The 41,063-nt window shown below is 54.7% G+C and carries 40 protein-coding genes, 1 pseudogene and 1 other annotated feature (1 of these 42 cut by a window edge); of the genes and pseudogenes, 15 read left to right on the plus strand and 26 right to left on the minus strand.

Annotation, left to right across the window (positions count from 1 at the left end; genetic code table 11):
- Together shiA and ABLV11_RS04035 are read left to right on the plus strand one after the other, a co-directional pair.
- On the plus strand, window positions 1–299 hold the 3' end of the coding sequence (shiA, locus tag ABLV11_RS04030; protein ID WP_224330678.1) for a shikimate transporter. Its footprint begins 1,036 nt before the window's first position; the window shows 299 of its 1,335 coding nt (coding positions 1,037–1,335); its start codon lies beyond the left edge, outside the window; it ends in the stop codon at window positions 297–299.
- 9 nt (window positions 300–308) lie between these two features.
- Entirely contained in the window at window positions 309–1,040 is a 732-nt protein-coding gene (locus ABLV11_RS04035) for a lipoate--protein ligase family protein (RefSeq protein WP_187365472.1), read from the plus strand.
- Here ABLV11_RS04035 and ABLV11_RS04040 read toward each other — a convergent pair.
- Window positions 1,033–1,950 (minus strand): LysR family transcriptional regulator, encoded by a 918-nt coding sequence (locus ABLV11_RS04040; protein ID WP_064344235.1) that lies wholly within the window; start codon window positions 1,948–1,950, stop codon window positions 1,033–1,035. The genes ABLV11_RS04035 and ABLV11_RS04040 overlap by 8 nt on opposite strands.
- A 113-nt stretch (window positions 1,951–2,063) precedes the next feature.
- Here ABLV11_RS04040 and ABLV11_RS04045 point away from each other — a divergent pair, with 113 nt between their 5' ends.
- Window positions 2,064–2,453: a tautomerase family protein gene (locus tag ABLV11_RS04045; RefSeq protein ID WP_134882863.1), complete on the plus strand. Its 390-nt coding sequence runs from the start codon at window positions 2,064–2,066 to the stop codon at window positions 2,451–2,453.
- On the opposite strand, the gene ABLV11_RS04050 is transcribed toward ABLV11_RS04045, so the two are convergent.
- From ABLV11_RS04050 to ABLV11_RS04075, 6 genes are all read right to left on the minus strand, one after another.
- Window positions 2,450–3,454, minus strand: coding sequence for a LacI family DNA-binding transcriptional regulator (locus ABLV11_RS04050; protein ID WP_032744789.1), 1,005 nt, complete (start codon window positions 3,452–3,454; stop codon window positions 2,450–2,452). The two genes, ABLV11_RS04045 and ABLV11_RS04050, sit on opposite strands and share 4 nt — an antisense overlap.
- A gap of 123 nt (window positions 3,455–3,577) precedes the next feature.
- Complete coding sequence (locus tag ABLV11_RS04055; protein ID WP_004103608.1) at window positions 3,578–4,519, minus strand: sugar phosphate isomerase/epimerase; 942 nt, start codon at window positions 4,517–4,519, stop codon at window positions 3,578–3,580.
- The gene (locus ABLV11_RS04060; protein ID WP_004103610.1) at window positions 4,516–4,965 is read right to left on the minus strand and encodes a PTS sugar transporter subunit IIA; all 450 of its coding nucleotides are present in this window, start codon (window positions 4,963–4,965) and stop codon (window positions 4,516–4,518) included. Before ABLV11_RS04060 ends, ABLV11_RS04055 begins: the two co-directional genes overlap by 4 nt.
- Window positions 4,966–4,988: 23 nt before the next feature.
- Window positions 4,989–5,999 (minus strand): Gfo/Idh/MocA family oxidoreductase, encoded by a 1,011-nt coding sequence (locus tag ABLV11_RS04065; protein WP_348855185.1) that lies wholly within the window; start codon window positions 5,997–5,999, stop codon window positions 4,989–4,991.
- A gap of 21 nt (window positions 6,000–6,020) precedes the next feature.
- Window positions 6,021–7,445: a sugar porter family MFS transporter gene (locus tag ABLV11_RS04070; RefSeq protein ID WP_016809178.1), complete on the minus strand. Its 1,425-nt coding sequence runs from the start codon at window positions 7,443–7,445 to the stop codon at window positions 6,021–6,023.
- A gap of 377 nt (window positions 7,446–7,822) precedes the next feature.
- Complete coding sequence (locus ABLV11_RS04075; RefSeq protein ID WP_004103617.1) at window positions 7,823–8,560, minus strand: HPP family protein; 738 nt, start codon at window positions 8,558–8,560, stop codon at window positions 7,823–7,825.
- 186 nt (window positions 8,561–8,746) lie between these two features.
- On the opposite strand from ABLV11_RS04075, the gene ABLV11_RS04080 reads away from it, so the two are divergent.
- Window positions 8,747–9,856: an adenosylhomocysteinase gene (locus ABLV11_RS04080; RefSeq protein WP_004113907.1), complete on the plus strand. Its 1,110-nt coding sequence runs from the start codon at window positions 8,747–8,749 to the stop codon at window positions 9,854–9,856.
- Window positions 9,857–9,929: 73 nt separating this feature from the next.
- Here ABLV11_RS04080 and ABLV11_RS04085 read toward each other — a convergent pair whose 3' ends face one another.
- From ABLV11_RS04085 to dacD, 8 genes are all read right to left on the minus strand, one after another.
- Complete coding sequence (locus ABLV11_RS04085) at window positions 9,930–10,100, minus strand: hypothetical protein (protein ID WP_230138164.1); 171 nt, start codon at window positions 10,098–10,100, stop codon at window positions 9,930–9,932.
- 124 nt (window positions 10,101–10,224) lie between these two features.
- Window positions 10,225–10,965: an adenosylcobinamide-GDP ribazoletransferase gene (gene cobS / locus ABLV11_RS04090; protein ID WP_016809180.1), complete on the minus strand. Its 741-nt coding sequence runs from the start codon at window positions 10,963–10,965 to the stop codon at window positions 10,225–10,227.
- 43 nt (window positions 10,966–11,008) lie between these two features.
- Complete coding sequence (locus ABLV11_RS04095) at window positions 11,009–11,236, minus strand: bifunctional adenosylcobinamide kinase/adenosylcobinamide-phosphate guanylyltransferase (protein ID WP_348855186.1); 228 nt, start codon at window positions 11,234–11,236, stop codon at window positions 11,009–11,011.
- A 188-nt stretch (window positions 11,237–11,424) separates the two neighbouring features.
- Complete coding sequence (locus ABLV11_RS04100; RefSeq protein WP_004103624.1) at window positions 11,425–11,760, minus strand: DUF496 family protein; 336 nt, start codon at window positions 11,758–11,760, stop codon at window positions 11,425–11,427.
- 168 nt (window positions 11,761–11,928) lie between these two features.
- Window positions 11,929–12,987, minus strand: a complete 1,059-nt coding sequence (locus ABLV11_RS04105) for an FUSC family protein (RefSeq protein ID WP_016809181.1) — start codon at window positions 12,985–12,987, stop codon at window positions 11,929–11,931.
- A gap of 96 nt (window positions 12,988–13,083) precedes the next feature.
- Entirely contained in the window at window positions 13,084–13,557 is a 474-nt protein-coding gene (gene sbmC, locus ABLV11_RS04110) for a DNA gyrase inhibitor SbmC (protein WP_126489311.1), read from the minus strand.
- A gap of 126 nt (window positions 13,558–13,683) precedes the next feature.
- Window positions 13,684–15,120, minus strand: coding sequence for a capsule assembly Wzi family protein (locus tag ABLV11_RS04115; protein WP_126489312.1), 1,437 nt, complete (start codon window positions 15,118–15,120; stop codon window positions 13,684–13,686).
- A gap of 153 nt (window positions 15,121–15,273) precedes the next feature.
- On the minus strand, window positions 15,274–16,440 hold the full coding sequence (gene dacD, locus ABLV11_RS04120) for a serine-type D-Ala-D-Ala carboxypeptidase DacD (protein WP_032728713.1): 1,167 nt from the start codon (window positions 16,438–16,440) through the stop codon (window positions 15,274–15,276).
- A gap of 180 nt (window positions 16,441–16,620) precedes the next feature.
- Here dacD and sbcB point away from each other — a divergent pair, with 180 nt between their 5' ends.
- Window positions 16,621–18,045 (plus strand): exodeoxyribonuclease I, encoded by a 1,425-nt coding sequence (gene sbcB / locus ABLV11_RS04125; RefSeq protein WP_032728443.1) that lies wholly within the window; start codon window positions 16,621–16,623, stop codon window positions 18,043–18,045.
- A gap of 105 nt (window positions 18,046–18,150) precedes the next feature.
- Here the strand turns inward: sbcB and fusA are convergent, their stop codons facing one another.
- On the minus strand, window positions 18,151–20,253 hold the full coding sequence (gene fusA / locus ABLV11_RS04130; protein ID WP_032728444.1) for an elongation factor G: 2,103 nt from the start codon (window positions 20,251–20,253) through the stop codon (window positions 18,151–18,153).
- 238 nt (window positions 20,254–20,491) lie between these two features.
- Here fusA and ABLV11_RS04135 point away from each other — a divergent pair, with 238 nt between their 5' ends.
- Window positions 20,492–20,803 (plus strand): helix-turn-helix domain-containing protein, encoded by a 312-nt coding sequence (locus tag ABLV11_RS04135; RefSeq protein WP_004103633.1) that lies wholly within the window; start codon window positions 20,492–20,494, stop codon window positions 20,801–20,803.
- Window positions 20,804–21,054: 251 nt separating this feature from the next.
- On the opposite strand, the gene ABLV11_RS04140 is transcribed toward ABLV11_RS04135, so the two are convergent.
- The 3 genes from ABLV11_RS04140 to ABLV11_RS04150 all read right to left on the minus strand — a co-directional run bounded on the left by ABLV11_RS04140 (window position 21,055) and on the right by ABLV11_RS04150 (window position 24,454).
- Entirely contained in the window at window positions 21,055–22,413 is a 1,359-nt protein-coding gene (locus ABLV11_RS04140; protein WP_004103635.1) for an APC family permease, read from the minus strand.
- 287 nt (window positions 22,414–22,700) lie between these two features.
- Window positions 22,701–23,591 (minus strand): LysR substrate-binding domain-containing protein, encoded by an 891-nt coding sequence (locus ABLV11_RS04145; RefSeq protein ID WP_348855187.1) that lies wholly within the window; start codon window positions 23,589–23,591, stop codon window positions 22,701–22,703.
- A 38-nt stretch (window positions 23,592–23,629) separates the two neighbouring features.
- Entirely contained in the window at window positions 23,630–24,454 is an 825-nt protein-coding gene (locus ABLV11_RS04150) for an SDR family oxidoreductase (protein WP_004103637.1), read from the minus strand.
- Window positions 24,455–24,629: 175 nt separating this feature from the next.
- On the opposite strand from ABLV11_RS04150, the gene hisL reads away from it, so the two are divergent.
- The 9 genes from hisL (at window position 24,630) to hisIE (ending at window position 31,866) form a co-directional block, all read left to right on the plus strand.
- Window positions 24,630–24,680, plus strand: coding sequence for a his operon leader peptide (hisL, locus tag ABLV11_RS04155; RefSeq protein ID WP_009654477.1), 51 nt, complete (start codon window positions 24,630–24,632; stop codon window positions 24,678–24,680).
- Window positions 24,656–24,778: a sequence feature (His leader region), on the plus strand. It overlaps the preceding gene by 25 nt.
- 47 nt (window positions 24,779–24,825) lie before the next feature.
- The gene (gene hisG, locus ABLV11_RS04160; protein ID WP_004113925.1) at window positions 24,826–25,725 is read left to right on the plus strand and encodes an ATP phosphoribosyltransferase; all 900 of its coding nucleotides are present in this window, start codon (window positions 24,826–24,828) and stop codon (window positions 25,723–25,725) included.
- A gap of 39 nt (window positions 25,726–25,764) precedes the next feature.
- Window positions 25,765–27,069, plus strand: a complete 1,305-nt coding sequence (gene hisD / locus ABLV11_RS04165) for a histidinol dehydrogenase (protein ID WP_108704794.1) — start codon at window positions 25,765–25,767, stop codon at window positions 27,067–27,069.
- Complete coding sequence (gene hisC / locus ABLV11_RS04170; protein WP_004103642.1) at window positions 27,066–28,127, plus strand: histidinol-phosphate transaminase; 1,062 nt, start codon at window positions 27,066–27,068, stop codon at window positions 28,125–28,127. The genes hisD and hisC overlap by 4 nt, the downstream gene beginning before the upstream one ends.
- Window positions 28,124–29,191 carry a bifunctional histidinol-phosphatase/imidazoleglycerol-phosphate dehydratase HisB gene (hisB, locus tag ABLV11_RS04175; protein ID WP_004103644.1) on the plus strand — a complete coding sequence of 356 codons (1,068 nt, stop codon included), beginning with the start codon at window positions 28,124–28,126 and terminating at the stop codon, window positions 29,189–29,191. Before hisC ends, hisB begins: the two co-directional genes overlap by 4 nt.
- Window positions 29,191–29,781: an imidazole glycerol phosphate synthase subunit HisH gene (hisH, locus tag ABLV11_RS04180; RefSeq protein ID WP_004103646.1), complete on the plus strand. Its 591-nt coding sequence runs from the start codon at window positions 29,191–29,193 to the stop codon at window positions 29,779–29,781. Before hisB ends, hisH begins: the two co-directional genes overlap by 1 nt.
- On the plus strand, window positions 29,781–30,518 hold the full coding sequence (hisA, locus tag ABLV11_RS04185) for a 1-(5-phosphoribosyl)-5-[(5-phosphoribosylamino)methylideneamino]imidazole-4-carboxamide isomerase (RefSeq protein ID WP_348855188.1): 738 nt from the start codon (window positions 29,781–29,783) through the stop codon (window positions 30,516–30,518). Before hisH ends, hisA begins: the two co-directional genes overlap by 1 nt.
- Entirely contained in the window at window positions 30,500–31,276 is a 777-nt protein-coding gene (hisF, locus tag ABLV11_RS04190; RefSeq protein WP_004113932.1) for an imidazole glycerol phosphate synthase subunit HisF, read from the plus strand. The genes hisA and hisF overlap by 19 nt, the downstream gene beginning before the upstream one ends.
- Window positions 31,270–31,866: a bifunctional phosphoribosyl-AMP cyclohydrolase/phosphoribosyl-ATP diphosphatase HisIE gene (hisIE, locus tag ABLV11_RS04195; RefSeq protein WP_004103655.1), complete on the plus strand. Its 597-nt coding sequence runs from the start codon at window positions 31,270–31,272 to the stop codon at window positions 31,864–31,866. The genes hisF and hisIE overlap by 7 nt, the downstream gene beginning before the upstream one ends.
- 41 nt (window positions 31,867–31,907) lie before the next feature.
- On the opposite strand, the gene ABLV11_RS04200 is transcribed toward hisIE, so the two are convergent.
- The 7 genes and pseudogenes from ABLV11_RS04200 to ABLV11_RS04230 form a co-directional block, all read right to left on the minus strand.
- Window positions 31,908–33,023 (minus strand): glycosyltransferase family 4 protein, encoded by a 1,116-nt coding sequence (locus tag ABLV11_RS04200; RefSeq protein ID WP_348855189.1) that lies wholly within the window; start codon window positions 33,021–33,023, stop codon window positions 31,908–31,910.
- A 9-nt stretch (window positions 33,024–33,032) separates the two neighbouring features.
- Window positions 33,033–34,178: a glycosyltransferase family 1 protein gene (locus tag ABLV11_RS04205; RefSeq protein WP_016809192.1), complete on the minus strand. Its 1,146-nt coding sequence runs from the start codon at window positions 34,176–34,178 to the stop codon at window positions 33,033–33,035.
- Window positions 34,179–34,224: 46 nt separating this feature from the next.
- Window positions 34,225–36,747, minus strand: coding sequence for a glycosyltransferase family 1 protein (locus ABLV11_RS04210; RefSeq protein WP_126489318.1), 2,523 nt, complete (start codon window positions 36,745–36,747; stop codon window positions 34,225–34,227).
- 10 nt (window positions 36,748–36,757) lie between these two features.
- On the minus strand, window positions 36,758–38,815 hold the full coding sequence (locus ABLV11_RS04215; RefSeq protein WP_224330630.1) for a class I SAM-dependent methyltransferase: 2,058 nt from the start codon (window positions 38,813–38,815) through the stop codon (window positions 36,758–36,760).
- A 19-nt stretch (window positions 38,816–38,834) separates the two neighbouring features.
- Window positions 38,835–40,127 (minus strand): ABC transporter ATP-binding protein, encoded by a 1,293-nt coding sequence (locus ABLV11_RS04220; protein ID WP_023321274.1) that lies wholly within the window; start codon window positions 40,125–40,127, stop codon window positions 38,835–38,837.
- A gap of 2 nt (window positions 40,128–40,129) precedes the next feature.
- Entirely contained in the window at window positions 40,130–40,915 is a 786-nt protein-coding gene (gene wzm, locus ABLV11_RS04225) for an O9 family O-antigen export ABC transporter permease subunit (RefSeq protein WP_023321275.1), read from the minus strand.
- A gap of 5 nt (window positions 40,916–40,920) precedes the next feature.
- Window positions 40,921–41,063 (minus strand): annotated as a pseudogene (locus tag ABLV11_RS04230) (phosphomannomutase CpsG); the annotation flags it as partial.

Genomic DNA, 41,063 nt, shown 5'->3' on the forward strand with positions numbered 1-41,063 from the left:
GGATCCTGTTTTTCGCGCTCATGCTGGCGAATATTGCGCACGATATGGTGGTTTGCGTCCAGCAGCCGATGTTTACCGAAATGTTCGGCGCCAGCTATCGCTACAGCGGGGCCGGAGTGGGATATCAGGTCGCCAGCGTCGTCGGCGGCGGTTTTACGCCGTTTATTGCCGCCGCTCTGGTCACCCTATCCGGAGGCTCCTGGCATAGCGTTGCGATCTATTTGACCGTAGGTTGCCTGCTATCTGCCCTTACGGCGATGCTGATCAAACCTTGTCGCCACGGCGATGAACCGCTTTAAGGAGTTACCATGATTCAGGAGCCCTGCTGGCCGCAGCGCTTTCATCACCAGCAGCTGCCGCTTCACTACTGCGCCGATCCGACGCTTGCCGAGCAGCCGCTGTTTGACCGGGCACGCGACGGGGAAGCGGTGGCCCTGCTCTGGCAGGCCCCGCAGGGATTTGTGGTGCCGGGAAGCTATCGCAAATTTGCCGAACTCCCGGCGGTAAGCGAGCAGTTTGCCAGCCGGGGATGGCCGGTCTGGCAGCGCCGCTCCGGCGGCGGCCTGGTCCCGCAGGGGCCGGGAATTGTCAATCTCAGCCTGGCCTGGCCGGTTTATCACTCGCTGGGCGAAGCCGCAGAGTTGATTTATCTTTTCCTCTGCGGCCTGTTGCAGCGTACGCTTTCAACCTTTGGCGTAGCCAGCCACTTTCAGGCAGTCAGCGGTTCATTTTGCGATGGTCGCTATAATCTGGCCTGCGGCGAAGGCGGGCAGGTGCGAAAAATAGCCGGCACGGCCCAGTACTGGCGCCCCATGCCGGCAGGACGGGGCCATGTGGTCCTCGCGCACGCGGTGATCCTGCTGGACGTCGAGCTACAGGCTGCCCATCGGGCGGCCAATGATTTCGAAGCCCGGCTCGGCAGCGGACGGGTATACCGCGCCGAGAAAACCGTGACGCTTGCCGAACTTGTGACACAACCAGCCGATTTGCTCTCCCGCTTTCGCGAGGCGCTGGTGCAGGAGTTACAGAATATTAGCTGAAGGTCGTCTTCAGATAGCGGCTAAAGGTCTCTACTGCCCGCGATACGCGCGGCGCGTAGGGGCGAATAACGTAGAGACTTTCCGCAAACACATCCACCGGCCGCCATTCCGGCAAGAGCTCCTGTACCAGCCCGCGGCCAATCGCCTCCCTGGCGCTAAAATCCGGTAGTAAGGCAATTCCCAGCCCCGCCAGCACCGCATCGCGCAGGGATTCGCTGTTATTGGTGGCAAACGGCCCCTGCACCTTCACGCTCACCCGCTCGTCGTCGCGCTCGAAGGTCCAGTGCGGGCTTTGCGGCCCGCGCGGGTAGGTCAGGCATTGATGCTGACGCAACGCGTCAGGCGAATCGGGGCGACCAAAGCGACGAATGTAGTCCGCCGAGGCGACCACCAGGGTTGCCGTACGGCATAGCGGCCAGGCTACATGGGTCTCCGGCAGCAGCTCGCGACGACAGTGACGAATGGCAATATCAAACCCTTCGCTGGCGAGCGACACCAGCCGATCGGTCACCTCCAGCTGCAGATGAAGCTGCGGGTGCTGATGCAGAAAAGGCGTGATGGCCGGAACCAGCTGCTGTCGAGAGAACGCCACCGGCGCGGTAAGGCGCAGCGTTCCGCGCAGCGGGCCGCCCTCATCGTCGCAGGTGCCGGTAAAAATCTCGCGGATCTGCCCAAACGGTTCGTTTAGTTCCGCCACCAGCCGCTGGCCATCTTCGCTTAGGGTCACGCTGCGGGTGGTGCGGTGCACCAGCGTCTTGCCGGTGACTCGCTCCAGTTCGCTTATTTTCTGGCTAATGGCGGACTTGCTGACCGCCAGCTTTTCCGCGGCGCGAGTATAGCTTTTTTGCTCCTCCAGTACCGTCAGCCAGTACAGGTGGGTCCAGTAAATGTCCGGGCGGATTTCGCTCATCATGATTGTTCACAGAGAAAAACAATGAGTTCAAATATAGCGGTTTTTACCGACTTCAGCACGAGGTAGCATCTCTTTCACCGAGGTAAATCCGACAATAAGGACCATCTGCTATGCCATTACTGACGTTTGATATCATTGAAGGACGCAGCGAAAACGAGATCAAAACCCTGCTGGATGCGGCACATCGCGCCGTTGTGCAGGCGTTCAAGGTGCCAGAGCGTGACCGCTACCAGATTGTTCACGAAAACAAAGCTCACCATATGATTATTGAGGATACCGGGCTGGGGCTGACGCGAAGCCGGGACGTAGTGGTGGTGAGGGTTTATACCAGCCCGCGCAGCGAAGCGCAGAAGCAGCTTTTTTATGCCACTCTGCAGGCTGAGCTTAAGGAGCACTGCGGTCTGAGCGGCGAGGATCTCATGATCTCGGTGATCGGCAACCACAAGGGGGACTGGAGTTTCGCTCACGGCGTAGCGCAGTATATTACTGGCGACCTTTAGCCCTGCCGACGATGCGACTGGCGCACGATGGGCTCCCCAGTGCGCCACGTCGCCGTCGGCCCTTCAGCAGCATCAATGAGCCGATTCAACGCCTCTTCCACCAGCCGCTCGCGTCGCTGATCGTAGGTCGTTAGCTGCCATTCCGGCGCCGCCGCCTCATCGATATTATCGAAACCGACAATACCCATCGTTAAATCGCGCTCGCGCAGCGCCTGAAGCGCGCCTATCGCCAGAATATCGTTTTCACAAAACAGGGCATCTACTCTTTCGCCTGCGGGCGTCGCGTCCAGATAGTCACTCATCGCCGCATATCCCCGGGTACGTAAATACTGGCCGGCAACCAGCAGAGTATCAAGCCGGCAGCCTGCCTGCTCCAGCGCCGCTTCGTATCCTTCCATCCTCATTAAATGGTGGGAAGCGGTATCCGGACCCTTCATATAGCCAAAAGTGCGATGCCCCTGCGCCAGTAGCAGTTCAGCAAGCTGCTTTCCGGCAAGCCGACCATCGATATTGACCACCTGGATTTCCGGATGATCGGTATTACGGCCAATCTGCACCAGCGGAACGCGATGAATTTCAGTGGCAATCGCGATAAGTTCCGGTGTCAGCACCGTGGCCATAAACAAGATACCGTCAACCTGGAGCTGGTAAGCCAGCGCCATCGCTGTGCGGGTATTTTCTTCATCGGTGACGTTAATCACCAGCGCCATGTAGCCACGATTCTGCAGCTGGCGAGTCACTTCGTTAAGCAGCAGCACCATGTTGGGATTGCGTAACTCGTCGACCGCCACGCCAATAATATGCGTTTGCTTTTGCGTCAGGCTACGCGCCAGTAAATTTGGTCGATATCCCAGAATATTAGCGGCTTTCATCACCTCTTCCCGGGTTTTGGGCTGGATGGAGGCCCCGGGGGTAAATGCCCGGGAAACCGTCCATTTGGAGACGCCAGCCAGTAACGCAACGTCGCTGGCGGTCGCTTTTTGTCGTTTTGGGGCGCTCATACTCGGTTTTAACGTTCCTGATAAAAAACATCCAATAGAACGTAAAATACAGCAAGATAGAATCCGCTCAACAAAAAACGCGCCGCGTTCTCCCGCCCCCCGGAGGGAAAACGCGGCCCGTTGTCACTGACTTAATGTGGCGTTGAGGGCATCAATCGACGTCCGTAGCCCTGCTTCAACGCTCATCGTCAGGTCCTCCATCTCCAGCGACACATAACCGTTATATCCGGTCATGCGCAGCACCGAGAAGAACTCTTTCCACCACTTCAAATCCTGTCCACAGCCAACCGCCACGTAGTTCCAGGTGCGGGTTTTGGTCTGCGTGACCGGCTGGTATTCCAGTAAGCCGTCGACATCCGCCAGCCCGCGTTCAATACGCGCGTCTTTACCGTGGACGTGATAAATCACCCCTTCAAGCTTACGGGCTGCGGCAATCGGGTCTGCCCCCATGGCGATCAGATGCGACGGATCGAGATTCATGCCGATTATATCGCCAACCGCCTCACGCAGGCGCAGCAGCGTGCTCGGGTTGTAAACCAGCTGGCTGGGGAATTCCTCGAGAGCAATCTGTTCGATGCCGTGTTCAGCCGCATGGCGGGTAAAAGCCTGCCACCAGGGAATAGCAACCTCGTTCCACTGGTAATCGATCACGCCTGGCATATAGTCCGGCCAGGAAACCGTCGAGGTGATCCAGTTAGGGATTTTATCGTCCGGCCCGCCGCCCGGCAGGCCGCTCATCATGACAATCTTTTTCACCCCCAGCTTTGCCGCCAGCTCGACGGTACGATAGCTGCTGGCGGTATGCTTCTCGCCCAGCGCGCCGGGGGCCAGCGGGTTACCCGAACAGTTCAGCGCAACGATCTCCATTCCGCGCTTTTCCAGTTCTCCGCGAAACGCCGCCAGCGCTGCCGAAGAAGCCAGCAGTTCTTCAGTTTTAACATGTGGACAAGGCGACCAACCGCCTGCGGTCATCTCCACGCCCGTAATGCCGTACTGCTTGACGCGATCGAGCATTTCCGGGAACGCCAGGCCGGCGAGAACATCGGTACAGAGTGCCAGTTTCATATTCTATCCTTCTTAAATGAGTGTCCTTCGAGGATCTGCATAAACGCGTCTTTGCTGTCGGCGCTGGCCAGCAGCGTGGTTTTCACTTCGTCATCAAGCAGGTCTGCCAGATCCGCTATAACATCAATGTGTTCATTATTTTTTGCCGCCACGGCGACCACAAGGAAAGCCACTTTCCCCTCCCCCCAGCCCACGCCATCCGGGAACTGAAACAGCTGGAAACCGGTTTGCCGCACCAGGTCGATCCCCTCTTTGCTACAGTGAGGCATCGCCACTCCCGCCCCGAGCCAGGTAGAGAGCGCCTTTTCGCGATCCACCATCGATTCAAAAAAACCCTCGCTGACGTAGCCGCTGGCCTGCAGGGAATCCGCGGCAATACGCAGCGCCTTTTTCTTTGAATTCGCCCGACAGCCAATAAAAATATCTTCTGGTTTCAGCGTTAACATGCGCCTCTCCCTTCGTTAATGGGTCAGCGGTAGAGCGCCGGACACTCCGGCAGAGAGACCGCGTGCTTTTCGCCATCCTTCAGCGATGCCAGGCCAGCATCGCATACCATCGCCACGACAAATCCGTCCCACGATGATAGCCCGCTCATCTCCGCCCCCAGGTTTACCCGGTCAACGAAATTCTGCACCTCGCGATCGTAGGCGGTGGCGAAACGTTCCATACAGGTTTTGGGGATAGCGCGGCTATAACCCTGTGCCGAACGGACGGTGGTGAGAGCCTGTTCGGTCAATGCGCTAATGGCATTTTCGCCAATCACTTCACAGCGAATGTCGTAACCATAATCGCAGTTAACAAACAGCTCATCATCAATACGTACGCCGGATTCGGTTTCAAAAATCACAATCAACGGATCCTGCAGATGCGCGCAGGCTCTGCGCGTTTTCTTCTGTGGTTTATCGACGCGCACCGAAACGATATTTTCGTTAAGCAGATAGCGGATAATATCGATCTCATGGGTCGCGGAATCGTTAATCGCCATCTCCAGAGTGTAGCTTTCTGGCACAGAGGCGTTGCGATGTGCGCAATGGATGAGCAATATTTCCCCCAGTTCACCGCTATCCAGAGTCGCTTTAAGCTGGTTGTACCCTGGGTCGAAACGGCGCATAAAACCCAGCTGCAGCATACGTTTGCCGTAGGCCACTTCAGCATCAATAATCGCTTTGGCTTCATCCGCGGTTGGGGTCAGCGGCTTTTCGCAAAACACCGGTTTACCTGCCTTGATGGCGGCCAGAATTTGTTCTTTATGGACCGGACCAATAGAGCAAATAAAGATCGCATCCACGTCGTCCGATTGAATCATTTCGACCGCATCGTAATAGGGTTGAGCGCCATATTCGCGGGCAAGAGTGTCGGTAACATTACGATTGATATCGCAGACGGCGCTGACCCTGGCGTTCTGAATCACCGTCTGAAAACGCTGGAGATGATCGCGCCCAATCATACCTAAACCAATTAAACCGATATTAACTGTCATATATTCCTCCATGTCGCTAAATCAGAATCTGAATTTTTGTTCAATTTGTTCAAGGGTTAAGCCACGGGTTTCCGGCAGGAACTTCACCAGCAGAATCAGCATTATGACGTTGGTTACCGCGAAGAAACCGAAGGTCATTCCGCCGCCGTAGCTGTTGAGTAAAATCGGGAAAATAGACTGAATGATGAAGTCAAATATCCATAAACCGAATACCGCAAAACCCATACCCAGACCGCGCATCCGCAGCGGGTAAATTTCCGCGAGCATCAGCCAGAACACCGGTGCGATCCAACCCTGCATAAAGGTCAGAAACATCAGCATCAGGGCAAGGATGATGTAGCTGGCGCCGGTAAAGTTGGCGTGCAAGCCGCTGACGCCATCAACGGTTTCCATATGGAAGAAGAGCTTGAACGAGAGGCCAATCAACACCAGGCTAAGGGTGACGCCGATCTGTCCGGTAAAGAACATTTTCCGTCGGGAATGCCTGCCAATTAACAGCATCCCTAGTAGCGTGGCCAGAATAGACACGACGCCATTGGCCACGGCACCGGTCACCGCCGCCGCATCGCCAAGTCCGGTGGCTTTCAGCACCGTCGGCGCGTAGTACATAATGGTATTCACGCCGGTTACGCGCGTTGCCAGCACAATCATCAGCCCGATCAAAATCAGCTGCAGCACCCATTTTTTCTTCAGCTCGTCAACAAATCGGCCATGGTTGATGCCAATCTGACTCACCTGCTGGATATCGCGGATCTCCTGCTCCACCTCTTCAGGCCGACGAATCGTTTTCAGCACCGCAACCGCTTTGTCTATTTGCCCCTTACGCACGAAGAAACGCGGAGACTCCGGCATTACCAGCATTCCAATCCACAGCAGCGCGCCGGGCAGCGCCGGAATAGCCAGCATCAGCCGCCAGTTGTGCGACATGTCGGGATAGAAATTGACGATGGAAGCGTTGACGGAGTAAGCGAGAAACTGCCCGGTGACGATCATCAGTTCGTTGACCGTCACCAGCCGTTCACGCTGCGCGGGCCGCGCCAGCTCTGAAATATAAATCGGCACCGTCACTGACGCACAACCAACCGCCAGGCCGAGGATAAAGCGGGCGATTATCATCGACGACATATCCCACGCGACGGCGGTACCGAGGGCGCCAAAGATAAAAATCACCGCTACCCACAGAATATTTTTCCGCCGCCCCTGGCGGTCGGACAGCCAGCCGCCGCCAACGGAGCCGATTGCCGCGCCGAATAATAAAAACGATGTCACCAGCCCTTCCTGCAGAGGAGTGAGGCCAAGATCGTTCTTCATGAAAATCAGTGCGCCGGAAATAACCCCGGTGTCATAGCCAAAGCACAGCCCACCAATGGTTGAGACGAGGGTTATTAATCTGATTTTCTTATCATTATCTGTTTTACGACTTTCAGTTATCACATGATCGGTCATTTTGTTGTCCTGTCAGGGATGAGCGTTCTATCGTTTTGTTTTTATGAATAAAAAGATCACATTGCCGATCCAGATACGGCAGGTTCTGGCATCAGGAATACATTTGCACCTTTTTGCACCCGAGTGCATTATTTAACAACTTGTTATACTCTCACGGATTAAAAAATCCATAACAAGTTATTTTGAAATATTCATTTCGTTAAGGGCGTCAACTTTTTGCTCATTGAATGGCCAATTTTGTCGATCGCAGTCACGATCCGCAGAGCTTGTCGCTTTCGGGGGGAGCAAAATGCGTGGTTCAGGCTAATGGCTGGGGAGGAAGGCTATACGAAGGGGAACCCGTGGATTAATCCGCGTTCCCCAGAGAGCCAGGGACGTCAGGATCGCTGGGCGCTGGCGATACGCTGTCTGGCTTTTTGTTCAATATTTTCCAGCAGCTCCTGCACGTCGTCTTCATCAATGTCGAGAAACTGACCGTCCAGCAGGGCCGCATGAATATCTTCGCGCGTCACGGATATGCCCAGCGGCACCGCCTCCGCTTTCGCCTTCACTTCCTCCGCCGCCAGCGGATGCGGGTAGCGCCGTCCGACCAGGTTATTAAAAACAATGGCCAGCATCGCCAGCATCAATGAGTTGAGTAACACCGGGGTCAGAACAAAGTGATAGCCTTCGCTCTGTATCCCCGCCCCGCCGAGGATCGCCGTTAACGCCACCGCTCCGCCCGGCGGATGCAGGCAGCGCAGGAAATACATGCCGGCGATCGCCAACCCTGCCGCCACGCCGCAGGCCAGCGCCAGGTTCGGGATGGCGATTCCCACGGTCACGCCAATCAGCGCTGAAAGGACATTACCGCCGACTATCGACCACGGCTGGGCCAGTGGACTGCTCGGCACGCCAAACAGCAGCACCGCCGACGCGCCCATCGGGGCGATAAACCAGATATTGACCTCGCCTAATAGCCAGTGGCTAAACATACTGGTGACCGCCAGCCCCGTCCCGGCGCCTATTGACGCCAGAACGATATGTTTTCTGGCGACCGGTAACGCGTGCGGCTTAAGGCGGCCAAGGAAAATGCGGATCCGTGAAAAGAGCGATCCGGGTAAAACGCTTAACATCGTGCAGCTCGCTTACATCATATTAAGAACTTATGTTTCATTTTCTTTTTTTAACCTTGTTTTAACAACCACGCCTTTATCGTGGCTTTTCGTTATTCATTTTGTGAATGTAAAAAAGGCGCGCGCTACGTTAAAATCGCCCTTACGTCTGGGTATCAGTACTCTATGGATTGAAGGTCAAATACGTTGAATAACAAGATAAAATTAGAGAAAGAAATCGCATGGGCCAGCCAGAATATGCCGCGTACGCTGCGCCAGGTCGCCGCCCTGCCCGACCTCAGCCAGGTTCGTCTGGCCTGCTGTATGCACCTGGATATGAAAATGATCCCACTGGTGCAGGGAATTCTGGAAAAAGGGGCGAAGGTTTTCCTGACCACCTGTAACCCAACCACGGTGCAGGATGATGTGGTCGCCTGGCTGGTGGAGCGCGGCGCTGAGGCTTGCGCATGGCGTGATATGAGCGATGCCGACTGGCAGCAATCGTGGGAAAAAGCGATTGCCTGGCAGCCGACGCATCTGTGCGAAATGGGCGCGGATATAACAACCCTACTGCATCAGCGTGGGGAGTTCGGCAATGTTGTCGCCGGGCTTGAAGCGACAGGCTCTGGCGTTAGCCGCCTCGGCGATATTCGGCCCGGCTATCCGATTTTTAACTGGGATGATTTGCCGGTTAAGGAAGGTCTGCATAACCGTCATATGGTCGGCCTGACCGCGTGGCATACCTTCTTCCAGACGACCCACCTGACCCTGCATGAGAAAAAAGTACTGGTCATCGGCTATGGTCTGGTCGGCCAGGGGGTTGCGGCGGCGGCGAAGGCCTTCGGCGGCCAGGTCATGGTGGCGGAAATCGACCCGGCACGGAGATTACAGGCTGCCTACGACGGCTGGCACGTTGTTGAATTACAGGAGGCGATAGCTTCGGCGGACGTGGTGGCCACGGCTACCGGCGGCAAAAAAGTCGTTAACAGCCAGGCGCTTGATAAATGCAAAGATGGAGTGTTTATCCTCAACGTGGGTCACGTGGCGGAAGAGATTGATTGCGAGTACCTGCGCCAGTTCAGCCAGGAAGAGGTCATGCCCTATATCAACGCTTACCGGATGGGCCAGAAAACGATCTATCTGATGGCGAACGGTTCAATGCTCAACCTGACCGCGGGTTTTGGCGATAGCCTGAACGCCTTTGACGTCACCCTGGCGGTGATGGCCAGCGGCATCCAGCATATTGTGACCGACGGCATGACGGCGCCGGCAGACGTTTATCTGCTGCCGCAAAGCGTATGGCAAAAAGCGCTGTAACCACATGCGCTGAATAATTTTCCCGGAGGCGGCGCGATGCGCCTTGTCCGGGCTACCGGCCCGCAGACTGCTGTTAACCTGTAGCCCGGCTAAGCGCAGCGCGAGCCGGGAAGAAATCATGCCGATCCCTCACCTCAGCACATCCTCCGCAGGCGGCGCGATGCGCCTTGTCCGGGTTACCGGCCCGCAGACTGCTGTTAACCTGTAGCCCGGCTAAGCGCAGCGCGAGCCGGGAAGAAATCATGCCGATCCCTCACCTCAGCACATCCTCCGCAGGCGGCGCGATGCGCCTTGTCCGGGTTACCGGTCCGCAGACTGCTGTTAACCCGTAGCCCGGTCAGCGCAGCGCCACCGGGAAGAAAGCAAACTTACAGCAGGGCCAGCAAAAATATGACTTCACCGAGCTCAATCGCCGCGCCTAAGGTGTCGCCGGTTTGCCCGCCCAGAGTACGCTTCAGCGCCTGGCCTAGCGCCCAGACCAGCACCAGCGTGATAAGCGCTGCGCGCAGACCGTTAACGCCGAGCAGCAGCGTCGCCAGCGCCAGAGCGATCCCCATGGCGATCAGCGTCTGTTGCAGCGAGATTTTACCGATAAACAGATTGCCCAGCCCCTCTTCGCGCGCGTAGCGCTGACGGTACATCAGCAGCACCGCCATACCGCGGGCCACGGCGCAGGCGGCCGCCAGGGCGGCAACCGCAGACGTACCGCGCAGCGTGACCTCGCTGACCACCAGCACTTTTGCAATCAGCACAAAAATCAGCGCCAGCCCGCCGTGAGTGCCCAACCGACTGTCGCGCATAATCTCCAGCATCCGCTCGCGGCGGCGGGCAGAGAAAATACCATCACAGGTATCCGCCAGCCCATCCAGATGGAAGCCGCCGGTCAACAGCGCCAGCGCCAGCACGCCGAGCAGCGCGGCAAGCGGGCCGCCGCACCAGGGCTGGAGCAGTATCACGACAACCCCCGCGATCGCCCCCAGCAGCAGGCCAACAAAGGGAAAAGTAACGATACTGCGTTGATATTGTTCAATTTCCAGCCCCTGAGACAAACGCGCCGGGACCGGCAGGCGGCTGATAAACGATAATGCGGCAAAAAATGACTTAATCATGGAAAGATGACTCCTGTCGTTAAACCTTGCGACCAGCGGTTATTCACCGCCGCCGCCGACCGTAACCTGACTTATCTGCGTAGCTGCTGCGTGGACGCTCTTCCAGCCGCCAGTGAGCCAGCCGGGTATCGCGGTGATGTTGAATGCGTGCAGCTATTTGCTTATCGGATATCCGGGAGGTAGCGATATAGATCGCCGAAACGAAAGAGTTGAGTAGAGATTGGGCATCACGGCGTAGGCCGCTAAGCGCGTCGCCGGTCATCAGTATCATCGCGGCGGCACCTGTTGCAGGGACAGCATGAGATAAAACCTTCCGATATCAATATGTTTACGGCGGAAGTATACCAAATTCCTGGGGAAAGGTTCAGCGTTACAGAAGCTGTTTTGCTAAGGAATGCGAGATGACGCAAGAGGAGGAATCACTCCGGCAGCGAGAGCCGCCGGAGCACACAAACGGGATTACTCGGCAGATTTATCTTCTACTTTCGCTTCGCCCATTGCTTTCAGCTTTTTAGAGATATCGCGACGTTCTTTGGAGATCTCGGCGTTTTTAATGATGTAGTCGTCAACGCGATCTTCGTAATCGCTCTTCATGCTGGCAATGATGCCCTGGATAGCTTCAACGCTCATGCCCGGCTTGATGTAGTCGCTCAGGTTGTCCAGCAGCAGTACGCGCTTCTGGTTATCACGGATCTTTTTCTCAACGTCCTGAATTTCACGCTGCAGTTTATTCTTACGACGATACAGGCGAACAAACTCCAGTACGTCCTGGAAAGAAGGCTTAGTTGTTTCCATTTTTACACCCCTAATATTTGAGATTCGGATTCGCTAAAGCGACTGCTACATAGGGCTAACATAACTGTTAGCAGCCGCTGATGACAATGTTTTTTCCTTTGCCTTTATCATAACCCTAAACGCTGCTGAATCGAAGCAAGCGATGGGCAAACCGCGCGTATCTGGTCTTTATTTACGCAACGCCCGGCAGATTAAATGCGACAGCAGCTCAAGCTGCCGGGCCAGTTCGATGGTTAGCCAGACATAACCATGGATTGGCGTTTCAGAGAAATTGTCGTCCTGCTGCTCTTTGATGAGCTGGCGCAGCTCGGCCACAATTTCGTTGAGCTTTTCATTGTTAGCAAGAATCGGCTGCGGATTGCCCTCATACAATGCATGGGCGATAGTCAGCAACGTCTGCTGGGTCATTTGCTGCGTTTCGCGCAGCGTATGGGCATTCAGCATAACAAAATGGCCGGGACGCGATGCCCAGTAGGCGTTGATTTGCAGCTCCAGCATGCACACCAGATTCCGGCTAACGGTCTGGATCGCTTCAAAGATGGCCTTCTGGATATGCGTCTCTTTGCTGGCAGGCGTAATTAATCCGCGCATTTTGACCACATCGTTAAGCACCTTCTGCATATGCTTTTCCAGACGCGGACGCTCGACGAGGTTCGGCGAGAAGCCCGCCTGATACAGACGGTTGAAGGCGGTGACGTAGCTGGCCATCTGGATGCGCCAGTGCAGGAAAGCCCGCTGCGGCCAGATACCGGTAAACAGCATAGCCAGCAGGGAACCAAAGATAACGTCGCCGCTTCGCCATAGCGCGGTCGTCATATCGCCCGGCGGCGCGCCGACCACCACCGCCAGCGTGATGCCGATCAACAGCGCCTGGTAGGGCTTTTTACCCAACGCCAGCCAGCCGCAGAGGAACATCGCCACCGCGCACCACAGCAGCATAATGGGCAGAGAGATAAGTTCCAGCTTGAGCGCCACCAGCCCGAGCGCCGAGCCGAGGATCGTGCCGCCGATACGCTCAAACGCGCGCGGGACGACGTTTCCCCAGAAGGAGATAGGCCCCATCACCACCACCAGGGTGATGAGAGGCCAGGTACCTTCCGGCACGTTAAGCAGGCGCACCAGCAGAAAGGTGAGCACAAAGGCCAATGCTATTCGCACGCCATGGACGATGCGGTAATGGCGATACAGCCGAATTTCAAATGGCTTAAGTGATTTATCCGCGCGCACAACCGACTCCGACACAACGAAAAGGGCAATTGTAACTGCTTTTTCGCCGCAAGCATCACGCGAATGTAAGAAACCTTGTCAATTAAAGGGATAAGTTCACTTCACTACGGGTTCAACCGCGATATACATATCAATGTCCCAGTAGCCGTCCTGGTTACCATCGTTAAGGTAGACTTCAAAGCAGGGCTTCATCGCCATCTGATGCTCTGTGCTTTGCATCAGACTTTCGAAAAACTGATACCACGGAGTCGCAAAATCGAAATTCTCGACTCTGGCGCGGGCAACGGCATACTCGCCGCCGGCGATTTCGGTCATCACCACGCCTTCACTTCCTTCAGGGATCTGATAGTCTTCCGCCACCGTGACGGCGGTGTCGCAGCGCAGCTTTTCCGCCGGGACTTCGTCTGGATTGTCGTAGTAAACGGCCACCCACTCCTGCGCCGGAACCTGGCTGTTTTCGACCCACATCATCAGCTGTTCAAACCCCTGTTTAACCGTCTGTTCCCAGGGGCCGACCAGATGAAAACCGGCAATTTTCTTCTTGCCTACGGATTTAACGTTATAGTCCATGTTGCCTCCACTTTTGATAAAATACTGTATGTATATACATATAATCTAACAGTACAATCACCCATAGTATGTGCGGCAATTCACAAATCCGCGCGGCAAGAAGATTAAAAAAACGCCACCAGCGGGTTATAAACTGAACGGCAGTTCAATGCCGATGCTGGCCCCAACATCGTCGCTGGCGCTGTGGTTTGCATCGGTGTACCACATGGAGGTATTCAGGCGAACCGTCGGCATGACATCGCCGCTCCAGCCCAGCTGTACGCCCTTCAGCGTGTCGGCGTGCGGGAAGGCTTTATTGATTCGTTGGTTCTTCGGATTGACTTCCGCGTAGACCAGGCGCGCGCTCCAGCGCTGATTTGCTTCGGTGACCAGCTCCACCTTACCGGCATACAGGCGTCCATCGCCGCCCATCGCATCGCCCAGCGGGTAGCCCTGCTGATAGTAGCCATCTTTATAGATAAAGTGGTTATAGATATAGTTGGTGCGTCCCATATTCGAGCGGGTATCGTGGGCTTCCAGATACCAGTTAACCGCATTGCTGTTCCACTGATGGTGCCCTTCCACGCCGCCAAGGTAGAGGTGCGCCGAGGGCAAGTATCCGGCTTCATCCTCGCCGATCATCTGGCCGTAAATGCTCACCGGCCAGCCCAAGGCTGGCGCCAGCTTCAGCTTGAAATCAAAACCGGCCAGCTGATTGCCGGGATCGTCGGCCGATTCACCGGTGTTATCATTGCCGGTCAGGCCGTCCCAGAAGCTGCTGAATGATGAAGGTCGCCCTTCGCCGCCCCACTGCATAACGCGCGAAGCTCCCAGTTCCAGCGAGGAGATGGGCGAAAACGTCAGGCGACCGCCGAAGATTTTGGTATGCGGTACGGCGGCGTACTGGTTCATCTGGCTGGCGGAAAGTTGATACTGCCAGGGGCCAATCCAGCTTAGCCATGAGGTTTCCGGCGCCCGCTGTTCTGCACGCTGCAGCAGAAAACCGGTCATGGGACGCGCGGCATCGGAGCGAATCAAACTCCCTTCATAACCCGGTCCCCACCACTGCGGGATTTGCCCGAACGCCAGCCACTGGTTCCACAGTTTTACCGCGCCGTATGCGCCGTTGGCGTTTACGCTGGAGCCGTTGTCGATGCGTTTGTCGCCTTCAACATTGCCCTGTAGGTGCAGATCCCACCATTCACCGCTGTTGTTCAGGGCGAGAGAAAGCGACTGGTCAGCGGGATAAGACTGGGCAAACCCCTGCGGAGTTCCCGGCTTATCAGTGGAACTGTAACCGGTAACGCGCACGTCGGCTTTGAGCGCCCTTAAACGCTGATTTACCCGACTCAGAACCACCCGCTCTGCGGATGTTGTCGGATGGGCATTGGCCAGTGCACGGTTAATCTCTTCTTCGCTCAAAGGCCAGGTGGACAAACTTAAAGAGAGGGTTCCGCGGTCGGATAACCAGGCTAAATCATTGCGGAATTCGTTATCGGCCAGAACGAGGCCAGAGGCAAAACCAGAGGTGCTAAAAACGGCGAAAAGTCCCAGAGAAAGCGCACTACGCGCAAAGTATTTCATCTTCCCAGCTCCATTTTGGGCGCATAAGCGCCAGGGGATTTCCTGAATGGTGACCGGGTAAGGTAAGGGATGGACACTAAACAAAGCGCCAACCGAAGCAGCATAATAATCAAACAGCTACGAGATGCCGCTCCAGGCGGAGCGGCGGAGAAGTTACAGTTTTTGATGCAGATAATCGCTAAAGCGCGACAGCATGCCGCCCTTGCCGACGCTTTCCAGCGTCACCAGCGGCCAGTGGGCGACGACTTTATCGCCATCATAAAGAGAGATTTCACCGACCCGCTGGTGGGCGGTAATCGGCGCTTCCAGCACTTTTTTATCCAGCACATATTTCGCCTTAATGCGCGAGACTTCCGATTTCGGCAGCGCTAACCAGAAGTCCTGATCGGTCCCCAGCCTAATCTGCTCTTTATCGCCATACCAGATACGCTCAACGCCGACCTGCTTGCCGTCCTGCAGGACCTGGACGGTATCGAAGTTTTGCTGGCCCCAGTGCAGCAGCTTCGCCGCCTGCTGTTCACGCCCTTTCGGGCTGTCGGCCCCCATGACTACCGCAATCAGCCGGCGCTGGCCGTCCACCGCGGAGGCAATCAGATTGAAGCCGGCGCCGGAGGTATGGCCGGTTTTCAGACCATCAACGTTCATGGTTTTATCCCACAGCAGGCCGTTGCGGTTCTGCTGGGTAATGCCGTTCCACGTCAGACTCTTCTGGCTGTACATATGATAAACGTCCGGCTCACCGTGAATAATCGCCCGCGAGAGTACCGCCAGATCGTAGGCTGAGCTGTGCTGCCCCGGCGCGTCGAGGCCGTGAACGGTTTCAAAATGGGTATCCTGTAAATGCAGTTTGTCCACATAGCTGTTCATCAGCGCGACAAACTGCGGCTGGCCGCCGGCAACATAATCCGCCAGCGCCACGCAGGCATCGTTGCCGGAGTCAACGATGAGCCCGCGGCTCAAGTCGCGTACGCTAACCCGATCGCCAGGCTTAAGAAACATCAGGGAAGATCCCTTAAAGACCGGATTGCCCTGCGCCCAGGCGTCTTTACCGACGGTGACGATGTCGTCAAAGGTGATGCGGTGGCTGTCGATGGCGCGATCGACCACATAGCCGGTCATCAGTTTGGTCAGGCTGGCGGGATTGCGCTGCTGATGCTCGTTACCGGCGGTAAGGACCTGGCCGGTGGTGTAATCCATCAGCACCCAGGAACCGGCCTGAATGGAAGGCGGCGTCACGTTGACGGGAAAATCATTGGCGGCAAATGCGCAAGAAACGCTCGCAGCGAGCAAAGATACAGCAATAAACAAACGGCCTTTCAACGGCATATCCTCTAAATTGACAGATTCGCCGTCCTTTTTACGGAACTTCTCGTTTCATATCAGGGTTTAATTGCAAGAAAATATGACACTGGCGGTGTCAGGTAAAGCCGATACCCTTCTGATGGCCCGGCAAATCGTTTACCATGATGGCTGCTCGCCACCAGGGATAATGAACAGATTATGCAAGATAGCGCCAACCAGCCCGGATTTTTGTTTCACGATTACGAGACCTTCGGCACCAGCCCTTCGCTCGACCGGCCGTCGCAGTTTGCCGCCATCCGTACCGATGAAGACCTGAATGTCGTCGGCGAACCTGAAGTGTTCTACTGCAGGCTCGCCGACGACTATCTGCCGCAGCCGCAGGCGGTAATGGTCACCGGGATAACGCCGCAGGAGGCCAATGCCAAAGGCGACAACGAAGCCGCGTTTGCCCGCCGCGTTCACGATCTGTTCACGGTGCCGAAAACCTGCATCGTCGGCTACAACAACGTGCGCTTCGATGATGAAGTCACGCGCAATATCTTCTATCGCAATTTTTACGATCCTTACGCCTGGAGCTGGCAGCATGACAACTCCCGCTGGGATCTGCTGGACGTGATGCGCGCCTGCTATGCGCTGCGCCCCGAGGGGATCAACTGGCCGGAAAATGATGAGGGCTTACCGAGCTTCCGGCTGGAGCATCTGACCGTCGCTAACGGCATCGAACACAGCAACGCCCACGACGCGATGGCCGACGTTTACGCCACTATCGCGATGGCAAAGCTGGTGAAGACTCAGCAGCCGCGCCTGTTCGACTATCTTTACGCCCACCGCAACAAGCGCAAGCTGGCGACGCTGATTGACGTGCCGCAAATCAAGCCGCTGGTGCATGTTTCCGGTATGTTCGGCGCGGCACGCGGCAACACCAGCCTGGTCGCCCCGCTGGCGTGGCACCCGGATAACCGTAACGCGGTGATTATGGTCGACCTGGCCGGTGACATCGCCCCTCTGCTGGATCTGGATGCCGATGCCCTGCGCGAACGGCTGTATACGCCGAAAAGCGAGTTGGGCGATCTGGCTGCGGTGCCGATCAAGCTGGTCCACCTCAATAAGTGCCCGGTGCTGGCGCAGCAAAATACCCTGCGCCCGCAGGATGCTGACCGATTGGGCATCAATATCCAGCGCTGTCTGGAGAACGCCCAGCGGCTGCGGGCTAATCCACAGGTGCGCGAGAAAGTGGTGGCGATTTATGCCGAAGCGGAGCCGTTTGTGCCGTCCGATAACGTCGATGCACAGCTGTATAACGGCTTTTTCAGCGATGCCGACCGCGCGGCGATGAAAATCGTACTCGAGACGGAGCCGCGCAATCTGCCGGCGCTGGACATTACCTTTGCCGACAAGCGTATTGAGCGTCTACTGTTCAACTATCGCGCGCGCAATTACCCGGGCACGCTGGATGAAGCCGAGCAGCAGCGCTGGTTGGAGCACCGTCGCCAGGTGTTTACGCCAGAGTTTTTGCAGGCCTACGCCGATGAGCTACAGATGCTGTATCAGCAATATGCGGATGATAAAGAGAAGCTGGCGCAGCTGAAGGCGCTGTGGCAGTACGCGCAGGATATTGTTTGACTGGAAGAAATTCCCGGGTTGCGGCTAACGCCTTACCCGGGCTACCAACGGTGGCAGGACTCGTATCCCGGGTAAGACGCCTCACGTCGCACCCGGGAACGTAGTTTAGCCTTTGGCGCGGCTGGCGATAATCGCCTCAGCCACGTTGCGCGGGGCTTCCGCGTAGTGGTGGAACTCCATGCTGTAGGTCGCCCGGCCCTGGGACATTGAACGCAGCGTAGTGGAATAGCCAAACATCTCGGCCAGCGGCACGTCGGCGCGAATAATCTGGCTGCCGAACCGCTCCTCCATTCCCTGCACCATCCCGCGCCGGGAAGAGAGATCGCCCATAATATTGCCGGCGTACTCTTCCGGGGTCTCCACTTCCACGTGCATCACCGGTTCAAGAATAACCGGGTCGGCCCTGCGCGCCCCTTCCTTGAAGCCGAATATCGCCGCCATCCGGAAAGCCATCTCCGAGGAGTCGACGTCGTGATACGAACCAAACGTCAGGGTCGCCTTAATATCCACCACCGGATATCCAGCCAGCACGCCGGTGCCCATCGCTTCGCGCAGCCCTTTTTCGACTGAAGGGATGTACTCGCGCGGCACCACGCCGCCTTTGGTCGCGTCCTCAAACACGAAACCGCTTCCCGGCGCCAGCGGTTCAAGGCTCAGCACCACGTGACCGTACTGCCCTTTACCGCCGGACTGGCGAACAAACTTGCCTTCCACCTCTTTGACCGTTTTGCGGATCGTCTCGCGATAGGTCACTTGCGGACGCCCGATATTCGCCTCGACGCCAAACTCGCGCTTCATGCGGTCAACGATAATCTCCAGATGCAGTTCGCCCATCCCGGAAATAATCGTCTGGCCGGACTCCTCGTCAGTATGCAGACGAAACGACGGATCTTCCGCCGCCAGCCGCTGCAGGGCGATGCCCATTTTCTCCTGATCGGCTTTGGTTTTCGGTTCTATCGCCAGCGAAATCACCGGCTCCGGGAACTCCATCCGTTCAAGGGTAATCACCGCATCAGGGTCGCACAGCGTGTCGCCGGTGGTGACATCCTTCAGGCCGACGCAGGCGGCAATATCTCCGGCGTGCAGTTCGTCCACTTCATGGCGATCGTTGGCCTGCATCAGCACGATGCGGCCGATGCGCTCTTTCTTGCCTTTCACCGGATTCCACACCGCATCGCCTTTTTTCAGCGTCCCGGAATAGACGCGGATAAAGGTCAACTGGCCGACGTAGGGGTCGGTCATCAGTTTAAATGCCAGCGCCGAGAACGGTTCGTCGTCGCTCGGGTGACGTTCAGCGGGCTGCCCTTTCTCATCCACGCCCTGAATCGCCGGAATATCCAGCGGCGATGGCATCAGCTCAACCACCGCATCAAGCATCCGCTGCACGCCTTTGTTTTTAAACGCGCTGCCGCACAGCACTGCCTGGATTTCCCCCTTCACCGTGCGCTGACGCAGTCCGGCGACGATTTCCGCCTCGCTCAACTCGCCGGTTTCGAGATAGTTATCCATCAGTTCGTCGCTGGCTTCCGCCGCCGCCGAAACCATTTTTTCCCGCCACAACCGGGCGGTTTCCAGCAGTTCGTCGGGCACCGGCGCATAGCTGAAGGTCATTCCCTGGGTGGCGTCATCCCACAAAATAGCGCGCATTTTGATGAGGTCCACCACGCCGGTGAAGTGCTCTTCGGCGCCCACCGGGATCACAATCGGTACCGGGTTCGCCTTCAGGCGATCGGTCATCATCTGCACCACGCGGAAAAAATCCGCGCCGGGGCGGTCCATCTTGTTGACGAAGGCCAGGCGCGGTACGTGGTATTTGTTCGCCTGGCGCCAGACGGTTTCCGACTGCGGCTGCACGCCGCCCACGGAGTCGTAAACCATGACCGCACCGTCCAGTACGCGCATAGAGCGCTCGACTTCAATGGTGAAATCCACGTGCCCGGGGGTATCGATGATATTAATCCGGTGTGGCTCAAAGCTGCGGTCCATGCCGGGCCAGAAGCAGCTCACCGCCGCGGACGTAATGGTGATCCCACGCTCCTGCTCCTGCGCCATCCAGTCGGTAGTTGCCGCGCCATCGTGTACTTCCCCCAGCTTGTGGCTCATCCCGGTGTAAAACAGGATGCGCTCGGTGGTGGTGGTTTTGCCGGCATCGATATGCGCGGAGATACCGATGTTGCGATAACGTTCGAGGGGGATGGGTCGGGGCATGATGCGTCCTTAGTCATTTTGACTGTCAGTCAGCGGCCGGAATGAGCCGCCGTTCATTTAACGGCTTTCATCATAGTACAACTGTACGAGTATATTCGAACTATTTTTGCTATCGTTACGATTGGTATGGCTGCGACGACGCGCGTGGCTTTAGAAAAAGAGTTTGGGTATATTACCGGCCAGCCGCCGATAACGGCTGCTGCTCGCGGATCTGCGCCGCCGCCGATACAGGAATATTATGATCGCCAATCACCCCGAACGTGAACAAATTCGCCTCGAAAATGTGCTTTTCGCCCTCGGTAACCCGCTGCGGCTGGAGATTATCCGGATCCTTGCCGACGGCAGCGAGCAGAGCTGTAACGCCCTGCGTCATGAAGATGTGGCGAAGTCGACCATGACTCACCACTGGCGCGTCCTGCGCGACAGCGGGGTGATCTGGCAGCGGCCTCAGGGGCGGGAGAATTTGATTTCGCTGCGCCGGGAAGATTTAGACGCGCGCTTTCCCGGCCTGCTGGATACGCTGCTTAAGGTGATGCAGCAGGAGAAGTAAATCGCCCACATTTCTGCCGAATCTGCCGGAGGCGGTGCTGCGCATCTATCCGGGCTACCGCTCCGCAAAACCACACGAACTCGTGCCCGGGAATCCCGGGTTGCGGCGTACACGCCTTACCCGGGCTACCAGACCGTGGGCAGCGGTGAAACTGTAGTCCGGCTAAGCGTAGCGCGAGCCGGAAAGATCGACATCCGCCAGAAACAAAAAAGCCGGAGGTTTCCCTCCGGCTTTCTCATCACTAAACGCGATCAGGCAACGTCTTCGTACTGCGGTACCGGGTTGCGGAAGCTTTTGGTCACGCAGGCCAGGTAGACCAGACCAATACCGCCCCAGATCAGGCCGAGAACCATGGAGCTCTCTTCCAGGTTGATCCACAGCGCGCCGACGGTCAGCGCGCCGCACACCGGCAGAACCAGATAGTTGAAGTGGTCTTTCAGCGTCTTGTTGCGTTTTTCACGGATCCAGAACTGTGAGATCACCGACAGGTTAACGAAGGTGAACGCCACCAGCGCACCGAAGTTAATCAGCGCCGTTGCCGTCACGAGGTCGAATTTAATCGCCAGCAGCGCAATCGCGCCAACCAGCAGTACGTTCCACGCCGGAGTCCGCCATTTCGGATGCACGTAACCAAAGAAACGCGTCGGGAACACGCCGTCGCGGCCCATCACGTACATCAGACGGGAAACGCCCGCGTGCGCAGCCATGCCGGACGCCAGTACGGTGACGCTGGAGAAAATCAGCACGCCCCACTGGAAGGTTTTGCCCGCAACGTACAGCATGATTTCAGGCTGCGATGCGTCCGGATCCTTAAAGCGCGAGATATCCGGGAAGTACAGCTGCAGGAAGTAGGAAGCCCCGATAAAGATAAGGCCACCAATCAGCGCCGTCAGGAAGATAGCCTTCGGGATCACGCGCTCTGCGTCTTTGGTTTCTTCAGACAGCGAAGAGATACCGTCGAAACCGAGGAACGAGAAGCAGAGAATGGTCGCACCGGTAATCATCGGCACCACGTGCGCGCCTTCAGACCAGAACGGACGGGTGCTGGTCAGCGTGCCCGCGCCTTCGCCGTGCATAACGCCGTAGATAATCAGGCCAACAATCACCGCTACGATACCCATCTGCAGGATAACGATCAGGGTGTTGAAGTTCGCCACGGTCTTAATGCTGCGCAGGTTGGAGATGGTCATAAAGGCCACCAGCGCAACAACGAAGATCCACGACGGAATGGAAGGCACCAGCGCTTCAAAGTAAATTTTTGCCAGCAGAATGTTGATCATCGGCATGAACAGATAGTCCAGCAGCGATGACCAGCCAACCATAAAGCCAACGGCCGGGCTAATGGATTTCTGTGCGTAGGTATAAGCGGAACCCGCCGACGGAAAACGGCGAACCAGTTTACCGTAGCTCAGCGCCGTGAAGAGAATGGCGATCAGCGCGAAGGCGTAAGCCGTCGCAACGTGACCATCAGTCAATCCAGAGACGATACCAAACGTATCGAACAGCGTCATTGGCTGCATATAGGCAAGGCCCATCATTACAACCGGAATCAACGTAAGCGTTTTACGTAATTCCACGCGAGAGGTTTTTGGAGTAGCGTTATGCGACATAGTTATCCCCTTTTACGGTGAACGCCAGCGCGTAAGCAAAAAATTGCCCCATTTCTTTGTATTCCTCAGCGACAACCACTGTCGGTTTTTAGTAAATATCTATCCGGTACGAAGCCCGGCCTCTTGGTATTGAATGATGTGTCTTTCAACCAAAAAAATAACCGACACTTTAAAAAAGCGTCGGCCAGTTTCTGATTTTCAGGACGCGTATTTTGCAACAACTACTGGCACGATGACAAGATGTTGCAAGGCTTAATAATTACGGCTAATCTCTAACAGATTAATATTCATACGATTTTAGTATTATAGACCTGATGGATAGCACTATTTGCTAATATCTCTGCTCGCCACCACTCGCCCGCCAGACCACCGCCCTCTTCATGCCAGCCAATCCACGCGCGGTTTACCGGCGCAACCATCCTGGTTTGAATTATTCGCAGCTCGCCGCGCGCTAATAAAGGCTGCACCTGAAATAGCGGCAAATAGCCCCACCCCAGCCCGGCGCAAAGCAGCGTCAGTTGGCCGGAAAGATCGAATACCGTCAGGCTGTCCTGATTTTCTGCCTGCGGCAACAAGCCGCAGTTGGCAATCGCGCGATAACGGCGCAACGTGCGCCAGCTCAGCGGTTCGGTAATTTGCGCCAGCGGATGCTGGGGCGAAACGACAAATACCTGCGTCAGTTCACCGAGAAGCAGACAACCGTAGCCGCTTAGCGCCGGCGGGTCGCTCTGAACCCCGAGCAGCAGATCCGCCCGCCCTTCCGCCAGGGTCTGCCAGCCTGCTGCGAGGGTGTCACGGCGAAATTCCAGACGGGTGGCGTGATGCTGGCGATAAAACGCCGTTATCAGCGGTGCCAACAGGTAAAACGGGAAACCGCTATCAACGTTCAGCACCAGCCTGTCTTCCCAGCCCTGATGCAGCCTGACGGCCTGCTTTTCCAGCTCGCGGGCGGTATGCAGCACGTCGCGCCCTTTTTCCAGCAGCATCTGACCGGTACGGGTAAAGCGCGCCCGGTGGCCGCTGCGATCGAGTAGTTGAATATTGAGGTCGCTTTCCAGCTTATGAATGGTATAGCTCAGCGCGGAGGGCGTTTTATAAAGCTTTGCCGAGGCGGCGGCAAAACTGCCCTCTTTGTCGAGGGCATCAAGAATGACGAGCACATCCAGCAGTGGTTTCATCGCTACCCCCTTACGGTACGCGATTCAACGCTGGCGGATCACTCCATCGGCATCACCAGCGGGTCGGGGTATTGGTATTCAAACCCCAGTTCGTTGCAAATACGGCTGCCATCCACGATCTTGCCGCTACCGTTTTCCGGGTTATCAGAGAAGACGGGAACGGGAAGCCCAAGCTCGCGGGCCATCAGCGGATAAAAGACGCCGCGCGCGGGATGCTTAGGCGCACATATATTATAGATGCGTCCGCCTTTCGGGGACTGCAATAACAGCTCGATCGCGGCGATCGCATCCTGGAGGTGTACCAGGTTCACGCCGTGCTGGCCGTCCGGCGCGGATTTTCCGGCAAAAAAGCGCCCCGGGTGACGAGACGGCCCCACCAGCCCGGAAAGGCGCAGAATGTCCACCGAGGTGCCAGGAAGATTGTGCAGCCAGTCCTCCAGCTCTTTCAGCACTTGTCCGCTGGCGGTTTGCGGATTACGGGGCGAGCTCTCTTTCAGCGTGCCGCTGGCGTTGCCGTAGACGGAAGTCGAGCTGGTAAACAGGATGCGCGGCACGTGATGCGCGAGCGCGGTATCAACGATTTCCTGTACCGCCTGACGATAGAAGTCGTCTCCCGGCCCGGTCCGGCGCGCCGGCAGGGTAATCACCAGCGCGTCGACGTTCATTAATGCATCCAGGTCCTCAGCGTCGCAGACCAGCTGCGGCTCCAGACGCAGCGGGTAGCTGTCGATACCGCACATCCGCGCCGCCTCCACGCCATCCTGGGTGGTCTTACTGCCGGTGACCTGCCATCCCCGCGACATCAACGACAGCGCAAGCGGCATACCCAGCCATCCTAATCCTACAATTGCGACCTTCTTCATCCCCTTGCTCCTGAATTTTCGCTGTGCTGACTTAAGGCTACGCCAGCCGGCGGCAACTGACAATTTCTTCGGTCAATATGAAATGAATTAATGATAGAAAAAAGCCCTTGCTTTATGCGAGTGAAGTGGTTTAGGTTAAAAGGCATCAAATGCATAGTCATTCACAGAGAATTTTATGAACAGCGTTCAATTTAAAAACCACCATCATCACCATCATCCTGACTAGTCTTTCAGGCGATGTGTGCTGGAAGACATTTGGATCTTCCAGTGGTGCATGAACGCAAAGAGAGCCCCCGGAAGATTCACTTCCGGGGGCTTTTTTTTGGACCGCATTCGGACAGATTCAGACAGGGTTACAGAGGAAAATAACAATGTTAGACAACAGCCGTTTACGCATAGCTATTCAGAAATCAGGGCGTTTAAGCGAAGATTCACGCGAATTACTCAGCCGCTGCGGCATCAAAGTGAATCTGCACACCCAGCGCCTGATCGCGATGGCGGAAAATATGCCGATCGATATTCTGCGCGTGCGTGATGACGATATTCCTGGCCTTATCATGGACGGCGTGGTCGATTTGGGGATTATCGGTGAAAACGTGCTGGAAGAAGAGCTGCTGAGCCGCCGCGCCCAGGGCGAAGATCCGCGCTACTTTACCCTGCGCCGCCTCGACTTCGGCGGCTGCCGCCTGTCGCTGGCGACCCCGGCGGATGAACCCTGGGACGGCCCTGCGGCACTGGACGGCAAACGCATCGCGACCTCTTACCCGCACCTGCTGAAGCGCTACCTTGACCAGAAAGGCATCTCCTTTAAATCCTGCCTGCTGAACGGCTCGGTTGAAGTGGCCCCGCGCGCTGGCCTGGCCGACGCGATTTGCGACCTGGTCTCTACCGGCGCGACTCTCGAAGCGAACGGCCTGCGCGAAGTGGAAGTCATGTTCCGCTCCAAAGCCTGCCTGATCCAGCGCGACGGTGAGATGGCGGATAGCAAACAGCAGCTGATCGACCGCCTGCTGACCCGTATTCAGGGCGTGATTCAGGCTCGCGAATCGAAATACATCATGATGCACGCGCCCACCGAGCGCCTGGAAGAGGTTGTCGCCCTGCTGCCCGGCGCCGAGCGTCCGACCATCCTGCCGCTGGCGGGGGACAAGCAGCGCGTCGCCATGCACATGGTCAGCAGCGAAACCCTGTTCTGGGAAACCATGGAAAAACTGAAAGCGCTGGGCGCCAGCTCCATTCTGGTTCTGCCGATTGAGAAGATGATGGAGTAATCCGGCGGGTCGGTCACGGGACAAACAGGGGAAACAATCATGAGCTTCAACACAATTATCGACTGGAACGGCTGTCGCGCAGAACAACAGCAACAACTTTTAATGCGTCCGGCCATTTCCGCCTCCGAGAGCATCAGCAAAACGGTGGCGGAGATCCTGAATAATGTTAAAGACAACGGCGATGCGGCCCTGCGTGAATACGGCGCAAAGTTCGACAAAACCGAGGTCACAGCGCTGAAAGTTAGCGAAGAAGAGATTGCCGCCGCTGGTGCGCGCCTGAGCGACGAGCTCAAGCAGGCGATGGCCGTAGCGGTTAGAAATATCGAAACCTTTCACAACGCGCAGCGGCTGCAGGCCGTAGATGTGGAAACCCTGCCGGGCGTGCGCTGCCAGCAGGTGACCCGCCCTATCGCCTCCGTCGGCTTATATATTCCCGGCGGCTCGGCGCCGCTGTTCTCAACGGTCCTGATGCTCGCCACGCCGGCGCGCATCGCGGGCTGCCAGCAGGTCGTGCTGTGCTCGCCGCCGCCGATTGCCGATGAAATTCTCTATGCCGCCCAGCTATGCGGCGTACGCAATATCTTTAACGTCGGCGGCGCGCAGGCAATTGCCGCCCTCGCCTTCGGCACGGAGTCGGTGACGAAAGTCGATAAAATCTTTGGCCCGGGCAACGCCTTCGTCACCGAGGCCAAGCGTCAGGTGAGCCAGCGTCTTGACGGCGCGGCTATCGATATGCCCGCCGGGCCATCGGAAGTGCTGGTGATCGCCGACAGCGGCGCAACCCCTGATTTCGTCGCCTCTGATCTGCTTTCCCAGGCGGAGCACGGCCCGGATTCGCAGGTGATCCTGCTGACGCCGGATAGCGCGATGGCCACCCGCGTCGCCGAAGCCGTTGAGCGCCAGCTGTCCGCGCTGCCGCGTGCGGAAACCGCCCGTGAGGCGCTCTCCGCCAGCCGGATCATCGTGGCCCGCGATATCGCCCAGTGCGTGGAAATATCCAACCAGTACGGCCCTGAACACCTGATTATTCAGACCCGCAACGCTCGCGAACTGGTCGATGGCATCACCAGCGCCGGCTCGGTGTTCCTCGGCGACTGGTCGCCGGAATCCGCCGGGGATTATGCCTCCGGAACCAACCATGTGCTGCCGACCTACGGCTACACCGCGACCTGCTCCAGCCTCGGCCTGGCGGACTTTCAGAAACGCATGACCGTGCAGGAGCTGTCCCGCGATGGGTTCGCCGCCCTCGCTTCTACCATTGAGATACTGGCCGCCGCCGAACGCCTGGACGCCCACAAAAACGCCGTTACGCTGCGCGTTGCAGCCCTTAAGGAGCAAGCATGAGCATCGAAGATTTAGCCCGCGCCAACGTCCGCGCGCTGACGCCGTATCAGTCTGCTCGCCGTCTGGGCGGTAAGGGCGACGTCTGGCTGAACGCCAATGAATTCCCCACCGCGGTTGCGTTCCAGCTGACCGAACAGACGCTGAACCGCTATCCGGAACCGCAGCCGAAAGCCGTCATTGAACGTTATGCGCAGTATGCTGGCGTTAAGCCGGAGCAGGTGCTGGTCAGCCGCGGCGCCGACGAAGGCATTGAACTACTGATCCGCGCCTTCTGCGAGCCGGGCCAGGACGCGGTGCTCTACTGCCCGCCGACCTACGGCATGTACAGCGTCAGCGCCGAAACCATCGGCGTGACCTGTCGTACGGTGCCGACGCTCGCCGACTGGCAGCTGGATCTGCCGGGCATCGCAGCCAATCTTGACGGCGTGAAAGTGATTTTCGTCTGCAGCCCGAATAACCCGACCGGACAGATTATCAACCCGAAAGATTTCCGCACCCTGCTGGAGATGGCGCGCGGTAAAGCCATCGTGGTCGCGGATGAAGCCTATATTGAGTTCTGCCCGCAGGCGACGCTGGCAACCTGGCTGAACGAGTATCCGCATCTGGTGGTTCTGCGCACGCTGTCCAAGGCGTTTGCCCTGGCTGGACTGCGCTGCGGCTTTACCCTCGCCAACGTCGAGGTCATTAACGTACTGCTGAAAGTTATCGCACCCTATCCGCTCTCGACGCCGGTCGCCGATATTGCCGCTCAGGCGCTGAGTGCGGAAGGGATTGCCGCCATGCGCGAGCGCGTGGCGCAGATCCTCAACGAACGCGATTATCTGGTCAGCCAGCTGCGCAGCATTGCCTGCGTGGAAGAGGTGTTCGCTTCCGAGACCAACTACGTACTGGCGCGGATCACCGCGTCCAGCGCGGTGTTTAAATCTTTGTGGGATCAGGGCATTATCTTACGTGACCAGAATAAACAACCTTCATTAAGCGGCTGTTTGCGTATCACTATCGGTACCCGTGCAGAGAGCCAGCGCGTCATTGACGCTTTGACTGCGGAGAATGTATGACCCAGAAGTTTCTCTTTATTGACCGTGACGGTACGCTGATTTCCGAACCACCGGTTGATTTTCAGGTAGACCGCTTCGATAAGCTGGCGTTTGAGCCGCAGGTGATCCCGGCCCTGCTCAAACTGCAGCAGGAAGGGTATAAGCTGGTGATGATCACCAATCAGGACGGACTGGGAACCGCCAGCCTGCCGCAGGACGAGTTCGACGGCCCGCACAACCTGATGATGCAGATCTTCTCCTCACAGGGCGTCAACTTTGACGAGGTGCTGATTTGCCCGCATCTCCCGGCGGATAATTGCGACTGCCGCAAGCCGAAAACCAGGCTGGTGCTGCCGTGGCTGGAGCAAGGGGTGATGGACACCGCCAATAGCTACGTGATTGGCGACCGGGCCACCGACATTCAGCTGGCGGATAACATGGGCATTACCGGACTGCGCTACGATCGCGAAACGCTTGACTGGCCGACCATTTGCGAACAACTGACCCGTCGCGACCGCTACGCCCACGTTGAGCGCATCACTAAAGAGACCCAGGTGGATGTCAAAGTGTGGCTCGATCGCGAAGGCGGCAGCAAAATCTCCACCGGCGTCGGCTTCTTCGATCATATGCTTGACCAAATTGCCACCCACGGCGGCTTCCGTCTGGAGGTCAAGGTCGGCGGCGACCTCTATATTGACGATCACCACACCGTGGAAGACACCGGCCTTGCGCTGGGCGAAGCGCTGAAGCTGGCGCTCGGCGACAAGCGCGGCATCGCCCGTTTCGGCTTTGTGCTGCCGATGGACGAATGCCTTGCCCGCTGCGCGCTGGATATTTCTGGCCGCCCGCACCTTGAATACAAAGCTGATTTTACCTATCAGCGCGTTGGCGATCTGAGCACCGAGATGGTCGAACACTTCTTCCGCTCGCTCTCCTATACCATGGCGGTCACTCTGCACCTGAAAACCAAGGGCAAAAACGACCACCACCGCGTTGAGAGCCTGTTTAAGGCCTTCGGTCGCACGCTACGCCAGGCCATCCGCGTCCAGGGCGACACGCTGCCATCTTCGAAAGGGGTACTCTGATGAACGTGGTGATCCTCGATACCGGCTGCGCCAACCTCAATTCGGTGAAATCTGCGGTGAGCCGCCACGGCTACGAGCCGCAGGTCAGCCGTGACCCGGACGTGGTGCTGCGCGCCGATAAACTGTTTCTGCCGGGCGTAGGGACGGCTCAGGCGGCAATGGACCAGCTGCGCGAACGGGATTTAATCGATCTGATTAAAGCCTGCACCCAACCGGTGCTGGGCATTTGTCTCGGTATGCAGTTGCTGGGAAAACGCAGCGAAGAGAATAACGGCGTCGACCTGCTGGGTATTATCGACCAGGACGTGCCAAAAATGACCGACCACGGCCTGCCGCTGCCGCATATGGGCTGGAACCGGGTATATGCTAAAGCGGGCGATCGTCTGTTTCGCGGCATTGAAGACGGGGCGTATTTTTACTTCGTCCACAGCTACGCGATGCCGGTCAACGTTAACACCATCGCTCAGTGCAGCTACGGCGAGGCCTTCACCGCGGCGGTGCAGAAAGATAACTTTTTTGGCGTCCAGTTCCACCCTGAACGCTCCGGCAGCGCCGGGGCGCAGCTGCTGAAAAACTTCCTGGAGATGTGATGATCATTCCTGCTTTAGATTTAATTGAGGGTACGGTCGTCCGTCTCCATCAGGGCGATTATGGCCAGCAGCGCGACTACGGCAACGATCCGCTGCCGCGCCTGCAATCCTATGCCGCGCAAGGGGCCGAAGTACTGCATCTCGTCGATCTGACCGGGGCGAAAGATCCGGCGAAGCGCCAGATCCCGCTGCTGAAAACGCTGGTGGCTGGCGTGAACGTGCCGATGCAGGTCGGCGGCGGCGTGCGCACGGAAGAAGACGTGGCCGCCCTGCTTGACGCGGGCGTGGTGCGCGTGGTGGTGGGCTCGACGGCGGTGAAGTCGCCGGAAGTGGTGAAAGGCTGGTTTAAGCGTTTTGGCCCGCAGCATCTGGTGCTGGCGCTGGACGTACGGATCGATGCGCAAGGCAGCAAGCAGGTGGCCGTTAGCGGCTGGCAGGAGAATTCCGGCGTAACCCTGGAGGAGCTGGTGGAGAGCTATCAGTCCGTCGGCCTGCAGCACGTGCTATGTACCGATATTTCCCGCGACGGGACGCTGGCCGGGTCTAACGTCTCGCTGTATGAAGAAGTCTGCGCCCGCTATCCGCAGGTGGCGTTTCAGTCCTCCGGCGGCATTGGCGATCTGCATGATATCGCCGCGCTGCGCGGAACCGGGGTGCGCGGGGTGATTGTCGGCCGGGCGCTGCTGGAAGGTAAATTTAACGTAACGGAGGCCATTCAATGCTGGCAAAACGGATAATCCCCTGTCTTGACGTTCGCGACGGCCAGGTAGTGAAAGGCGTGCAGTTCCGTAATCACGAAATCATCGGCGATATTGTCCCGCTGGCAAAACGCTATGCCGACGAAGGCGCGGATGAGCTGGTGTTCTACGATATCACCGCCTCGAGCGACGGTCGCGTGGTGGATAAAAGCTGGGTATCGCGCGTTGCGGAAGTGATCGACATTCCCTTCTGCGTCGCCGGCGGCATTAAGTCGCTGGAAGAGGCGGCGCAAATCCTCTCCTTTGGCGCGGATAAAATCTCCATCAACTCCCCTGCCCTGGCGGACCCGACGCTGATTACTCGCCTGGCCGATCGGTTCGGGGTGCAGTGTATTGTCGTGGGTATCGATACCTGGTTTGACGCCGAGAGCGGGAAGTATCACGTCAATCAATATACCGGCGATGAGAGCCGTACGCGGGTGACGCAGTGGGAAACGCTGGACTGGGTGCAGGAAGTACAAAAGCGCGGGGCCGGCGAGATCGTCCTCAATATGATGAATCAGGACGGCGTGCGTAACGGCTACGATCTGCAGCAGTTAAGCAAGGTACGCGCCGTGTGCCACGTGCCGCTGATTGCATCCGGCGGTGCCGGGACTATGGAGCACTTCCTGGAAGCCTTCCGCGACGCCAACGTCGACGGCGCGCTGGCCGCCTCGGTGTTCCACAAGCAAATTATCAATATTGGTGAACTAAAAACGTACCTGGCAGCACAGGGCGTGGAGATTAGGGTATGTTAAGTGAACAGCTGGATTGGCAAAAAACCGATGGTCTGATGCCGGTCATCGTTCAGCACGCCGTTTCCGGGGAAGTGCTGATGCTGGGCTATATGAATCAGGATGCGCTGGCGAAAACCGAAGAGACCGGTAAAGTGACCTTTTATTCACGGACCAAACAGCGTCTGTGGACCAAGGGGGAAACGTCGGGTAATTTTCTCAACGTGGTGAGCATCACCCCGGATTGCGATAACGACACCCTGCTGGCGCTGGTAAATCCGATTGGCCCAACCTGCCATAAAGGCACATCGAGCTGCTTCGGCGAAACCGGCCACCAGTGGCTGTTTCTCTACCAGCTGGAGCAACTGTTGGCCGAACGCAAGCACGCTGACCCGGAGAGCTCTTACACCGCGAAGCTGTACGCTAGCGGCACCAAGCGCATTGCCCAGAAGGTGGGAGAAGAAGGCGTTGAGACCGCGCTGGCCGCCACGGTGCATGACCAGTTCGAGCTGAAGAATGAAGCGTCGGACTTGATGTATCACCTGCTGGTGCTGCTGCAGGATCAGGGGCTGAATTTAACGGACGTGATTAACAATCTTAAGAGCCGTCACTGATGCCTTGCGCCCCCGCGCTGGCGGGGGCGATTTGCGGCCTATCAGGGTTTCTGCTCCAGCAGTGTGCTGTAGAGATTCACGTAGGCATCAATCATATGTTCGGCGGTAAACATCTCCTCAAAGCGGCGACGAGAATTTGCGCCATAGCGCGCTGCCGTTTCATCACTGTGCCACAGTTCGTTCATCGCTTCGACCAACGCTGCGCTGTTATCCGGCGGGATCACGCAACCATTGACCTTATCCTGGTTGATAAACGAGGTTCCGGTGCCAATTTCACACGAGATCAACGGCCGGGCGAACCGCGCTCCTTCCAGTAAGGTAATGCCAAACGCCTCTGAGCGCAGGTGCGAGGGAAAGACCACCCCGCGGCACAGATGAAAGAGAATATATTTATCCTCATCGTTCAGCATGCCGGTGAATATCACGTTATTCAGGCCGCGCTGTTCAGCCTCACGGCGAACTTCCGCTTCCAGCGGGCCGCCGCCGACAATAACGATCGGCAGTCGACTGCGCTCTGCGGCATCCAGCAGAATATGCAATCCCTTATAGTAACGAAATGCGCCGACAAAAAGGAAAAAGCGCTCGCCGACTTTCTCTCGCCAGTGAGCCAGGCGCTGCGGATTATGCTGCACATCCTTTTGCTCGAGGCCGAAGGGAATGACCACCGTTTTATCGAGGTATTTTTGCAGCGTCTGGCTGGAGGCTACGTAGTTTGGCGATGAGGCCACAATGCAGTCAACGCTGGAGAGAAATTGCTCCTGCAGCGGTTGATATAATTTCATTAGCCGCTTTTGTTTCACAATATCGGAATGATAGGTGACAACGGTTTTCGCTTTAGGATGCGCCATCAGATGTAGCATATCCATAAAGGGAAACGGGAAATGATAGTTAATAATATCGTAGTTATCTTTAATTTTATTAAATCGCTTTAACGCGCCGAGTGAGAATGGCGTCGAGGCGATTTCAATTAATTGCTTATTATAGATAACCTGATGCTGTTCGTAAGCCACTGGCCCGGTATTTTTATCCGGGGAAAAGGTGAAGACGTCGGCCGCGATCCCCCGACGAGCGCAGCCCTGGCACAACTGATAAATGACCTGTTCAATACCACCGTAGGTATTCGGATAATAGGTCTTATAGACGTGTAAAACTCTCAACTTGCACCCTTAGAGTAATTTATAGGCATCGATCGTCTGGGCCGTACAGGTTTCCCACGAAAACTGTTGTGCCTGAATAAAACCGCGCGCTACTGCTATCTCCCGCCAGTATTCATCCTGCAGACTTTGCAATATATGAGCGCTTATCGCGTCTACATCGTTAGGATCGGATAACAACCCCGCATCCCCTGCCACTTCAGGTAATGATGTGACATTGGAGCATACTACTGGAATACCGCAAGACATTGCTTCAAGAATAGGTAATCCGAATCCTTCATAAAACGAAGGATAAATAAAGGTTCTGGCTGCCGCATATAAATACGGAAGATCGCCATCCGGGACATAACCCAGATAACGGATCCATCCTTCACGAGTCCCGCGTTCAACGATCTGCCACAGCGCATCATCTTCCCACCCACGGTAACCGCTGAGGATCAGCGGGTAGCGCATGCGCGTCTCCATCGGCAGAAGCTGGTACGCCTGCAACAGGCCTCGAATATTTTTCCGCGGCTCCATCGTGCCGATGTAAAGCGCGTAGCGCTGCCACTCCAGCTGATATTTCTGCAGAACCGGTAGACATTCATCCGGGCTGCGCGGAATATAGTCGCCGCTGCAGGCAAGATGGGTCGTTACGATCCGATCGGCAGGATAGTTAAACAGCCGGATAATTTCGCTGCGGGAAAAGTCAGATACCGTCAAAATAAGCTTTGCCGTGTCCAGACTTTCGCGCAGTGACTTTTCCATATAACGCACCCGGTCCTTTGGATGAAATTCCGGACAGGTGAATATGGAGATATCATGAAATGTGGTTACGGCACGTTCCAGACGATGCGGCAGATAAAAGTTAGGCCCATGATAGATATAATCTTTATAATCGCGCAGCGCCCACGCCTGGCGACGCGGATGCAACACGCGATAGGCTTCAATCAATAACGGCTGACGGCGTAAAAAAGCCGCCAGCTTACCGTGATTGCTGGCTCGGGTATCCGCTTTATTTTCAATCTGGGGAATGCTGTCAATAAATGAAGAGCCGTGAAATAATTTTAGCTCTTCAATTTCGCTGGCCACCGCCAATCGTTTTACCAGTTCGAGGGAATAACGACCGATACCCGTTAATGGATATTTGATTGGCTCAGTTGCAAATATAATTTTCATAAAAGCTCTTGACCGTGACACAGGAGACTGCCACGGCTAATATTGTTTATTTATTCGCGTCAGATTTAATAACCGGAAGATTCTCCACCAGGAATTCTGCACTTTGTTTCCATGTCAACCAGTTGATTTTTTCAGAGCGAGGATGAGCATTTTTCCGATATAATTCCAACCACTCGTCAATCGCTGTTGAAATATCTCCCGGCTGTTCACCAGAGAAATAGAATGCATGTTCTTGAGCAATCTCTTTAAACACCGGAATATCACGGATGATTACCGGTAATTTTTTCTGCGCAGCTTCAATTAATGGTAGCCCAAATCCTTCGCCGAGAGATGCGAAGATTAACGCACTAGACTGAGCATACAACTTCGCAAGGAACTCATCGCTAATATTTTGTAGCCAAAATAATCTCTTATTTAGCTGTGGGTGGTGACGTAAACGTTCACATAAATCATCAACATGCCACCCCTGTTTACCAATGATAAACAGATTGTAGTTCTTGCCCTGCCGCCACAATTCCTCAAATGCCGCTAGCGTCTGCGCATGGCCTTTGCGAGGTTCCATCGTTCCCACCATAATAAAGGAGGGTTCGGCAGCCATCTTAGTCAGCAAGTCATTCGCGTTATCCGGCATACCCACAGAAGGAACGCTGGCATCCAGGTCGGCGCCAAGATGGAAATTACTCACCTGCAGCAATGGATTAGGTTTAACCCAGTTGGCATTTTCGGCAATCCACGATTTCACATCCTCTGCTACGCTTGCAGAAACACAAATCAGACGGTCAGCGTGCTGCGCAATGCAGGATAACCAAATGGGGAAAACGCGCTGCATTCCCTCATCGCTCCACTCCGGCCTTCTCAGAGGCAAGATATCATGCACAACAAAACAAACCCTGGCGCCGGATAAACGAATAAAATCCAGCTGGGCAGTAAGTTCAGGAAACAGATGTGCAGTCAGATCGGTAGCAACCAGAATATCATCTTTGGTAAACAGTACCGGTTCATCAGGCCCGAACTGGCCGTTAAAATGGGTATTCAGATATTCGTTGGCATAACGATAGCATTCACCCGGTCGATAATAAACCGCACTGACGGTGTAACCAGCAACGCCTGATTTCAGTAACTCACTAAGTATACTACGGGAAACTCGTTGAATCCCCGTTTTCGCATCATGTTCGACAAGGACAGAAATATCAACCAGCAGCTTGCGCTGATGCGTGGCAAAGCTGTTACGAGTAATAGCCCAGGCTGTTTGTAAGCGTTCGGCTTCACTTAATTCCGCAATATTTTTAATTTGATTAATGGTGTTTGCGGTGAAACTAGTGATATCCAGAGGCTCTGAAGCAGAAGCCGTATCAACAAGCCTTTCAAATCCCTTTAATGCGAGTTGCGCGGTGTGATCCCATGTGAATTTTGCCGCCTGCTTCGGAGCATGAGCTTTCAACGCTGAGTAGAACGCATTATCGGTTAAAGCCCTTTGCATAACACGGCAAATATCGTGAACATCCTGCGGATTAAATAAAGCCTCTTCCATACCGATGACCTCCGGTAAGCTGGTCACATTTGAACCCAGCGTAGCCGCGCCGCAGCGCATAGCTTCTAGTGGAGGCAGGCCAAACCCTTCATGTATAGAGGGGAAAACGAAAATTTTGCACAAATTGTAAAGTGCAATAAGGTCACCGTCGTTTAAGAAACCGGTAAAAACTAGCTGATTGCGGGATAAACCATAGTTCTCTGCAGCGCGGTACAGCCTTTCCTTTTCATCAGTGCTAATTTTATAAGCTAAAACTAAGGGATAACTCTGTTGCAGGGCATCCGGTAATAAACTATACGCATGAATCAGCGCCTCAATATTTTTACGCGGCTCTATCATTGCCAAGGAGAGAATAAACTCTTGAGGCAGATGATATTTGTTACGTAAAGCATTGATATCATCTTGAGTATAATCTGTAATATTAAATAAATCGCTGACTCCAGATGAAATATTAATGATCTTATCTGCAGGAATTGATGTATAATCAATAACTTCCTGCATGGATGATCTGGAAATAGCAAAAATAGCGTCCGACCTTCCATATTCAGCAAGTTTATCAAGATAATACTGACGGAAGTTCGGTTCGCCCAGATAGCGTTCTTTATTAAGTAACGGAATGAGATCGTGGCAAACACAAACTGTCTTCCACGGCACTGTAGTTTGAGGAATTGAGACGGTGTAACTGTCGTCAAAACCTTCGTAGAAATTAATGACGAAAACAATATCGGGGTTGATGTTAGCAATAGCAAGATCGCGAGCTAGTTTAGCGGCAACACTCCGCGGTTGATTTTCACGGTCGCGAAGAGCTGTCGGGCCCGCAGCTGAAAAAATAAACATTTCTTCCTGCGGTAGAATATCACCCCAGCTATTTTTAATTTCATTAATACTGTCAATCGGATACATGCCGTTCATTAAGATGCTGACTCGATGCTGGCCAGCATTTTTTATGATCGCACGACTCATTTCATAAGTGCTGCGACCAACTCCACGGAATTTACTTTCCGACTGATATCCTTGTACATCAATCAAAATATGCAAGTGACTCACCTTATCTCTTGTTTTTAAGCTCGCTAAAAATTGAATTAACTTCCGGAGGCAATAACTCTGGATGTAATATCTGTTTTTCAGTCTGCGACTGATTTTGTGGGTCGTTATGATAAGGGTTATGTGAACCAGGATTCATACGACGATGCAAACGATAAGCAAAGTCATAAATTCCAACTTTATGCAGTAGATTGATAGCTCTCTGCTTTAGCCGTGGATGTGCACGCAGAAAAATGAATATTTTGCCAAGTACTCGTTTCAGTAAATGCTTACAACGCTGCCTGAAGCCATACTGGCGAAGTAAATAGTACTGCATGCCAGCATAACGATACCACTTCGTCATTTTCCATGAGCGGCTATTATGGATTTTAGCGATTTCATGGCGGAGATTCTCTGCTTCTTGTCGCGCATCATTGAGCTGAGTATGGAGTTGCATAACCTCTTCAGAATCCACAGTTTGACTCGGCTCAACCTCGACACACTGCTGTGCATCGGTGATAACGTCTTGTGGCGGATACTCACGATTTTCAAGCGTCTGAATACTCTCACCCATCATATTTATCAGGGATGTGAGTTCATTGATTTGCGACTCGAGACGGACAACCCGCGCATCCGTATTGCGTATTTGCGTTTGACCTTCCAACAATACGGGCTCCTGAGCCCGGACCCATAGATCAGAAGCATCCATAGCGGAGCTCGCAGCCGGTAGAGCATCTTTGGTATTAAAGAGTCGTTGGAGTAAAGCAAAATTCCACTCACCAACAGGATGTTTCCAGAATGCTGTCAACCAATTTGAATACGGTTCAGGCAACTGGAAAGGGCTTAATGGTGCGGAACGCCAGAACCCCCCCCAGGATTTATTTTCACCAAACAGTTCATTTACAAAAATAATGAACGACTGGAAAATATTAACTGGCCAGCTGCAGTCTTGTTGCACACTTCCAACCGAACCAAAATCTATTAAACGAGCGCTGTCATTATCGTCAATTAAAACATTCCAGGTTCTGAAATCATCATGATACAGGCCATGCTCTTCCAAAATAACCAGCTGATCGAGAAGATCGGAAATAACTTTTTCCCGATCAATATGCCGTCCGCTGGCCAGAACGTCGTTTAACAGCTCTCCGGGTATTTTTTCCATTACCAGCCATCCCGCAACTTCATTCCCCCCGGAAGTAAACAACGCGGGCACTTTTAAGCCAGATGGCGGAGTTTTGAGAAAAGCTTCTTCATGGGCGAGTTCTGTACGATTACGCTCGCTTTCCTTATCAGTTAGTAAACCACTTACCGTACTATAACGATAGAACTTACATATGAAATCAGAAGAGAAATAATAGCGACGGCTCTGCTTATGCGCAAAACCTGCCCCGGTATAAGGACTGTCGCGCCATGAAGTAAAAGGCTGATTAAATTCCGGAAGAATAACCCTGTGGTTACTGATAATATACATCGGACGTGAAATATTAGACAAATGAGTGTCAAATCTTCCAATCAATCGATAGAAAGCACACTGTTCAATAAGCTCACGCGGATCTTCTGGCTGGGATTCCCCCCAATACAGCGGTTCCTCTTTAACAGCGAGTTCGAGAATCATCGCCTGCGTCAGGTTTGCCAATCGCTCTAGCAGCGTTCTGACTTCCGCAATCCCATGCAGATGAACTATGTGGTGAAAAACACTTAGCCCAATGGCAAGATCGAACTGGTTTTCTTCCAGCGTGCTGATAATGTCTTCGATGCGCCCGACTTGAAATCTAACATCACAATGTGGGTTTTCTTCAGCAAGCGCCTGGCAAACATCAATGTTCTGCTGTAGAAAGTCGATACCTAATACGCTGGCGCCCTTGCTTGCCAGACTTAAACTGAAGAATCCCTGCGCACAGCCCAGATCGAGAACCCGCAGTGGCCTGCCTAACTCTCTGGACAAGGTGTCATATTCTTCACTAATTAGCGCGAGCCGTTCATTACAGTCGCGTGCAGCATCACCATCCCACTCAGGATGCCCAAAAATAGTCTGATAAATCTCAGGTAATTCGCTAACCAATTTATGTGTATTAGTAGTCATGGAATATTTTTTCTCATCTTCATTGGTAACTATTGAACGTCGACTTCAGGTCAATCACACCCCAGAAATCCATGCTCTTAGTTACATGCAAAATGATGGAGTCATAGCGACGATCGAGCGGTGTCATATCGGTTTGCGGGCTTCCCTCTGAAATGCCAAACGACAGAAGATAGTCACCACTATTTAAATCAACCGGAAAACTGAATTTAAATACCCGAACGTCCCCACGTGATACCGAAATATTTTCCCGACCTTCTGAGGCCAGGAAGGAATTGGTACCATAGAGAAATAAACCATCCAAAGTCTTGATTAACAAACCAGGCACTACGCAGTCAAAATCATATTCAAAGACAACTTTCATCATGAAGTCAGTCTGCTGGTTTCCAGTCAGTGACGGTGGATAATCTATCCCGGAGCTTTGGATATGATAATCAATGATCTTTGCGCCCCCCTGTCCCCAACGATATTCTTCAGGTCGATAGCCCGGACGGGTATGGAAAACGTCAGCAACCTCATCAAGTGACATATGGACGCCGCTGTCACTATTTTTGGGTTTTTTAGCCACTTGCGCAGCATTTTTGTCCGCTTTACCGAATAACTCATCAAGATAGCGGTTGGTCACTTCACGCGCGGTGCCATCGAGGCAAATATTACCATCTTTCAAGAAGATAGCACGATCGCAATGCTTAACTATATCACCGGCGCTATGAGATACGAGCAGTAAGGTTGTCCCCTGCTTTTTGAAATCAGCAATCCGTGCATAACATTTAGCCTGGAAACGAGAATCACCAACGGACAAGGCTTCATCAACGATCAAAATATCCGGACGGGAAGCAGTGGCGACCGCAAAAGCCAGACGCATCTGCATACCGCTCGAATAGATGCGTACCGGCTGGTTTATATAGTCGCCTATATCAGCAAAGGCCTCGATTTCCGGCATTAAACGCTCGATATCTTCGCGATTTAAACCCATCATTAAGCCGGACATATAAACGTTCTGAATACCGGTGAAATCAGGATGAAAACCCATCCCTAACTCCAAAAGAGCAGCCACCCGGCCATGAATTTCAATTGACCCCTCAGTAGGCTGAGTCGTACCGGTTAACAATTTTAGTAAGGTACTCTTCCCGGCGCCATTAACCCCGACGATGCCGATAGACTCGCCAGGTTCAACGTTAAAGTTAATATCCTTGAGTACCCACTTTTTGCTATGTCGCGACTTATTGCCCGGTAATAGCTTCTCAATAACCCGGTTCCATTTCGATGAGTAATATTTATACGCCTTGCCGACGTTCTGAACTTTAATGGTCATGATCAAATCTCGTCCACAATATCAGCTGAGTGTTTCTTAAACAGGCGCCAGGCAAATAAGAACAGAATAAGGGATAGTATGGTTACCGGTAGCAAAGCCATCCAGTTAGGGCTTTGATGGTACAACATCACATTCTGGTAAGACGTTATAATTGTTGCCATTGGGTTATACGCCAGCAGTCCCGAAACCCACTCTGGTAAAGTTTTAGAGACATAAACAATGGGAGTGAACCAGAACCAAAACTGGAGCAGAATGTTAACAAATTGCCCAACATCACGGACAAAAACATTCAATACCCCGAGGATAATGCCCAGGCCCAAAGTAAACAGCATCTGTATCATCAACACCGGAATAATTTCGAAAAAGATCCAGCCCGGAAAATTACCGGTAATAAGCAGAAACAGTACAAACAGACCAAATATGATCAAAAAGTTAATAAATGCAGAAGCAGTGATAATAATTGGCAAACAGATGCGCGGAAAGCTGAGTTTTTTGAGAATATTGGCATTCGACAAAAAAACGTTGACGAGATTGTTAAGCGTTTCGGTAAACAATCCCCACGTCAATACTCCCGAACAGAGATAGATGCTGTAAGCAAAGGGGCCATCCATACCGGCCAAACGTGCCCTCATCAGCTCCGAAAAGATCAGCGTATAGACGGAAATCATGGCAACAGGCTGTAAAATCAGCCATGCGGCCCCCAAAAAACTCGTTTGATAACGAGACTGAAAGTCTCGTTTAACGCTGTCAATGATAAAACCACGATAGCGATAGATCGCTGAAAACATCGGACTCAAAGCGATTCCTCTTTTAACATATTGAGCAACTCGGCAGTTTTCTCCTTCATCAACGCGGTATCCGCTCTGGACTCCACGTTAAGACGCACTACCGGCTCGGTGTTCGAGCTGCGCAGGTTAAAACGCCACTCCGGATATT

Source organism: Klebsiella sp. GW_Kp181, from assembly GCF_040062315.1.
GTDB classification, from domain to species: Bacteria; Pseudomonadota; Gammaproteobacteria; order Enterobacterales; family Enterobacteriaceae; genus Klebsiella; species Klebsiella oxytoca.

Coding starts and splice junctions, on each gene's coding strand:
- ABLV11_RS04035 (WP_187365472.1), top strand. CDS start 309: ATGATTCAGGAGCCCTGCTGGCCGCAGCGCTTTCATCACCAGCAGCTG.
- ABLV11_RS04040 (WP_064344235.1), bottom strand. CDS start 1,950: ATGAGCGAAATCCGCCCGGACATTTACTGGACCCACCTGTACTGGCTG.
- ABLV11_RS04045 (WP_134882863.1), top strand. CDS start 2,064: ATGCCATTACTGACGTTTGATATCATTGAAGGACGCAGCGAAAACGAG.
- ABLV11_RS04050 (WP_032744789.1), bottom strand. CDS start 3,454: ATGAGCGCCCCAAAACGACAAAAAGCGACCGCCAGCGACGTTGCGTTA.
- ABLV11_RS04055 (WP_004103608.1), bottom strand. CDS start 4,519: ATGAAACTGGCACTCTGTACCGATGTTCTCGCCGGCCTGGCGTTCCCG.
- ABLV11_RS04060 (WP_004103610.1), bottom strand. CDS start 4,965: ATGTTAACGCTGAAACCAGAAGATATTTTTATTGGCTGTCGGGCGAAT.
- ABLV11_RS04065 (WP_348855185.1), bottom strand. CDS start 5,999: ATGACAGTTAATATCGGTTTAATTGGTTTAGGTATGATTGGGCGCGAT.
- ABLV11_RS04070 (WP_016809178.1), bottom strand. CDS start 7,445: ATGACCGATCATGTGATAACTGAAAGTCGTAAAACAGATAATGATAAG.
- ABLV11_RS04075 (WP_004103617.1), bottom strand. CDS start 8,560: ATGTTAAGCGTTTTACCCGGATCGCTCTTTTCACGGATCCGCATTTTC.
- ABLV11_RS04085 (WP_230138164.1), bottom strand. CDS start 10,100: ATGATTTCTTCCCGGCTCGCGCTGCGCTTAGCCGGGCTACAGGTTAAC.
- cobS (WP_016809180.1), bottom strand. CDS start 10,965: ATGATTAAGTCATTTTTTGCCGCATTATCGTTTATCAGCCGCCTGCCG.
- ABLV11_RS04095 (WP_348855186.1), bottom strand. CDS start 11,236: ATGATACTGATGACCGGCGACGCGCTTAGCGGCCTACGCCGTGATGCC.
- ABLV11_RS04100 (WP_004103624.1), bottom strand. CDS start 11,760: ATGGAAACAACTAAGCCTTCTTTCCAGGACGTACTGGAGTTTGTTCGC.
- sbmC (WP_126489311.1), bottom strand. CDS start 13,557: ATGGACTATAACGTTAAATCCGTAGGCAAGAAGAAAATTGCCGGTTTT.
- ABLV11_RS04115 (WP_126489312.1), bottom strand. CDS start 15,120: ATGAAATACTTTGCGCGTAGTGCGCTTTCTCTGGGACTTTTCGCCGTT.
- sbcB (WP_032728443.1), top strand. CDS start 16,621: ATGCAAGATAGCGCCAACCAGCCCGGATTTTTGTTTCACGATTACGAG.
- fusA (WP_032728444.1), bottom strand. CDS start 20,253: ATGCCCCGACCCATCCCCCTCGAACGTTATCGCAACATCGGTATCTCC.
- ABLV11_RS04135 (WP_004103633.1), top strand. CDS start 20,492: ATGATCGCCAATCACCCCGAACGTGAACAAATTCGCCTCGAAAATGTG.
- ABLV11_RS04140 (WP_004103635.1), bottom strand. CDS start 22,413: ATGTCGCATAACGCTACTCCAAAAACCTCTCGCGTGGAATTACGTAAA.
- ABLV11_RS04145 (WP_348855187.1), bottom strand. CDS start 23,591: ATGAAACCACTGCTGGATGTGCTCGTCATTCTTGATGCCCTCGACAAA.
- ABLV11_RS04150 (WP_004103637.1), bottom strand. CDS start 24,454: ATGAAGAAGGTCGCAATTGTAGGATTAGGATGGCTGGGTATGCCGCTT.
- hisG (WP_004113925.1), top strand. CDS start 24,826: ATGTTAGACAACAGCCGTTTACGCATAGCTATTCAGAAATCAGGGCGT.
- hisD (WP_108704794.1), top strand. CDS start 25,765: ATGAGCTTCAACACAATTATCGACTGGAACGGCTGTCGCGCAGAACAA.
- hisC (WP_004103642.1), top strand. CDS start 27,066: ATGAGCATCGAAGATTTAGCCCGCGCCAACGTCCGCGCGCTGACGCCG.
- hisB (WP_004103644.1), top strand. CDS start 28,124: ATGACCCAGAAGTTTCTCTTTATTGACCGTGACGGTACGCTGATTTCC.
- hisH (WP_004103646.1), top strand. CDS start 29,191: ATGAACGTGGTGATCCTCGATACCGGCTGCGCCAACCTCAATTCGGTG.
- hisA (WP_348855188.1), top strand. CDS start 29,781: ATGATCATTCCTGCTTTAGATTTAATTGAGGGTACGGTCGTCCGTCTC.
- hisF (WP_004113932.1), top strand. CDS start 30,500: ATGCTGGCAAAACGGATAATCCCCTGTCTTGACGTTCGCGACGGCCAG.
- hisIE (WP_004103655.1), top strand. CDS start 31,270: ATGTTAAGTGAACAGCTGGATTGGCAAAAAACCGATGGTCTGATGCCG.
- ABLV11_RS04205 (WP_016809192.1), bottom strand. CDS start 34,178: ATGAAAATTATATTTGCAACTGAGCCAATCAAATATCCATTAACGGGT.
- ABLV11_RS04215 (WP_224330630.1), bottom strand. CDS start 38,815: ATGACTACTAATACACATAAATTGGTTAGCGAATTACCTGAGATTTAT.
- ABLV11_RS04220 (WP_023321274.1), bottom strand. CDS start 40,127: ATGACCATTAAAGTTCAGAACGTCGGCAAGGCGTATAAATATTACTCA.
- wzm (WP_023321275.1), bottom strand. CDS start 40,915: ATGTTTTCAGCGATCTATCGCTATCGTGGTTTTATCATTGACAGCGTT.